Annotated in this window: 65 protein-coding genes and 3 pseudogenes (1 of these 68 only partly in view); 41 read left to right on the top strand and 27 right to left on the bottom strand. The window is 50.7% G+C overall.

What is annotated here, in order from left to right:
* The 3 genes from sapB to pspF form a co-directional block, all read right to left on the bottom strand.
* Positions 1 to 779, bottom strand: partial view of a peptide ABC transporter permease SapB gene (sapB, locus tag NNO04_RS14390; protein WP_271445243.1) — the 5' portion only. It extends 187 nt beyond the left edge of the window; the window shows 779 of its 966 coding nt (coding positions 1–779); its start codon is at positions 777 to 779; the stop codon falls past the left edge of the window.
* A complete protein-coding gene (gene sapA / locus NNO04_RS14385; RefSeq protein ID WP_271445242.1) occupies positions 776 to 2,419 on the bottom strand; it encodes an ABC transporter substrate-binding protein SapA in 1,644 nt (547 codons plus the stop codon). The genes sapB and sapA overlap by 4 nt, the downstream gene beginning before the upstream one ends.
* 112 nt (positions 2,420 to 2,531) lie before the next feature.
* A complete protein-coding gene (gene pspF / locus NNO04_RS14380) occupies positions 2,532 to 3,506 on the bottom strand; it encodes a phage shock protein operon transcriptional activator (protein WP_271445241.1) in 975 nt (324 codons plus the stop codon).
* 169 nt (positions 3,507 to 3,675) lie between these two features.
* Between pspF and pspA the strand changes: the two genes are divergently transcribed.
* The 7 genes from pspA (at position 3,676) to tyrR (ending at position 9,629) form a co-directional block, all read left to right on the top strand.
* A complete protein-coding gene (gene pspA, locus NNO04_RS14375) occupies positions 3,676 to 4,344 on the top strand; it encodes a phage shock protein PspA (protein ID WP_271445240.1) in 669 nt (222 codons plus the stop codon).
* Between the two features lie 54 nt (positions 4,345 to 4,398).
* Complete coding sequence (gene pspB / locus NNO04_RS14370; RefSeq protein ID WP_271445239.1) at positions 4,399 to 4,623, top strand: envelope stress response membrane protein PspB; 225 nt, start codon at positions 4,399 to 4,401, stop codon at positions 4,621 to 4,623.
* Positions 4,623 to 4,982, top strand: coding sequence for an envelope stress response membrane protein PspC (gene pspC, locus NNO04_RS14365; protein WP_271445238.1), 360 nt, complete (start codon positions 4,623 to 4,625; stop codon positions 4,980 to 4,982). The genes pspB and pspC overlap by 1 nt, the downstream gene beginning before the upstream one ends.
* A gap of 17 nt (positions 4,983 to 4,999) precedes the next feature.
* A complete protein-coding gene (gene pspD / locus NNO04_RS14360; protein WP_271445237.1) occupies positions 5,000 to 5,221 on the top strand; it encodes a phage shock protein PspD in 222 nt (73 codons plus the stop codon).
* Positions 5,222 to 5,483: 262 nt separating this feature from the next.
* The gene (locus tag NNO04_RS14355) at positions 5,484 to 6,881 is read left to right on the top strand and encodes a YcjX family protein (protein WP_271445236.1); all 1,398 of its coding nucleotides are present in this window, start codon (positions 5,484 to 5,486) and stop codon (positions 6,879 to 6,881) included.
* Complete coding sequence (locus tag NNO04_RS14350) at positions 6,878 to 7,939, top strand: YcjF family protein (protein ID WP_271445235.1); 1,062 nt, start codon at positions 6,878 to 6,880, stop codon at positions 7,937 to 7,939. The genes NNO04_RS14355 and NNO04_RS14350 overlap by 4 nt, the downstream gene beginning before the upstream one ends.
* A gap of 148 nt (positions 7,940 to 8,087) precedes the next feature.
* On the top strand, positions 8,088 to 9,629 hold the full coding sequence (gene tyrR, locus NNO04_RS14345) for a transcriptional regulator TyrR (protein ID WP_271445234.1): 1,542 nt from the start codon (positions 8,088 to 8,090) through the stop codon (positions 9,627 to 9,629).
* 53 nt (positions 9,630 to 9,682) lie between these two features.
* Here the strand turns inward: tyrR and tpx are convergent, their stop codons facing one another.
* On the bottom strand, positions 9,683 to 10,189 hold the full coding sequence (gene tpx, locus NNO04_RS14340) for a thiol peroxidase (RefSeq protein WP_271445233.1): 507 nt from the start codon (positions 10,187 to 10,189) through the stop codon (positions 9,683 to 9,685).
* 115 nt (positions 10,190 to 10,304) lie between these two features.
* Here tpx and ycjG point away from each other — a divergent pair, with 115 nt between their 5' ends.
* A complete protein-coding gene (gene ycjG / locus NNO04_RS14335; protein ID WP_271445232.1) occupies positions 10,305 to 11,270 on the top strand; it encodes an L-Ala-D/L-Glu epimerase in 966 nt (321 codons plus the stop codon).
* Here the strand turns inward: ycjG and mpaA are convergent.
* Complete coding sequence (gene mpaA, locus NNO04_RS14330) at positions 11,245 to 11,973, bottom strand: murein tripeptide amidase MpaA (RefSeq protein WP_271445231.1); 729 nt, start codon at positions 11,971 to 11,973, stop codon at positions 11,245 to 11,247. The two genes, ycjG and mpaA, sit on opposite strands and share 26 nt — an antisense overlap.
* A gap of 193 nt (positions 11,974 to 12,166) precedes the next feature.
* Here mpaA and NNO04_RS14325 point away from each other — a divergent pair, with 193 nt between their 5' ends.
* Positions 12,167 to 13,780, top strand: a complete 1,614-nt coding sequence (locus tag NNO04_RS14325; RefSeq protein ID WP_271445230.1) for a peptide ABC transporter substrate-binding protein — start codon at positions 12,167 to 12,169, stop codon at positions 13,778 to 13,780.
* Between the two features lie 83 nt (positions 13,781 to 13,863).
* Here the strand turns inward: NNO04_RS14325 and NNO04_RS14320 are convergent, their stop codons facing one another.
* Entirely contained in the window at positions 13,864 to 14,430 is a 567-nt protein-coding gene (locus NNO04_RS14320; protein ID WP_271445229.1) for a DJ-1/PfpI family protein, read from the bottom strand.
* Between the two features lie 160 nt (positions 14,431 to 14,590).
* Between NNO04_RS14320 and NNO04_RS14315 the strand changes: the two genes are divergently transcribed.
* On the top strand, positions 14,591 to 15,628 hold the full coding sequence (locus tag NNO04_RS14315; protein WP_271445228.1) for a ParB/Srx family N-terminal domain-containing protein: 1,038 nt from the start codon (positions 14,591 to 14,593) through the stop codon (positions 15,626 to 15,628).
* Here the strand turns inward: NNO04_RS14315 and NNO04_RS14310 are convergent.
* A complete protein-coding gene (locus tag NNO04_RS14310) occupies positions 15,618 to 16,643 on the bottom strand; it encodes a mechanosensitive ion channel family protein (protein ID WP_271445227.1) in 1,026 nt (341 codons plus the stop codon). The genes NNO04_RS14315 and NNO04_RS14310 overlap by 11 nt on opposite strands.
* A 245-nt stretch (positions 16,644 to 16,888) precedes the next feature.
* On the opposite strand from NNO04_RS14310, the gene NNO04_RS14305 reads away from it, so the two are divergent.
* A complete protein-coding gene (locus NNO04_RS14305) occupies positions 16,889 to 17,149 on the top strand; it encodes a DUF2534 family protein (RefSeq protein WP_271445226.1) in 261 nt (86 codons plus the stop codon).
* Between the two features lie 87 nt (positions 17,150 to 17,236).
* On the opposite strand, the gene uspE is transcribed toward NNO04_RS14305, so the two are convergent.
* The 4 genes from uspE to ogt all read right to left on the bottom strand — a co-directional run bounded on the left by uspE (position 17,237) and on the right by ogt (position 21,698).
* The gene (gene uspE, locus NNO04_RS14300) at positions 17,237 to 18,187 is read right to left on the bottom strand and encodes a universal stress protein UspE (RefSeq protein ID WP_271445225.1); all 951 of its coding nucleotides are present in this window, start codon (positions 18,185 to 18,187) and stop codon (positions 17,237 to 17,239) included.
* Positions 18,188 to 18,689: 502 nt separating this feature from the next.
* Positions 18,690 to 19,637: an HNH endonuclease gene (locus NNO04_RS14295; protein WP_271445224.1), complete on the bottom strand. Its 948-nt coding sequence runs from the start codon at positions 19,635 to 19,637 to the stop codon at positions 18,690 to 18,692.
* A 598-nt stretch (positions 19,638 to 20,235) separates the two neighbouring features.
* On the bottom strand, positions 20,236 to 20,988 hold the full coding sequence (gene fnr, locus NNO04_RS14290; RefSeq protein ID WP_003020397.1) for a fumarate/nitrate reduction transcriptional regulator Fnr: 753 nt from the start codon (positions 20,986 to 20,988) through the stop codon (positions 20,236 to 20,238).
* Between the two features lie 194 nt (positions 20,989 to 21,182).
* Positions 21,183 to 21,698 (bottom strand): methylated-DNA--[protein]-cysteine S-methyltransferase, encoded by a 516-nt coding sequence (gene ogt / locus NNO04_RS14285; protein ID WP_271445223.1) that lies wholly within the window; start codon positions 21,696 to 21,698, stop codon positions 21,183 to 21,185.
* Positions 21,699 to 21,923: 225 nt separating this feature from the next.
* Here ogt and smrA point away from each other — a divergent pair, with 225 nt between their 5' ends.
* A complete protein-coding gene (gene smrA, locus NNO04_RS14280) occupies positions 21,924 to 22,487 on the top strand; it encodes a DNA endonuclease SmrA (RefSeq protein WP_271445222.1) in 564 nt (187 codons plus the stop codon).
* A 102-nt stretch (positions 22,488 to 22,589) separates the two neighbouring features.
* On the opposite strand, the gene NNO04_RS14275 is transcribed toward smrA, so the two are convergent.
* Together NNO04_RS14275 and NNO04_RS14270 are read right to left on the bottom strand one after the other, a co-directional pair.
* The gene (locus NNO04_RS14275; protein ID WP_271445221.1) at positions 22,590 to 23,822 is read right to left on the bottom strand and encodes a GGDEF domain-containing protein; all 1,233 of its coding nucleotides are present in this window, start codon (positions 23,820 to 23,822) and stop codon (positions 22,590 to 22,592) included.
* Positions 23,823 to 23,889: 67 nt separating this feature from the next.
* Positions 23,890 to 26,004: a putative bifunctional diguanylate cyclase/phosphodiesterase gene (locus tag NNO04_RS14270; RefSeq protein WP_271445220.1), complete on the bottom strand. Its 2,115-nt coding sequence runs from the start codon at positions 26,002 to 26,004 to the stop codon at positions 23,890 to 23,892.
* A gap of 291 nt (positions 26,005 to 26,295) precedes the next feature.
* Here NNO04_RS14270 and zntB point away from each other — a divergent pair, with 291 nt between their 5' ends.
* The 3 genes from zntB to dbpA all read left to right on the top strand — a co-directional run bounded on the left by zntB (position 26,296) and on the right by dbpA (position 29,131).
* Positions 26,296 to 27,279: a zinc transporter ZntB gene (gene zntB / locus NNO04_RS14265; RefSeq protein WP_162382175.1), complete on the top strand. Its 984-nt coding sequence runs from the start codon at positions 26,296 to 26,298 to the stop codon at positions 27,277 to 27,279.
* 266 nt (positions 27,280 to 27,545) lie between these two features.
* The gene (gene ynaL, locus NNO04_RS14260; RefSeq protein ID WP_271445219.1) at positions 27,546 to 27,734 is read left to right on the top strand and encodes a proline-rich small protein YnaL; all 189 of its coding nucleotides are present in this window, start codon (positions 27,546 to 27,548) and stop codon (positions 27,732 to 27,734) included.
* 23 nt (positions 27,735 to 27,757) lie between these two features.
* A complete protein-coding gene (dbpA, locus tag NNO04_RS14255) occupies positions 27,758 to 29,131 on the top strand; it encodes an ATP-dependent RNA helicase DbpA (protein WP_271445218.1) in 1,374 nt (457 codons plus the stop codon).
* Positions 29,132 to 29,176: 45 nt separating this feature from the next.
* Here dbpA and ttcA read toward each other — a convergent pair whose 3' ends face one another.
* From ttcA to NNO04_RS14210, 9 genes and pseudogenes are all read right to left on the bottom strand, one after another.
* Positions 29,177 to 30,112, bottom strand: coding sequence for a tRNA 2-thiocytidine(32) synthetase TtcA (ttcA, locus tag NNO04_RS14250; RefSeq protein WP_271445217.1), 936 nt, complete (start codon positions 30,110 to 30,112; stop codon positions 29,177 to 29,179).
* A 49-nt stretch (positions 30,113 to 30,161) separates the two neighbouring features.
* Positions 30,162 to 31,400, bottom strand: coding sequence for a tyrosine-type recombinase/integrase (locus NNO04_RS14245; protein ID WP_271445216.1), 1,239 nt, complete (start codon positions 31,398 to 31,400; stop codon positions 30,162 to 30,164).
* 2 nt (positions 31,401 to 31,402) lie between these two features.
* Positions 31,403 to 31,618 (bottom strand): excisionase family protein, encoded by a 216-nt coding sequence (xisR, locus tag NNO04_RS14240; protein ID WP_271445215.1) that lies wholly within the window; start codon positions 31,616 to 31,618, stop codon positions 31,403 to 31,405.
* Positions 31,619 to 31,682: 64 nt separating this feature from the next.
* Positions 31,683 to 31,925 carry a DUF4060 family protein gene (locus NNO04_RS14235; RefSeq protein WP_271445214.1) on the bottom strand — a complete coding sequence of 81 codons (243 nt, stop codon included), beginning with the start codon at positions 31,923 to 31,925 and terminating at the stop codon, positions 31,683 to 31,685.
* Between the two features lie 39 nt (positions 31,926 to 31,964).
* Positions 31,965 to 33,050, bottom strand: a complete 1,086-nt coding sequence (locus NNO04_RS14230) for a RecT family recombinase (RefSeq protein WP_271445213.1) — start codon at positions 33,048 to 33,050, stop codon at positions 31,965 to 31,967.
* A gap of 9 nt (positions 33,051 to 33,059) precedes the next feature.
* Complete coding sequence (locus tag NNO04_RS14225) at positions 33,060 to 36,443, bottom strand: RecE family exodeoxyribonuclease (protein WP_271445212.1); 3,384 nt, start codon at positions 36,441 to 36,443, stop codon at positions 33,060 to 33,062.
* A gap of 139 nt (positions 36,444 to 36,582) precedes the next feature.
* On the bottom strand, positions 36,583 to 36,747 hold the full coding sequence (locus NNO04_RS14220) for a YdaE family protein (protein WP_271445211.1): 165 nt from the start codon (positions 36,745 to 36,747) through the stop codon (positions 36,583 to 36,585).
* Positions 36,740 to 36,892 (bottom strand): annotated as a pseudogene (locus NNO04_RS14215) (hypothetical protein); the annotation flags it as partial. The pseudogene NNO04_RS14215 and the gene NNO04_RS14220, both read right to left, overlap by 8 nt.
* 195 nt (positions 36,893 to 37,087) lie before the next feature.
* Complete coding sequence (locus NNO04_RS14210; protein WP_271445210.1) at positions 37,088 to 37,840, bottom strand: LexA family transcriptional regulator; 753 nt, start codon at positions 37,838 to 37,840, stop codon at positions 37,088 to 37,090.
* Positions 37,841 to 37,880: 40 nt separating this feature from the next.
* Here NNO04_RS14210 and NNO04_RS14205 point away from each other — a divergent pair, with 40 nt between their 5' ends.
* From NNO04_RS14205 to NNO04_RS14190, 4 genes are all read left to right on the top strand, one after another.
* Complete coding sequence (locus tag NNO04_RS14205) at positions 37,881 to 38,114, top strand: transcriptional regulator (RefSeq protein ID WP_271445209.1); 234 nt, start codon at positions 37,881 to 37,883, stop codon at positions 38,112 to 38,114.
* A gap of 19 nt (positions 38,115 to 38,133) precedes the next feature.
* Positions 38,134 to 38,673: a toxin YdaT domain-containing protein gene (locus NNO04_RS14200; protein WP_271445208.1), complete on the top strand. Its 540-nt coding sequence runs from the start codon at positions 38,134 to 38,136 to the stop codon at positions 38,671 to 38,673.
* An 84-nt stretch (positions 38,674 to 38,757) separates the two neighbouring features.
* Complete coding sequence (locus tag NNO04_RS14195; RefSeq protein WP_271445207.1) at positions 38,758 to 39,669, top strand: replication protein; 912 nt, start codon at positions 38,758 to 38,760, stop codon at positions 39,667 to 39,669.
* A 2-nt stretch (positions 39,670 to 39,671) separates the two neighbouring features.
* Positions 39,672 to 40,421: an ATP-binding protein gene (locus NNO04_RS14190; RefSeq protein WP_271445206.1), complete on the top strand. Its 750-nt coding sequence runs from the start codon at positions 39,672 to 39,674 to the stop codon at positions 40,419 to 40,421.
* A gap of 30 nt (positions 40,422 to 40,451) precedes the next feature.
* On the opposite strand, the gene NNO04_RS14185 is transcribed toward NNO04_RS14190, so the two are convergent.
* Entirely contained in the window at positions 40,452 to 40,652 is a 201-nt protein-coding gene (locus tag NNO04_RS14185; RefSeq protein WP_271445205.1) for a hypothetical protein, read from the bottom strand.
* Between the two features lie 95 nt (positions 40,653 to 40,747).
* Between NNO04_RS14185 and NNO04_RS14180 the strand changes: the two genes are divergently transcribed.
* On the top strand, positions 40,748 to 41,224 hold the full coding sequence (locus tag NNO04_RS14180) for a class I SAM-dependent methyltransferase (protein WP_271445204.1): 477 nt from the start codon (positions 40,748 to 40,750) through the stop codon (positions 41,222 to 41,224).
* 3 nt (positions 41,225 to 41,227) lie between these two features.
* Positions 41,228 to 41,632: a hypothetical protein gene (locus NNO04_RS14175; protein ID WP_271445203.1), complete on the top strand. Its 405-nt coding sequence runs from the start codon at positions 41,228 to 41,230 to the stop codon at positions 41,630 to 41,632.
* A gap of 105 nt (positions 41,633 to 41,737) precedes the next feature.
* Here NNO04_RS14175 and NNO04_RS14170 read toward each other — a convergent pair whose 3' ends face one another.
* Complete coding sequence (locus NNO04_RS14170; RefSeq protein ID WP_271445202.1) at positions 41,738 to 41,998, bottom strand: YdgH/BhsA/McbA-like domain containing protein; 261 nt, start codon at positions 41,996 to 41,998, stop codon at positions 41,738 to 41,740.
* Positions 41,999 to 42,110: 112 nt separating this feature from the next.
* On the opposite strand from NNO04_RS14170, the pseudogene NNO04_RS14165 reads away from it, so the two are divergent.
* From NNO04_RS14165 to NNO04_RS14130, 8 genes and pseudogenes are all read left to right on the top strand, one after another.
* Positions 42,111 to 42,412 (top strand): annotated as a pseudogene (locus NNO04_RS14165) (DNA cytosine methyltransferase); the annotation flags it as partial.
* Between the two features lie 458 nt (positions 42,413 to 42,870).
* A complete protein-coding gene (locus tag NNO04_RS14160; protein WP_181626152.1) occupies positions 42,871 to 43,050 on the top strand; it encodes a hypothetical protein in 180 nt (59 codons plus the stop codon).
* A gap of 10 nt (positions 43,051 to 43,060) precedes the next feature.
* Positions 43,061 to 43,555, top strand: coding sequence for a type II toxin-antitoxin system death-on-curing family toxin (locus tag NNO04_RS14155; protein ID WP_271445201.1), 495 nt, complete (start codon positions 43,061 to 43,063; stop codon positions 43,553 to 43,555).
* Between the two features lie 104 nt (positions 43,556 to 43,659).
* Positions 43,660 to 44,262: a DUF1367 family protein gene (locus NNO04_RS14150; RefSeq protein WP_271445200.1), complete on the top strand. Its 603-nt coding sequence runs from the start codon at positions 43,660 to 43,662 to the stop codon at positions 44,260 to 44,262.
* Positions 44,262 to 44,468 (top strand): hypothetical protein, encoded by a 207-nt coding sequence (locus tag NNO04_RS14145; protein WP_271445248.1) that lies wholly within the window; start codon positions 44,262 to 44,264, stop codon positions 44,466 to 44,468. Before NNO04_RS14150 ends, NNO04_RS14145 begins: the two co-directional genes overlap by 1 nt.
* Positions 44,469 to 44,470: 2 nt before the next feature.
* Positions 44,471 to 44,833, top strand: coding sequence for a crossover junction endodeoxyribonuclease RusA (gene rusA / locus NNO04_RS14140; RefSeq protein WP_271445199.1), 363 nt, complete (start codon positions 44,471 to 44,473; stop codon positions 44,831 to 44,833).
* On the top strand, positions 44,830 to 44,967 hold the full coding sequence (locus NNO04_RS14135; RefSeq protein ID WP_271445198.1) for a YlcG family protein: 138 nt from the start codon (positions 44,830 to 44,832) through the stop codon (positions 44,965 to 44,967). Before rusA ends, NNO04_RS14135 begins: the two co-directional genes overlap by 4 nt.
* The gene (locus tag NNO04_RS14130; protein WP_271445197.1) at positions 44,967 to 45,656 is read left to right on the top strand and encodes a bacteriophage antitermination protein Q; all 690 of its coding nucleotides are present in this window, start codon (positions 44,967 to 44,969) and stop codon (positions 45,654 to 45,656) included. The genes NNO04_RS14135 and NNO04_RS14130 overlap by 1 nt, the downstream gene beginning before the upstream one ends.
* Positions 45,657 to 45,731: 75 nt before the next feature.
* On the opposite strand, the gene NNO04_RS14125 is transcribed toward NNO04_RS14130, so the two are convergent.
* Positions 45,732 to 46,016, bottom strand: a complete 285-nt coding sequence (locus NNO04_RS14125; protein WP_271445196.1) for a hypothetical protein — start codon at positions 46,014 to 46,016, stop codon at positions 45,732 to 45,734.
* A 357-nt stretch (positions 46,017 to 46,373) separates the two neighbouring features.
* Here NNO04_RS14125 and NNO04_RS14120 point away from each other — a divergent pair, with 357 nt between their 5' ends.
* The 5 genes from NNO04_RS14120 to NNO04_RS14100 all read left to right on the top strand — a co-directional run bounded on the left by NNO04_RS14120 (position 46,374) and on the right by NNO04_RS14100 (position 49,201).
* Positions 46,374 to 46,565 carry a TrmB family transcriptional regulator gene (locus NNO04_RS14120; protein WP_271445195.1) on the top strand — a complete coding sequence of 64 codons (192 nt, stop codon included), beginning with the start codon at positions 46,374 to 46,376 and terminating at the stop codon, positions 46,563 to 46,565.
* Positions 46,566 to 46,716: 151 nt separating this feature from the next.
* Positions 46,717 to 47,769, top strand: coding sequence for a DNA-methyltransferase (locus NNO04_RS14115; RefSeq protein WP_271445194.1), 1,053 nt, complete (start codon positions 46,717 to 46,719; stop codon positions 47,767 to 47,769).
* Positions 47,770 to 47,907: 138 nt separating this feature from the next.
* Positions 47,908 to 48,210: a hypothetical protein gene (locus tag NNO04_RS14110; RefSeq protein ID WP_103947525.1), complete on the top strand. Its 303-nt coding sequence runs from the start codon at positions 47,908 to 47,910 to the stop codon at positions 48,208 to 48,210.
* Complete coding sequence (locus NNO04_RS14105) at positions 48,207 to 48,746, top strand: lysozyme (protein ID WP_271445193.1); 540 nt, start codon at positions 48,207 to 48,209, stop codon at positions 48,744 to 48,746. Before NNO04_RS14110 ends, NNO04_RS14105 begins: the two co-directional genes overlap by 4 nt.
* The gene (locus NNO04_RS14100; RefSeq protein WP_271445192.1) at positions 48,743 to 49,201 is read left to right on the top strand and encodes a lysis protein; all 459 of its coding nucleotides are present in this window, start codon (positions 48,743 to 48,745) and stop codon (positions 49,199 to 49,201) included. The genes NNO04_RS14105 and NNO04_RS14100 overlap by 4 nt, the downstream gene beginning before the upstream one ends.
* Here the strand turns inward: NNO04_RS14100 and NNO04_RS14095 are convergent, their stop codons facing one another.
* Complete coding sequence (locus tag NNO04_RS14095; RefSeq protein ID WP_271445191.1) at positions 49,202 to 49,480, bottom strand: hypothetical protein; 279 nt, start codon at positions 49,478 to 49,480, stop codon at positions 49,202 to 49,204.
* A 167-nt stretch (positions 49,481 to 49,647) separates the two neighbouring features.
* Positions 49,648 to 50,253 (bottom strand): hypothetical protein, encoded by a 606-nt coding sequence (locus tag NNO04_RS14090; RefSeq protein ID WP_271445190.1) that lies wholly within the window; start codon positions 50,251 to 50,253, stop codon positions 49,648 to 49,650.
* Between the two features lie 40 nt (positions 50,254 to 50,293).
* On the opposite strand from NNO04_RS14090, the gene NNO04_RS14085 reads away from it, so the two are divergent.
* The 7 genes and pseudogenes from NNO04_RS14085 to NNO04_RS14055 all read left to right on the top strand — a co-directional run.
* Positions 50,294 to 51,283 carry a terminase small subunit gene (locus tag NNO04_RS14085; protein ID WP_271445189.1) on the top strand — a complete coding sequence of 330 codons (990 nt, stop codon included), beginning with the start codon at positions 50,294 to 50,296 and terminating at the stop codon, positions 51,281 to 51,283.
* A pseudogene (locus NNO04_RS14080) lies at positions 51,261 to 51,764 on the top strand (terminase large subunit domain-containing protein); the annotation flags it as partial. The gene NNO04_RS14085 and the pseudogene NNO04_RS14080, both read left to right, overlap by 23 nt.
* On the top strand, positions 51,727 to 51,990 hold the full coding sequence (locus NNO04_RS14075; RefSeq protein WP_271445188.1) for a phage tail protein: 264 nt from the start codon (positions 51,727 to 51,729) through the stop codon (positions 51,988 to 51,990). The pseudogene NNO04_RS14080 and the gene NNO04_RS14075, both read left to right, overlap by 38 nt.
* A complete protein-coding gene (locus tag NNO04_RS14070; protein ID WP_271445187.1) occupies positions 51,987 to 52,742 on the top strand; it encodes a phage minor tail protein L in 756 nt (251 codons plus the stop codon). The genes NNO04_RS14075 and NNO04_RS14070 overlap by 4 nt, the downstream gene beginning before the upstream one ends.
* A 2-nt stretch (positions 52,743 to 52,744) precedes the next feature.
* Positions 52,745 to 53,464, top strand: coding sequence for a C40 family peptidase (locus NNO04_RS14065; RefSeq protein WP_271445186.1), 720 nt, complete (start codon positions 52,745 to 52,747; stop codon positions 53,462 to 53,464).
* A 2-nt stretch (positions 53,465 to 53,466) separates the two neighbouring features.
* Positions 53,467 to 54,066, top strand: a complete 600-nt coding sequence (locus NNO04_RS14060) for a tail assembly protein (protein ID WP_271445185.1) — start codon at positions 53,467 to 53,469, stop codon at positions 54,064 to 54,066.
* A gap of 35 nt (positions 54,067 to 54,101) precedes the next feature.
* The coding region (locus tag NNO04_RS14055; RefSeq protein WP_271445184.1) for a YnfC family lipoprotein at positions 54,102 to 54,435 on the top strand (334 nt) is incomplete at its 3' end.

The raw sequence follows: 54,435 nt of genomic DNA, 5'->3' as shown, positions 1-54,435 counted from the left end.
TCAGTGATCATCGCCAGCGTCAGCATGGTCGAAAATTGCAAACCAAGACGTGGGATCACCGGAGGAAGTGCGTTGTGTAGCACGTGACGGCGCAGAATCGTCAGACGTGATAATCCCCTGGTGGCCGCTGCTTTCACGTAGTTCTGGTCGTACACGTCAATCGTGCTGATCCGCATTAAACGAATCACCTCTGTGGTCGGGGCGACCGCCAGCGTCAAGACCGGTAATACCATGTGGCGCAATGCGCTCATTACCATCTCGTCGCGCCAGGGCGAGTCCGAAATCCACGCATCAATAATGGCGAATCCGGTGACAGGTTTGACTTCATAAAGGAGATCAAAACGACCAGACACCGGCAGCCAGCCGAGTGTCAGCGAAAAGAACAACGTCAACAACAACGCCAGCCAAAATACGGGGATAGAAAAGCCCAGCAAGGCGAGGGTGCTGATAAAGTGATCGGGCCATTTGTTGCGCGTCACGCCTGCCACCATGCCAATCGGAATACCGACCATCAGGGCAAAGCCGAACGCGAGAATACACAGCTCCATCGTGGCGGGAAACACCTCTTTAAGCTGTTCAGAGATTAACTGACCATTAATGCTGGAGACACCGAAATCCCAGTGGATCAGGCCATTGAACCAGAAGATCCAGGCATTCCACAACGATGCGCCCTGAAGCGGCGCGTGCGGCGTAAAGTAACTCAGGCTGAAGCCGATAAACGTCAGGAAAAAGAGCGTAACCAGCAACAGCAAAAAACGACGCAGGGTGAAGATAATCATGGTTTTTTCACCTCTTTGGCTTTTTCCCGCGAGACACCCGCAAAGGAGGCATTGCCAAACGGACTCAGCACCAGCCCTTTGATGTCATAACGATAAGCCTGCAGTCGCAGCGAGGACGCCAGCGGCAGGATCGGCAATTCTGTCGCCAGGATATTTTGCGCTTCATCATACGCGTCAATGCGCGAGGCAAGCTGCTGAGAAGAAAGCGCTTTACGCAGAACGTTGTCAAATTCGGGGTTACACCAGTGGGCGAAGTTGGTTTGCGAATTAATGGCGGCGCAACTCAGCAGCGGACGGAAAAAACTGTCCGGATCGTTACTGTCCGTTGCCCAGCCGGACAACGTCAAATCATGGTTCATGTCCATCAACCGCGCCTCCTGGAAACGCCCCTCTACCGGGACAATCACCACTTTGACACCCACCTGAGCCATGTCCGCCTGGATCAGTTCAGCCGTTTTCAGCGGGCTTGGGTTCCACGCCTGAGAGCTGGTGGGCACCCACAATTTCAACGTTAAATTCTCCAGTCCCAGCGCTTTTAACTGCTCGCGGGATTTGGCGGGATTGTACTCTGTAATTTTAGCCTCGTTGTCATAGGCCCACGAGGCGCGCGGCAAAATAGAGGCGGCGGTTTCCGCCGTACCGTAGTAGATCGACTGCATCAAACGCTGGTTATTGATGGCCAGCGCCAGCGCGTGTCGTACCGCAGGGTTATTCAGCGGGGGCTTGTTGGTATTAAACGCCAGATAGGCGATGTTCATCCCCGGGCGTAGCGTGAGACGCAGGCGAGGATCATCGCGTAAAATCGTTAACTGGCTGGCGGCAGGCCAGGCCAACACGTCACACTCGCCGGTCAGCAATTTAGACAAACGTCCGGTACCGCCAGAGCCTAAATCGACGACGACTTGAGGCATCAATGGCGTTCCACGCCAGAATTCGCCATGTCGTTGCAGACGAATGTATTGACCCGAACGGTATTCAGAAAGCTGGAAAGGTCCGGTCCCGACAGGCTGACGGTCCAGTAATTCCTGGCGATCCTGTTTGGCCAGGTTCGCCGCATATTCTGCCGACATCACCGAGGCGTAATGCGTTGCCAGATGCCATAAAAATGATGCATCGGGCTGCGTCAGACGAAACTCGACGGTGTAATTATCCAGTTTGCGTACGCTTTGGACGTTATCGGCAAATTGCAGGCTGTCGAAGTAGGGGAAATTGCCGCCATTAACGTTATGCCACGGATGATGACGGTCAAAAATGCGTTCGAAAGTAAATACCACGTCATCCGCATTCAGTTTACGGGTAGGGGTAAACCAGGCCGTTTTTTGAAACGGAACGTCGCGGCGTAAGTTAAAACGGTAGGTTGCTCCGTTGTCGAGCACTTCCCAGCTTTCCGCCAGTTCAGGCATCAGGCGATAGGTATAAGGATCCACATCCAACAGCCGGTCGTACAACTGGGCGGCAAGCGTATCGACGATAAGACCGCTGCTCGCTTTTTGCGGATTAAATGTGTTGACCTGCCCGCTGACACAGTAGACAAAGCCGCTCTCGCGAATATCAGCACGCGGGGGCAGTTCAGGCGCGGCGGCAGCCTGACCACTGAGAAGTCCAGCTATCACTACCAGAGACGATAAAACCAGGCGCATAATTTTTAAGGTTTTTAGATTCAATCTATAAAGTGTATCGCACTACGACCCACCAGGTAAAAATGTCTGCGGGTAACTGGTGCAAATGTCATCAATTCTGGTGAAGGAATCACTAAATCTGATGTTTTTTAAGCAATGCGCGCAGTTGATGGTAAGTCAAACCCAATAATTCCGCGGCGCGTTTTTGATTAAATTTTGCCTGCTGCAGACTGCGTTGCAGTAAATCTCTCTCTTGCTGTTGCTGAAATTCACGTAAATCGACAGGCAGTTCAGGGATCGATGCGGGCGTTTCTCTGTTTTCAATGGCAACGGCTTGTCGCTTAAAAGGATTGAGAATGATCTCGTCGAGCGGGTAATCGCTGGTACCGTGCCGGTAGACCGACCGTTCAACCACATTTTTCAGCTCACGAATATTGCCCGGCCAGCGGTAGTGCAGCAGCGTCTCTTTTGCGCGCTCGCTAAATCCAGGGAAAAGCGGCAAACGGATTTCACGACACATCTGAATCGCAAAATGTTCAGCCATTAACATGATATCAGCCTGTCGCTCACGCAGAGGTGGGAGCTGTACTACATCGAAGGCCAGCCGGTCCAGCAGGTCGGCACGAAACGTCCCCTCATCAACCATCCGGGGCAGATCGGCGTTAGTGGCGCAGACCAAACGCACATTGACCTGCAACGGCTGACTGCCGCCGACGCGCTCCAACTCACCGTATTCGATGACCCGCAGCAGTTTTTCCTGTACCAGCATGGGGGCCGTCGCCAGCTCATCCAGAAACAGCGTGCCACCATCGGCGCGCTCAAAACGCCCCGGATGGCGCTTTTGCGCGCCGGTAAATGCGCCAGCTTCATGACCAAATAACTCCGTGTCGAGCAGATTTTCATTGAGCGCGGCGCAGTTCAGCGAAATAAACGGACCCTGCCAGCGAGAAGAGAGAAAGTGCAGGCGGTTGGCGATGAGTTCTTTCCCTGTCCCGCGTTCACCAATAATCAACACCGGTTTATCCAGCGGCGCCAGATGAGAAACCTGCTCCAGCACTTCAAGAAAACTGTTGGCCTCGCCCAGAAGGTTATCTTTGTATTCTGCCATGATTAAATTCACCACTTGTTAGTGTTATTCACCACTCTAACCTGAATTGCTGGCGAGGTAAAATTATACATCTTGTTTATAATCAATCGATTAAAAAGTTGGCACGTGAATTGTATTAGAGCTACAGCAGGGCATAGCCCGATATCAGAAAAATTGTGAGGATTGAATTATGGGTATTTTTTCTCGTTTTGCCGACATCGTGAACGCCAACATCAACGCGCTGTTGGAAAAGGCTGAAGATCCGCAGAAACTGGTGCGACTGATGATTCAGGAAATGGAAGACACCCTGGTTGAAGTCCGTTCCAACTCTGCGCGAGCGCTGGCGGAAAAGAAACAGTTGTCCCGTCGTATTGAGCAAGCTGTTGCCCAACAGACAGAGTGGCAGGAGAAAGCGGAACTGGCGTTGCGCAAAGAGAAAGACGATCTGGCGCGTGCCGCGTTAATTGAAAAGCAGAAACTGACTGATCTTATCGCCACCCTCGAACATGAAGTGACGTTGGTGGACGACACGCTAACGCGCATGAAGAAAGAGATTGGCGAGCTGGAGAATAAACTCAGTGAAACGCGCGCCCGTCAGCAGGCCCTGATGTTACGTCACCAGGCCGCAAGCTCTTCTCGTGATGTGCGCCGTCAACTGGACAGCGGTAAGCTGGACGAAGCGATGGCCCGCTTTGAATCTTTTGAACGCCGTATTGATCAGATGGAAGCGGAGGCGGAAAGCCATAACTTTGGCAAACAGAGAACGCTGGATCAGCAGTTTGCCGACCTGAAAGCCGATGATGAAATCAGCGAGCAGCTGGCGCAACTGAAAGCCAAAATGAAACAAGACAATCAATAATAACTGCAGGCGGCGTCTGAATGCGCCGCCGCTCATTACCTGTAAGGAGTACTCATGAGCGCGCTATTTCTGGCCATACCGTTAACCATCTTTGTGCTGTTTGTGTTGCCGATTTGGTTATGGCTGCATTACAGCAACCGCTCCAGCCGTGGGGAACTGTCGCAAAGTGAGCAGCAACGTTTGGCGCAATTAACCGACGACGCGCAACGCATGCGCGAACGCATTCAGGCGCTGGAAGATATTCTCGATGCTGAACATCCGAACTGGAGGGATCGCTAATGGGAGGGATTGATTTGAATAAAAAGCTCTGGCGCATTCCGCAGCAGGGCATGGTGCGTGGCGTCTGCGCCGGGATCGCCAACTATCTGGATGTGCCGGTGAAACTGGTGCGGATCCTGGTGGTGCTGTCGATTTTCTTCGGACTGGCGTTCTTTACGCTGGTGGCATATATCATTTTGACGTTTGTGCTTGATCCACTGCCGGACAACATGGCCACGGGCGAGCAACACCCTTCAAGCGGTGAATTGCTGGATGCCGTCGACAGGGAACTGGCGGCGGGTGAAAAGCGCCTGCGTGAAATGGAGCGCTATGTTACGTCGGACACGTTCACGCTGCGCAGCCGTTTCCGTCAGTTGTAATAAAGAGAGTTCATCAGATGAATACACGCTGGCAACGCGCCGGGCAAAAGGTGAAGCCGGGCTTTAAATTCGCAGGGAAACTGGTTCTGCTGACCGCGCTACGCTATGGCCCGGCCGGTGTGGCAGGGTGGGCCATCAAATCTGTCGCCCGCCGTCCGCTGAAAATGTTGCTGGTTTTGGCGCTGGAACCCTTATTGAAACGTGCGGCGGCAAAAATTTCCCGCCGCTATGGGCAATGATAGCGTGCCCGCACTACCTGCTAAAAAACCGGCGTAGAATACCTCTTTTCAATTCCCCCCCAGCAAAGACAAGAACATGTTGAGAAAAGGACTTTTTGCGCGGGTATTCGCTATCAGCAGGAACAGATTCAGGGTGCTATCAACAATCCATTGAAAAATGATGAAGGCATACAGCCACTGAATTGATAATGAAGAATCTGTCCCTATCTTTAATTTCTGCTGGTTATAATTTTTTCGGGTCTTCAGGCATAACGGGATGGCGATGAAGCGATTTAAAAATGAATTCAATGCGCTGGTCAATCGTGGGGTCGACAGGCATCTGCGCTTGGCGGTGACCGGACTGAGCCGCAGTGGTAAAACGGCGTTTATCACGGCGATGGTGAATCAACTGCTGAATGTGCATACCGGCGCTCGCCTGCCACTGCTCAGCGCCGTGCGGGAAGAGCGTCTGCTCGGCGTAAAGCGGGTACCGCAACGTGATTTTGGTATTCCGCGTTTTACCTACGATGAGGGGCTGGCCCAGCTTTATGGTCAGCCACCAGGCTGGCCGACACCGACGCGCGGCGTGAGTGAAATTCGCCTCGCGTTACGTTACAAATCTAACGATTCCCTGCTGCGCCATTTCAAAGATACGTCTACTTTGTATCTGGAAATCGTGGACTATCCCGGTGAATGGCTGCTCGATTTACCGATGCTGGCACAGGATTACCTGAGCTGGTCGCGGCAAATGACCGGTCTGCTGCACGGCAAACGGGGCGAGTGGTCAGCCAAATGGCGTCAGTTATGCGACGGGCTGGATCCGCTGGCGCCCGCCGATGAAAACCGTCTGGCTGACATTGCGGCAGCGTGGACTGACTATCTGCATCAATGCAAACAAGAAGGTTTACATTTCATCCAGCCGGGACGCTTTGTATTACCGGGGGATATGGCGGGGGCGCCAGCCCTGCAATTCTTCCCGTGGCCGGATGTGGATGCGTTTGGCGAATCAAAACTGGCGCAGGCCGACAAACACACCAATGCCGGAATGTTGCGCGAGCGCTTTAATTACTACTGCGAAAAAGTGGTGAAAGGGTTCTACAAAAACCACTTCCTGCGCTTTGATCGGCAGATCGTATTGGTGGACTGCTTGCAGCCGCTCAACAGCGGACCGCAGGCGTTTAATGATATGCGTCTGGCCTTGACGCAATTGATGCAAAGCTTCCATTACGGGCAACGCACGTTGTTTCGTCGGCTTTTTTCTCCTGTCATCGACAAATTGCTGTTTGCCGCCACCAAAGCGGATCACGTTACCGTCGATCAACACGCCAATATGGTCTCTTTGCTCCAGCAACTGATCCAGGATGCCTGGCAGAACGCCGCTTTTGAGGGGATCAGTATGGATTGCCTGGGGCTGGCATCTGTCCAGGCAACGACCAGCGGGTTGATTGATGTGAATGGGGAAAAAATCCCTGCGCTGCGTGGAGATCGCCTGAGCGATGGTAAACCACTGACCGTCTATCCCGGTGAGGTGCCTGCGCGTTTGCCTGGACCTGCGTTTTGGGACAGCCAGGGGTTTCAGTTTGAAGCGTTTCGCCCACAGGTGATGGATGTAGACAAACCATTACCGCATATTCGTCTGGATGCCGCGCTGGAGTTTTTGATAGGAGATAAATTGCGATGACCGAACCGTTGAAACCGCGTATCGATTTCGCAGGGCCGCTGGAAGCAGAACAACATCCGACCTTTAAGTCGCAACAGTCCTTCAGCGAAACGGAAGCGCAGACCTTCGCGCCTGTGAAGGCAGAAGAGCCGCTGGAGGACGAAGGGCAGGCAGAAGCGGTGATTGATGCGGCATTACGTCCGAAACGCAGTCTGTGGCGCAAAATGGTGATGGGCGGGCTGGCGCTGTTTGGCGTAAGCGTCGTCGGCCAGGGCGTTCAGTGGACGATGAATGCCTGGCAAACCCAGGACTGGGCCGCGCTTGGCGGCTGTGCGGCAGGTATGTTGATTATCGGCGCGGGCGTTGGGTCGGTGGCGACCGAGTGGCGTCGGTTGTGGCGGTTACGCCAGCGCGCGCATGAGCGCGATGAAGCGCGTGAGTTGTTACATAGCGTCGGCACCGGTAAAGGGCGCGCTTTCTGTGAGAAGCTGGCGCAGCAGGCGGGTATTGATCAGTCACATCCGGCGTTGCAACGCTGGTACGCGTCGATTCATGAGACGCAAAATGATCGGGAAGTCGTCACCCTGTACGCGCATCTGGTGCAACCCGTGCTGGACGCGCAGGCCAGGCGAGAAATCAGCCGCTCGGCGGCGGAATCGACCCTGATGATTGCCGTCAGCCCGTTAGCGCTGGTGGATATGGCTTTCATTGCCTGGCGTAATTTACGCCTGATTAACCGCATCGCCACGTTGTACGGCATTGAATTGGGGTATTACAGCCGCTTGCGGTTGTTTCGTCTGGTACTACTGAACATTGCGTTTGCGGGCGCCAGTGAACTGGTGCGTGAAGTGGGGATGGACTGGATGTCGCAGGATCTGGCGGCCTGTTTATCCACCCGCGCCGCGCAGGGGATAGGCGCCGGACTGTTGACCGCCCGCCTGGGGATTAAAGCGATGGAGCTTTGCCGTCCTTTACCATGGATTGATGATGATAAACCGCGTCTGGGGGATTTTCGGCGTCAATTGGTGGGGCAGCTCAAAGAGACGCTGCAGAAAAACAAACCTTCCCGCGAAAATTAACCCTGATCAGGGGCGCTGACCGTACAGCTTTACGCGTCAGCGCCCATTTTTCCACCATGCTGTCAATATTTGTTGACAGACTCCTTCCTGCTAACCGAATAGTGGCTTATCATCTGTCTAATAGCTCATTGTTTAGGTGAAGGTTCCCATGCGTCTGGAAGTCTTTTGTGAAGATCGTCTAGGTCTGACCCGTGAATTGCTGGATTTACTGGTACTTCGCAGCATTGATTTACGTGGTATTGAGATTGACCCCATCGGGCGGATTTACCTTAATTTTGCTGAACTGGAGTTCACCAACTTCAGCAGCCTGATGGCGGAGATTCGTCGCATCGCGGGCGTCACTGATGTGCGCACCGTGCCGTGGATGCCGTCCGAGCGCGAACATCTGGCGCTCAGCGCGTTACTTGAGGCGCTCCCGGAGCCGGTTATGTCGCTGGACATGAAAAGCAAAGTAGAGATGGCGAACCCCGCGAGCTGTCAGCTTTTCGCGCAAAACCTGGAGCGCATGCGTAATCACACGGCAGCGCAATTGATCAATGGTTTTAACTTTCAGCGCTGGCTGGAGGGAAATCCGAAGGGCTCCCACAACGAACATGTGGTGATTAACGGCCAGAATTTCCTGATGGAAATTACGCCGGTCCATCTGCAGGGCGAGAACGACGAACATATGCTGACTGGGGCGGTGGTGATGCTGCGCTCCACGCTGCGGATGGGGCGTCAGTTGCAGAACCTGAACACCCAGGATCTGAGTGCGTTTAGTCAGGTTATTGCCGTTAGCGCAAAAATGAAACATGTGGTTGAACAGGCACGTAAACTGGCAATGTTGAGCGCGCCGCTGTTGATCACTGGGGATACCGGGACAGGGAAAGATCTCTTTGCGCATGCCTGTCATCTGGCGAGCCCACGCGCGGCAAAACCGTATCTGGCGTTGAACTGCGCGTCCATTCCGGAAGATGCGGTGGAAAGCGAGCTATTTGGTCACGCGCCGGAAGGCAAAAAAGGCTTCTTCGAACAGGCGAACGGTGGCTCGGTGCTGTTGGATGAAATTGGCGAGATGTCGCCGCGTATGCAGACGAAACTGTTGCGCTTTCTCAATGACGGTACGTTCCGCCGGGTGGGCGAAGACCAGGAGGTTCACGTGGATGTCCGGGTGATTTGCGCCACCCAGAAGAACCTGGTGGAATTGGTGCAAAAAGGGCTGTTCCGCGAAGATTTGTATTATCGCCTGAATGTTCTGACGCTCAACCTGCCGCCGCTCCGCGACTGCCCGCAGGACATTATGCCACTCACCGAACTGTTCGTGGCGCGTTTTGCCGATGAGCAGGGTGTGCCAAGACCTAAACTTGCAGCCGATCTTGGTACGGTACTCACCCGTTACGGCTGGCCCGGTAACGTGCGTCAGCTTAAAAATGCCATTTACCGCGCGTTGACTCAACTGGAAGGCTACGAGCTGCGGCCACAGGACATTTTATTGCCGGATTACGATGCCGCGACCGTTGCTGTCGGAGAAGATGCGATGGAAGGGTCGCTGGATGATATTACCAGTCGTTTTGAGCGTTCTGTATTGACGCAGCTTTATCGCAATTATCCCAGTACGCGTAAGCTGGCGAAACGGTTGGGAGTGTCACACACCGCGATTGCCAATAAATTGCGTGAGTATGGTTTGAGCCAGAAGAAGAACGACGAGTAACAGCAGAAAAGAAAATGCCTCCAGAATCGGAGGCATTTTTGTATCCGCAGGGATTAGGCTTTCAGAACATCCAGCGCGGCGGTGTAGTCAGGTTCGTTGGTGATTTCATTCACCAGCTCACTGAAAATGACCTTGTCGTTTTCATCGATAACTACCACGGCACGTGCCGCCAGGCCTTTCAGCGGACCTTCGGTGATTTCCACACCGTAGTTTTTCAGAAAATCACTGTTACGCAGCGTGGAGAGGGTGATAACGTTGCTCAGGCCTTCCGCGCCGCAGAAACGAGACTGGGCAAACGGCAGGTCAGCAGAAATGCACAGCACGACGGTGTTGTCGATTTCTGTCGCGAGTTGGTTAAACTTACGTACCGATGCCGCACATACGCCGGTATCAATACTCGGGAAAATATTCAGCACTTTACGTTTGCCAGCAAACTGAGTCAGTGCGACGTCAGACAGGTCTTTTGCCACGAGGGTAAAAGCCTGCGCTTTGCTACCAGCCTGAGGAATGGAGTTGGCGACTGCAACGGGGTTGCCCTGGAAATGAACGGTTTGTGACATGGTTATCTTCCTGTTTACATATAGTTAACGTCGCGGTTAGTTTATGCCATCAGTAGTTAACACGGCAAACGCTATTTGTGGTGAATCGCACGCCGCCGCAGCATAAGGAGCACGAATGAGATCGGTGAAGGTGTATGAGGAAGCCTGGCCACTGCACACCCCCTTTGTTATTGCGCGAGGGAGTCGGACACAAGCGCATGTGGTGGTCGTGGAGCTGGAAGAAAACGGTGTGAAAGGTATCGGCGAATGTACGCCTTACCCCCGATACGGTGAAAGCGATGCCTCGGTGCTGGCGCAGATTATGAGTATCGCCCCGCAACTGGAAAAAGGGTTGACCCGCGAAGCCTTGCAGCAATTATTACCTGCTGGCGCTGCGCGTAACGCGGTAGATTGCGCATTGTGGGATTTAAGCGCCCGCCAGCAGCAGCAAACGCTGGCTGAATGTGTGGGCATCGCGTTGAATTCACCGGTGATTACAGCGCAAACCGTGGTGATTGGAACGCCAGAGCAGATGGCGGCCAGCGCGGCGGCCCTGTGGGAAAACGGGGCGACACTTCTGAAGGTGAAGCTCGATGATCGACTGATCAGTGAGCGTATGGTGGCGATTCGTGCGGCGGTACCCGAGGCGACACTGATTGTCGATGCCAATGAGTCCTGGCAGGCGAGCGGTCTGGCTGCCCGCTGTCAGCTACTGGCCGATTTGGGGGTGGCGATGCTGGAGCAGCCGTTACCGGCGCAGGATGATGCCGCTCTGGAGAATTTTGTTCACCCGCTGCCTGTTTGCGCGGATGAGAGTTGTCATACCCGTGGCAGCCTGAAATCGCTGCAAGGGCGTTATGAGATGGTCAATATTAAACTGGACAAAGCCGGAGGGCTGACGGAAGCATTAGCCTTAGCCACTGAAGCCAAAGCGCAGGGGTTTGGTTTAATGCTGGGCTGCATGTTATGCACGTCGCGTGCTATCAGCGCTGCGCTACCGCTGACGACGCAGGTGAGTTTCGCCGATCTCGATGGCCCGACCTGGCTTGCGGTGGATGTCGAGCCAGCGCTGCATTTTACGACCGGCAAACTCCATCTTTAGGATGCCAGCGAAGCAGATTTGACATAGCCAGCAGATACTTCTCGCTGGCTTCGTCGGACGAAATGGGCGGAAACTCGGCGGTGATACAGTGCAGGTTCAGATCGGCACACCAACTGCCAAAGGATCCTGGCGTTTCGTAACCAACGCTTGTCACCAGCGGCAATTCGAACATCTGCGCCAGCCATGCGCCCAATTCACTGTGTTTAGGATCTTCAATGCAGGCCAGTGGGTCGTGGAACGACACGACCCACGCAGGGTGAATCCGGTGAATGAGTTGACACAATGCCTGGGTTTCCGGTTCCGAACCCGAGTGTTCTCCGGTAAGCAACACCACATCGCGCTGTTCTGCAGCGCTGTTCCAGCGATAAACCGTTTCACCTGCCTTCCAGTTTGCCGCCGGAAAATTGCGATTTAAATCGACGCCGTTGGCATTGGCGCGCAGCCCGAGCTGGCAACCATCCGGATTGACGGCCAGCACCACATGATGACGACGTAAAGACGGGGTGAGGGTGCGCAGCGCGCAGGAGAGGGTGACCATCGATGAGTTTTCATCACCGTGGGTGCCCGCTAAGATCAGACCGCTTTCGCGATCGGCCGCTGGAGCCGGAAACCAGATCAACGGCGCCCCTAAGAGTGAACGTCCGTAATGTTCGGTGCCTGGCGGAAATGCGCCGCGTTCGGCGCGAGGGCGAGTAACGGTCATAAGCGTCTCTGAATGCTGGAGTTATTACTCGCAGTGTTGTGCAAATTTCGCGGATAATCAAATCGTTTTCGCAGACCTCGTGTTCTCGTTGTAATATCAATTTTCTGTGGGAAGTTATTTGCTTTTCCCATAGTTAAAACAAATAATTACGCCGTCATTTTACTCAGGATTAACTTATCGATTGGGGTACCTTATGAAGCTCTCTGTTTCAGTAACCTGTTGTGCGCTGTTGGTTAGCAGCATCTTTCAGACTCATGCTGCAGATGTTCCCAACGGAACGGTACTGGCAGAAAAACAAGAGCTGGTGCGCCACATTAAAGATGAGCCTGCATCGCTTGATCCGGCGAAAGCCGTTGGATTACCAGAAATTCAGGTGATCCGTGACCTGTTTGAAGGTCTGGTCAATCAAAACGACAAAGGTGAAATTATTCCGGGTGTCGCTACCCAGTGGAAGAGCAATGACAACCGTGTCTGGACGTTTACCCTGCGCGACAACGCTAAATGGGCCGACGGTAGCCCGGTCACGGCGCACGATTTTGTCTATAGCTGGCAGCGTCTGGTCGATCCTAAGACACTTTCACCGTTCGCCTGGTTTGCCGCGCTGGCGGGAATTAATAATGCGCAGGCGATTATAGATGGTAAGGCTACGCCAGATAAATTAGGCGTCATTGCCGTTGATTCGCGAACGTTAAAAATTCACCTGGATAAACCGTTACCCTGGTTTGTGAATCTGACCGCCAACTTTGCATTTTATCCGGTGCAGAAAGCCAACGTAGAGAGCGGAAAGGACTGGACTAAGCCAGGTCATTTGATCGGCAACGGCGCTTACGTTTTGAAAGATCGCGTGGTCAATGAAAAGCTGGTCGTCGTGCCAAATACGCATTACTGGGATAATGCGAAAACCGTCATCCAAAAAGTGACGTTCCTGCCCATCAACCAGGAATCATCCGCGACCAAACGCTATCTGGCGGGAGATATTGATATCACGGAGTCCTTCCCGAAAAATCTGTATCAGAAATTGCTGAAGGATATTCCGGGTCAGGTTTATACCCCACCGCAACTGGGCACTTATTATTATGCCTTCAATACACAAAAAGGCCCGACTGCGGATTCTCGTGTGCGCCTGGCATTAAGTATGACCATCGACCGGCGTATTATGGCTGAAAAAGTGTTGGGCACCGGGGAAAAACCGGCCTGGCATTTTACCCCGGATGTGACGGCAGGATTTACGCCTGAACCTTCACCGTTTGAGCAAATGAGTCAGGAAGAGCTGAATGCGCAGGCAAAAACGTTACTGCGTGCGGCGGGCTATGGTCCGAATCGTCCGTTAAATCTGACGCTGCTGTATAATACGTCTGAAAATCATCAAAAAATTGCGATTGCCGTGGCATCGATGTGGAAGAAAAACCTCGGCGTGGATGTGAAACTGCAAAACCAGGAATGGAAAACCTATATCGATAGCCGTAATACCGGTAATTTTGATGTCATTCGTGCGTCCTGGGTCGGGGATTACAACGAACCGTCTACTTTCCTGTCGCTGCTGACCTCAACGCATACCGGTAATATTTCTCGTTTCAACAACCCGGCTTACGATAAGGTGCTTACTCAGGCAACTCTGGAAAATACCGCGCAGGCACGTAATGCGGATTATAATGCCGCAGAAAAAATCCTGATGGATCAAGCGCCGATTGCGCCAATTTATCAGTACACCAATGGCCGTTTAATTAAACCCTGGCTGAAAGGTTATCCTATTACGAATCCGGAAGACGTGGCCTACAGCCGGACTATGTATATCGAAAAACACTGATAAACAGTCAACAATAAACCCAACGCTGGCGCTATTTTTAGCGCCAGTGTCTCTTTATTCGTTCACATTATTCGTTCACATTTTTACTGCTGCAATAATTCGGCAAATTTCGCCAGCCATTGCGGATGTGCAGGCCAGGCGGGGGCGGTGACCAGATTGCCATCAACATGAGCCTGGTCAATACCGATGTCAGCATACTGCCCGCCGCTGAGCCGAACCTCCGGCGCACAGGCCGGGTAGGCGCTGCAGGTACGTCCTTTTAGTATTCCAGCGGCCGCCAGCAACTGGGCACCGTGGCAAACGGCAGCAATAGGTTTACCCGCAGCGTCGAACGCCTGCACCAGTTTGATGACGCTATCATTTAAGCGCAGATATTCAGGCGCACGCCCGCCGGGGATCAACAGCGCGTCATAATTCTTTTCTTTCGCCGCGGCAAAATCGGCGTTGAGCGTAAAACGGTGACCGGGTTTCTCGCTATAGGTTTGGGCGCCATCGAAATCATGAATCGCCGTCATAATATAGTCGCCTTTGGCTTTGTCAGGGCAGACCGCATCAACCTGATGACCAATCATCTGCAATGCCTGAAACGGCACCATTGTTTCGTAATCTTCAGCGTAATCACCCACCAGCATTAGAATTTTCTTGCCCATCCTCACCACCCCTGTATGAATAAAGATGTCTAAGATATAGCCTGGAGGAAGCGGGAATGCGAACTTGCACCGGTTTCCAGGGCTGGCGCCAGCGGCTCCTTTTCACTTACTATCCCACTATCATCCAGGTGTTATCACCGGGCTTTCAGGGAAGAGGGAAATGACAGGATATTGGTGGAAAGATCTTTTTGACCGCGATAACCACTGGCAGGGTTTAACGCTGACGGTGCGGGAGGATTCGCGGGCAGGGCAGGCAGTCGAAATACTGAGTGGCCATCATGGTCGGATGGCGTTAACGCTTTATGGTGAGACCCTGTTCTGGGGCGCCATGCTGAAAGATCACTCTGGCGTCTGGTTGGTATTGAATACCGATTACGCCGGACGGCGAGATTTATTACCTCCCGTGACATCGGAAGATGTCGAGTTCATCAAACGCAAGCCGCAGGGGGACTGGACTGGCGAGTGGTGTCGCTATTTTGCCCGTCAGTTGATGACTGCACCTGTTCCGCTCCTGTCACCGCGCCGTTGGTTGTTACGGCCAATGTCAGCCGCCAGACGTACTGCGCCTTATACCCGTCAACAGCCCGTCGCGGTGAAAGACTGGCGATTTGAATCGCCGGAGAGTAGCGGGAATTTTGGCTGCTGTTGGAGTCTTTACGGCGACGATTTTCCCGAACTGGCCAATCCCCACCGCGTCACATTAGTTGACTGGTGGTGGGGCGGGAATTTGCTGCTCGGACGTTATCCCCTACAACCCGCAGCCGGGCGCCTGAAATGGTGGCGTAAAAAATGCCGCGAGGGGACATTGCCGCCGATACTGGTCTGGTACATTGCCGGGCTGGGATCGTATGTGATCCTCGATGGTCATTATCGCCTGCAGGCTGCCATTGAAGAGGGGAGCCCTCCCGAATTTCTGGTACTTAGTGAACTCAATGAGCGGGAGCTGCCGTCGTCCCCTGAAGAACGAACTCGTATTGTCAGAGCGCTGGAGAAACAGCAGCAAAACCCGGGTGTTAATATCGAAGGGATAAATCAAACACTGATAAATCTGTACGATACCCGCTATTTATATGCGGCGACCCACAGTCGCGCGATTCTCGGGGAAGGTGAAGCCTGGGTAAAAGAACTGGGGGACTATTTACGCCGACATCATCTTGATGCGTATCTGGCGAAAATAGTCGATCAGGTTAATGACTGATTTTTTCCGGCTCATCAAGATAAAGCGTCTGACTGGGAAACGCGAAATCAGCGCCGTGGCTCTGCACGATATCAATAATGTTCAGATAAACATCTTGCTGGACCGCGAGCCATTCTTTCCATACCGTGGTTTTGCTAAAACAATAGACCAGAATATTCAGTGATGAGTCTCCGAACTCGTTGAGATAAACCAGCAGTGTCTGCTTTTGGTCAATATCAGGATGGTGTTCAAGCATGCTTGTGACCGCCTCGACAATTTCGCGGACTTTCCCGGCATCTTCATAACGTAACCCGATCACCGTTTTAATCCGTCGGTTGGTCATTCTGCCCGGGTTTTCGACGCTAATAGCAGAGAATATAGAGTTCGGGACATACAGTGGGCGGTGATCGAATGTATTAATTTTGGTGGTCCGCCAGCCAATTTCAGTCACCGTACCTTCGATATTTCTGTCGGGAGAACGGATCCAGTCACCGATGCTAAAAGGTCTGTCAAAATAAAGCATAATGCCTGAAAAGAAGTTGCTGAGAATATCTTTACCCGCCATTCCGACGGCGATACCACCAATCCCGCCAAAGGTTAGCAGACCTGATAAACTCATACCGAAGTGTTCGCCGTACAGTAAAACAATCGAACTACTAATTGCGATCTTGATAATGCGCGACACGATTCTGGCGCTGGTCACATCCCGACCTTTATCGATCTGCGCTTTCTCAAATTGGTTGATTACTAAAAACAGTTTTATCGTCAGGATAATCGCAATGAGTGAGGTGCAGATAAAGTCGATTACGCTGGCTGAAATGAACGTCAGCTTGTAGCTTGCAATGACGTTATTGATGATGCGACCCACCGTACCGATGATAATTGCGTAAATAAAGAACTGGGCAGCGTGAAAAATAAAACCTTTCTGCCATTTTAATTTACGGTAGAGCCAAAATCGCGTCAGTACCAGTGCGGCGCTACAGCTGAAAATCACCGCCAGATTGAAAGCGTTTTTTAAAATGAAATCCGTTGTCATAGGTATCACTATTACTCCTGGAGGGCTATTTATGCATTAAGGCCAACCCGAAGGGACAATATTTTATCAGAATGAAAGGACAGCGGATAATTAAATGGGCGAAAAAATAGTGCATTTAGTGCCAGGTTCAGAAACGTAGCGTTAATGTGAACGCAATGTCACAGCTTTTTGGGCAGACAATCGCTCATTGTCATGGTATTGTTGCGCACAAGTAACAGAGCTTTCATCTGCAAAAGGACGACACTATGATCATGACAACGCTGAAGACAGCAAAGGGGAAGAAGTTTCTGTTGTGCCTGCTGGGGGTATTTATTATCGCAGCGTCAGTGGTGACGCGAGCGACCATCGGCGGGGTGATAGAGCAATACGATATCCCGCTGTCTGACTGGACGACGTCAATGTATGTCATTCAATCTTCAATGATTTTCGTCTATAGCCTGGTCTTTACGGTTTTACTGGCGATCCCGTTGGGGATCTATTTCCTGGGCGGTGAAGATAAACACTAATCAGAAAAAGGCCCGACTCACTGGCCGGGCCTTGATTGCAGGCCGGATAAGGTGTTTACACCGCCATCCGGCATTTTCATGTACTGATTAATCGTCTTCTTCGTCGTCCAGTTCAACCGGCGTCTGATACTGATCGGGTTTGATGACCAGCAGATCACAACGCAGATGGTCGATGACCTGTTCCGCTGTATTACCAAGGAACGCTGCGGAGATACCCGTGCGTCCGACCGTACCTAACACCACAATCCCCGCTTGCAGATGTTCTGCTAAATCAGGAATGACCTCTTCTGGCAGGCCTTTTTCAACGTGCGTGACATCTTCATTAATACTGAATTTTTGCCGCAGCGCCTTCATCGCAAGCAGATGCTGGCCGCGGATCGCATCGTTATAAACGCTCGGATCAAATTCAGGTAATTCAATGGCAATATTGATAGGCGTAACAGGATACGCGCCAACCAGATGCACTTCGGTATGGTTGACCTGTTCTGCGAGTTGTAGCGTCTCTTTGACCAGTTTATCGTTCAGCGCATTATGGTACGGTTCTTCACTTGCCAGATTTACCGCAACCAGGGCTTTACCCCCTTCAGGCCAGGGCTGATCTTTCACCATCCACACCGGACTTGGACATTTCCGTAACAGATGCCAGTCAGTAGGGGTAAAGATGACGGCTTCCAGCCGGTCGTGCTGGTGCGCCATTTTCAGGACCAGGTCGTGCTTGCCGCTGATAACTTCCTGGATGATCGCCTCAAAGGGACGGTTGTGCCAGACCACTTTAATATCAACAGGAATGCCTGCATCAATATAGTATTTTGCTTGTTCACGTATCCATGCTGTTCGCTGGCTGATAACACCCTGACGCATTGCCGTGCGCTCATCAGGCGACAGCAGGGTAGTCATCTCATAGGAAAAGTCATAGATCGGCAGAAAGGCTTTGATTGCGCCACCAATCCGTTGATGCAAATAAACAGCTCGCCGTAATGCGGGTTGATCGTCCTGGTTAGGATCGATGACTACCAGCATGTTTTGATACATAGCCATACAGGGTCTCCTTACAACTGTCACCGCAGTCTGTATTTAAAAGAGTAACCCATATATGGTAATTGAAACAGGGAAGAACCTTCTGCCAGATCAATAAATTGGGGAAATCTATGGTTTTTGACTCTATACCGTTTAAATTGAACAACTTTCTTCAGGAGTGGTGTCGCTCTGGAGGCAATGCCGTCGGCATGAGGTTATTCAGCATATTGACCTGATCCTGGTGCATATCCCCAAACCATTAAACTGTACTGGTATCATCATGTCTCATCGGGCTGGCGATTAAAGAAATGTTAATTCGCTAATCAGATCACACAGTTCTTTGAATGTGGTGATCCACTTTGTGGTGCCGAAATTGCTGAGTGCTTTCGATTCTGGGAACTGATGAGCGTAACTGAACTGATCTATCCAGCAGGAATCACTGCTACGGCAGCGGGCTATTCAACGGGTAAGCAATGGAGCGAAGACAGAACTGGGGGAAATGGCCCCAGTTCTGGGAGTGACATTAATTTTTTGTATTATCAAAACCAAACCGGGATTTAAACTCTTCAATATCGGGTACTGGCGTTATACGGTGAATCATTCGATGGCAATTTGAGCAAACGATCGCAAGATCGTCCAATGAGGTTTCTATTTTGTCGCTTGCTTCGGATAACGGTTTGATATGATGTACTTCACAAAAATCACTGCCAAGATCTCCGTAGACATCCTTGAAGCTAAAATTGCAAATTTCGCACTTGAGATATCCGGTGGTGTTAAGAACATGTCTTTTCTTTTGATTTATTATTACCTGATTGCGTTCTTTCTTGATATGCGTAACTAATACCCCCCGGCCTTCAGTGGCAGAACCCATTAAATCCAGATCCGTGACCCCTGCAGCATTTGTAACATCGTATGACTGTATGGAATGTGCTATTGATTTATCGTTTATTAATTTTTTTACTGTTTTAATAAATTGCTGGTTTCCTGGTTCTGATGCGTACCATAGTGGGGACTGACCGGGCCAACCTTTGCCTTTTCCCGGTGCAAGAGTTCGTTCACCAGGTTGCAGGAGGAATGCGTTTTTGGTTTCGGTCTTGATGTTGTAATACAGAATATCATCCTTGAGATGAAGTTCTGAAGGCGTTGGTGTTTTCTTGTACTGACGATAAATCGTTGCATATTTATACCATCCGATGACGACAATTCCACCATCCGGGGCCGTTGCCAGCCATACAACGGTTATATTTTCTATAGATTGTTCACCGCGACCTGCCCCGAGCCTCCCAATATTAATCTTCTTTCCTTTAGTAACCTGGACATATCCATACAAATAGCCATTAATGTCCACAAAGTTGCAGGCTTCGTGCCCAATATAGCTGTCGTTGTATTTTCCGCCTTTCAGAGGGTAATCTTCATCAGTAGAGCCGTGATAACTGGTCATCCATCCAACATGACAAAAGAGTAATTTCATCACTTGATTCCTTTACAATGAATTGTAGATATAACAACGACATTCTCAGGAAAAACTGTAATTTTTCCACGCAGTATCAGAGTGAGTATTGTTCTACATCATAGGTGATATCCACTATTTGCAAGGTGAATATTTCAACACTTGCCATAGTGCCTTCTTAGCCTATCTTTGTATGGTAGGCCACCTATCGCGTACCGTTTTACCCTCAGTTCATCAAAAAAACCATCTTCCTGGTTTGCGATAAAGTCAGGGGGATATATCAACAAAAAGCGGGAATGAAGGGAATTAAAACGGTTCTGGACTTTAGATGAAGTGAACTCAGAATAAGGAAGCCATACGATACTTCAACTGATATTAGCTGAAACAGAAGGGATGACCAGAGAAGCGCTTTGAAAATCACACATATCTGGCTTTTGATACCCAGATTTAGGGGGGATGTTTTGTTGCCGCTATTCACTGCTATCGTCTGACCTTAGTCATCTTTATGCAACTGAAACATAACTAAATCAGTGAAATTGCAAAGAACCTTCTGCCAGATCAATAAACCGGGAAAATCTACCGATTTGACAGAAGGATAACTGACACGTTGGCGAAAAGATTAGGCAACGTTACGCGTATGACCGGCCAGGACTGCCAGCGCATCGCTATTTTCGATCGTAATATATTTACCTTTAACTGCCAGCATTCCGCTCTTCTGGAAACGCCCCAGCAGACGGCTAATGGTTTCGACCGTTAAGCCAAGGTAATTACCGATATCGCCACGCGTCATGGTCAGGCGGAATTCGCGGGGTGAGAAACCACGTTGTGCAAACCGGCGAGACAGATTGTAGATAAAGGCCGCCAGACGTTCTTCCGCATTTTTCTTCGACAATAACAGGATCATGTCCTGATCGCCTTTGATCTCGCCACTCATCAGACGCATCATCTGTTGACGCAGATTCGGCATTTTGCCCGACAGATCATCCAGCGTCTCGAACGGGATTTCGCATACCATTGAGGTTTCCAGCGCCTGGGCGAAACTGGGGTGATGACCGCTACCGATGGCGTCAAAACCAACCAGATCCCCTGCAAGGTGAAAACCGGTGATCTGCTCATCGCCTTGTTCGGTGATGGTGTAGCTCTTAATCGTGCCGGAACGGATAGCATAGAGTGACTTCAGCTCATCACCTGCTTTGAACAGGGTCTGGCCTTTTTGAATAGGCTTTTTACGCTCGATGATATTATCAAGCTGGTCAAGCTCATGCTCGTTAAGTGTGAACGGGATGCAAAGCTGACTGATGCTGCAATCCTGGCAATGGATAGCACAACCGCCAGACTGAATGCGCCGTATAATTCGCTTTTCCGGGATCATAGGTCTGCTCAAGCCGTAATTGATATTTGTCAATTTTAACATCTTTTTGGTGAGCACGTAAGTCTGAGCTACCGTCAATAGGGGATAATTCAGACATAAGCGAAGTGAATATTTCTATCTCTTTGAAAATACTTAATTTATATGCGGTTATTTTACAGCAAAGTGTGAGTCAGATGGCACGAAATGCCTGGATTTTAAAGTAGCAGGTAGCCTTCATGGCGCAGTAGCCACTCTTTTCGTTGCACGCCGCCAGCGTACCCGGTCATCGTGCCGTTACGCCCAATGACGCGGTGACAGGGCACAACAATACTGACGGGATTCGCGCCATTGGCGGCTCCGACCGCGCGTGCGGCGCCAGGACGACCTAACTGCTCCGCTAACTGACCGTAATGCATGACATGTCCGCACGGAATGGAACGTAGCGCCCGCCACACCTCACGTTGAAAATCGGTGCCGCCAGTGGCGGTTTCCAGCGTATCGATGATGCTGAGATTGCCCTCAAAATAGTCAGAGATCTTGTCGCTTAAGCCGCCGGGGTTTTTGGTGACAACACGCTCATACCCTTCGCTGCGATAGTGGATATCCAGCAATTGCTCCATACGGTCGCTGTGTTGCTCCCACTCGATCGCCCGTAGGCGAAATTGTTCATCGCAAATCACCCATAGCGGACCCAGCGGAGTCGCGATGTTGTCTTGAAGTAATTTCAGCATCCGTTTCCCTTTATTCAGCACGGAAATATTTCCGACACAGTCGGCAAAATGACACGATATCATGCGACGATGATCGGCATCTATACCCTAAAAAGAGAAGGAGGCACTGCTCCGTAGCCCACACCGCAGAGCATCATGACCTGTTTTTGGAAACAACTGTAAAGCGTTGTCGGCATAATATCGTGCGGTTATGATAGTGCGGAGGCTAAAGCTGGAGGATGAATCATGAACCCTGACGACACATCGCTATTTCTTGACGCCATGGAGGATGTCCAGCCGCTAAAGCGTTGTACGGATATACACTGGCAGCCCACGCGTAATCAACGCGCCCCGCAGCATCTGGATACACTCCAGCTTGATAATTTTCTCACCACCGGTTTTTTGGATGTTATCCCGCTCAGTCAACCGCTGGAATTTCGTCGGGAAGGTTTGCAGCAAGGGGTTACCGACAAACTGCGTTTAGGTAAGTACAGCCAGCAGGCAAGCCTGAATTTGTTGCGCCAACCTGTTGAAGAGTGTCGCAAGATGCTGTTCAGTTTCATTTCGCAGTCATTGCAGGACGGTTTACGTAATGTGCTGATAATCCACGGTAAAGGACGTGAAGACCGTTCACATGCCAATGTCGTTCGCAGTTATGTCGCGCGATGGCTGACAGAGTTCGACGATGTTCAGGCTTATTGTACGGCGTTAGCGCATCATGGCGGCAGCGGTGCATGCTATGTTGCGTTGCGCAAAACCGCGCAGGCGAAACAAGAAAACTGGGAACGTCACGCCAAGCGCAGCCGCTAGCGACATCACGGCAAAAATTCGCCTGCACCGCCAGGAGCGGACGGTAAAATGGGAACAGAGAACACAGCGTCTTCCATGACGCATCAGCAGTATCATGCGACGTCAGGCGGCGAGCACCCTGTTACGTCCGTCATTTTTGGCTTTGTATAACGCATCGTCCACGCGTTTAAACAATTCGTCGATACTTTCATTCTGTTCATGTCGCGCCACACCAATACTGACCGTAAAACGCGGTAAGCCAGCAATACTGATTTTGGCGACACTGGCGCGCAGGGTTTCGGCGATGGCCATTGCCGTATCCAGGGGGGTGCGCGGCAACAGCAGCACAAACTCCTCGCCACCCCAGCGAAAAACCAGATCACCTTTACGGGCGTGGGCTTCAAGCGTGCGAGAAAGGGCGCACAACACCTCATCGCCTTTCAGATGGCCATAAAGATCGTTGATACTCTTAAAGCGATCGGTGTCGATCAGCAGCAAACTGTAATCCTGCGTCAGTGCTAAATGGGGCGTCTGGCTGTGCTCGGTAATTTGATAAAACTGCCTTCGGTTTAATAAACCGGTGAGCTCGTCATGCATTGCGGCGCGCTCCAGCTCCTGCTCAAGCCGCTTTTGTTCGGTGATGTCGTGGATGATACATAACATAAGCCGGTCGCCGTATATTTCGATAGGGCCTGCATACGTTTGTACGTGACGGGTGGAGCCGTCAGCCAGTTTGTGCACAAAATTGAGCGGCTTATGCCCGCCGGGCAGGCGTGCGACTTCATGCATAACAGGCAACACATGACGGCCTAATTCATTAATTTCCCAGGTATGTTTTTGGCACATCACCTCGTGGCTGTAGCCGTAGAAGTTCATCGCCGCCAGGTTAGCATCCACAATTAGCCCCTCACGGGAAGGATCGATCAGCAGCATGGGCGCGGTGTTTGTCTGGAAAAAACGGGCATAGAAGCCTTGTTTCTTGCGTTGATAGTTTGCAGAGCGGCTAGCCTTCAGCCCCTGTACCGCCTGTACTTCAAAACCCTCAAAGAGAATCACATCGTCTCCGGTTGCGAGTGTTTTGATAGAAAGTCGGCAGGACAGCGCATTTTCCTGACCATTACAATAGATCGTCAGGATTTCTACAATATCCCGCTGATTTCGTAGGTCAGTGATATACATGGACAATTCATTTTGCGCATGTGCCGAAAATAACCCCTTCCGCAGTTGGCCGAATGTATTTTCCTGCATTAACTCCCGCGCTGCGGTATTGGCAAATACCAGCTCTTCTTTATGCGGTGAGACGATCCAAACAGGAACGGTTAATAAATTCAGGGCATTGAGTTCGTGTGCAATCATTGATAATCCTGTTATCTTCACATGCTGTGCAGCCAATTATTGGCAGATCATTTTTATCATCAATCTCTTACAGCGAAATAGTTTGCTGCGGAGCTAATGGGGGCACAGCTTTCAACTGCTTTACGATACTGTCTTTTTGGATTAATTCTGGGATTCTATTCGCTGGAATCGGTTTTGCAAACAAAAAACCTTGCAGAACACCGCAGCCCATGCGGGTTAACAGCATTTCTTGCTCCGGAGTTTCGATGCCTTCAGCAACAACACGCATATTCATAGAATGCGCAATGTCGATAATAGTAGACACTATTTTCATATTTTTGCTGTTTTCAGCGAGATCTTTAATAAATACTCTGTCAATTTTTAACTCACGCGCCGGAAGTGATTTTAACATCAACATATTTGAATAACCGGTCCCGAAATCATCAATAGAAACGATGATCCCTGCTTCAGAGAATGTATTCAATATTTCTACGCTGCGCGATAAATTTTTAAAGGCAACACTTTCAGTGATTTCCAGCGTTAATTGTGTCGGGGAGAGGTGATAACGTTTCAGTGACTCAGAAACAATGTCGACGATATCATGTTGTTCAAATTGCGTGGGGGAGAGATTGATGGCAAGTGACCATTCAGGGTGTCCTTGTTGTTTCCATTGATAAAGCTGGAAACAGGCTTGCTGAATAACCCAGTTACCTACCGGGATGATAAGCCCGGTCTCTTCCAGCGCTGGCAGAAATACACCTGGTAGCAGCAGACCTTGTTTAGGGTGTCGCCAGCGAAGTAAGGCCTCAAAACCGGTCAGGGCATGATCTCCGGCCGTGTATTTAGGCTGAAACCACAACTCGAATTGATGTTGCTCAAGCGCCAGTGGGAGCTCCTGCAAAATTCCTGGCGCAGAAGTCACAAGAGCTTCCATTTCCGGTGAATAAATGGCCCAGCCATTTCTACCTTTCTGCTTAACATGATACATCGCCACGTCGGCTTTCACTTTGAGGTCGTGCAGCGTGGAACCATGTTCAGGATAAAAGCTGCTTCCGGCGCTGAGCGAGACACGAATCATATGCCCGGAGAGTGGGAAGGGGGCATTGATTTCTTCGGCAATCCTCGCCAGTAAGGAAGATAGCAATTCTTTCGTGCTACCTGGTACGAGCAGAATAAATTCGTCACCGCCCAATCGGGCAAGCGTCATCGTGTCGTCAAGGCATTTGCTGATCCGCTGTGCGCTGGCAATCAGCAGTTGATCGCCAATGTGATGGCCCCAGGTATCATTTACCATCTTGAACCGATCTAAATCGATAAACACCAGGGCAAAATGTTGTTGGTGCAGGGCCGAATGGTGCAGACAAGCCTGCAGGCACATATCGATTTGGGTGCGGTTGGCAAGGCCTGTGAGGGAATCAAACTGGGTTTGATATTCAAGACGGGAGTTTAACTGGTGTAAATTGTCGGCCAGTCGCGAGGTTCGCAACTGAGAATCGACCATCGAAATAATCAGCATAATGCCCAGAATCATCAGTGTAATGGCGGAAACCCAGACCGATAACTCGACCGTATTGATGCCCATATGCGGTGTATGCGCATAATGCGTGAATGTGGCAGCTCCCATCCCCGTGTAATGCATCGCGCAAATCGCCAGCGCCATTACGAGCGCGGCGATAAGGCGATTAATCAATACCCTGCGGGAATGTTGTCGTAGATGAAATGCCAGCCACAAGCCAGTTCCGGATGCGATCACGGCAATGACGACGGAGAGCAGAATGAGGCTCGCATCCCAGACAATAGCGGAATGTTCCAGAATGGCGGCCATCCCGACATAATGCATACTCACCACGCCAGAACTCAAAATTCCCGTCGCAACAACGAGTCTTTTTCTTGAAAGCGTATCGCCGGAAATGGCGATAGTGATCGCCAGCGTGGCGGCCACGAGGGCGATCAGAAAAGACAACGCAGTGAGGGGAAAATGATAATTCATTGGCATGCTCATTTTCATCGCCAGCATCCCGATGAAATGCATTGACCAGATGCCCATGCCGAGTGTCGCTCCACCAGAAAAACGCCAGAAAGCCGAACCACGACGACTGGAGATCGCCACTTTACCGGCACTGTCGAGAGCAACGAAAGACGCGATAAAAGCGACTAAAAAAGAAATGCCAATCAGAACGGGGTCCCAGGCAACCTGCAACATCGGGCTCTCCATTGAGAGAATATCGTGCAGATAAATCTAGCAGTAATTTGTGTTAACGGCCTGGCAAAACACGCCACTAATAACATTTTTTTCACATAGAACAACCACATTGCACTCACTAAACTGGTAGAAAACACGGATCCAGAGGGGATGCTCAAACGAAGGGGACACTGCGGACAAGTTGAGTGATATTTCTGAATCATTTCAGCACAATGGGATAAAGAGATATTGCTTAACATGCACTGAAGGCTAGACTATCGGTGAGAATGAATGAATGAGTGTGGAGGCATTGTGGAAGCCATTAAGGGATCGGAAGTTAACGTGCCGGATGCTGTCTTTGCCTGGCTGCTGGACGGCAATGGTGGCGTGAAACCGTTAGAAGATAACGACATTATTGACAACGCGCACCCCTGCTGGCTGCATCTTAATTACACCCATCCTGACAGCGCGCAGTGGCTGGCGACCACGCCGTTACTGCCCAATAATGTGCGCAACGCGCTGGCGGGCGAAAGCCTACGCCCACGAGTGAGCCGGATGGGGGAAGGGACGTTAATCACATTGCGCTGTATCAACGGCAGTACCGACGAACGCCCCGACCAACTGGTTGCGATGCGTCTGTATATGGATGAGCGTCTGATTGTGTCTACCCGACAGCGTAAAGTTCTGGCGCTGGATGACGTAGTGAGCGACTTGCAGGAAGGCACTGGCCCAGAAGATTGCGGGAGCTGGCTGGTGGATGTGTGTGACGCGTTAACCGACCACGCCAGCGAGTTTATTGAACAGCTTCACGATAAAATTATCGATCTGGAAGACAATCTTCTCGATCAGCAAATTCCGCCGCGGGGTTTTCTGGCGTTGCTACGTAAACAACTGATTGTGATGCGACGATACATGGCGCCCCAGCGAGATGTTTACGCGCGGCTATCCAGCGAGCGGCTGCCGTGGATGAATGACGATCAACGCCGTCGGATGCAAGACATTGCCGATCGCCTGGGAAGAGGGCTGGATGAGATTGACGCGTGTATTGCGCGCACAGGCATCATGGCCGATGAAATTGCGCAGGTGATGCAGGAGTCACTGTCGCGCAGAACCTACACCATGTCATTAATGGCAATGGTTTTCCTGCCAAGTACATTTTTGACCGGTTTATTCGGCGTAAACCTCGGCGGAATTCCTGGCGGGGCGTGGCGATTTGGATTTTCCCTGTTTTGCATTCTGTTAGTGGTGCTGATTGGTGGTGTTACTTTATGGTTGCATCGTAGTAAATGGTTGTAACATCAACTATTTTTCTTCATGTATGTGTATGGAAACGCGGTATAGTTTGAGCGAAGTCAATAAACCGTCTACCTATTCGGGGCAATATCTCTCTCGCAGGTGAATGCAACGTCAAGCGATGGGCGTTGCGCTCCATATTGTCTTACTTCCTTTTTTGAATTACTGCATAGCACAATTGATTCGTACGACGCCGACTTAGATTAGTCGGCTTTTTTTTGCCTGCGGGACTACCCTAAAAGTGTCAGCCTGAATGACCGGAGGGTAACATGAGCCGTTTTTTAACCCTGCTGCACCTGCATACGCGTCAGCCAGAACCCTTGCCAACCGACCCAATACCGATGCCCGATCCCATTCCTCGTCCGCAGCCCATGCCAGACCCGCCGCCAGATGAAGAACCGATTAAAATGTCGCATCGTAAGCGGAGATCTGCGAGGATACGCGCCTGCTACCGATAAGCCATATACGATGAGATTGAATTGTGACTGCTTTTTCAGCCCTGAATGTTTTGCCTGATGCCCAACTCGAGAATCTTAACGAGTTGGGTTACCTTGAGATGACGCCGGTACAGGCTGCCGCGCTGCCAGCCATTCTGTCCGGGCGTGATGTCCGCGTGCAGGCAAAAACCGGCAGTGGCAAGACGGCCGCGTTTGGTCTTGGACTTCTGCAGCATATTGATGCGGGTCTGTTCCAGACGCAGTCCCTGGTGCTTTGCCCTACCCGCGAACTGGCCGATCAGGTCGCAGGAGAGTTGCGACGTCTGGCGCGTTTCCTGCCCAACACCAAAATTTTAACCCTCTGCGGCGGGCAGCCTTTCGGCGCTCAGCGAGATTCTCTCCAGCATGCGCCGCATATTATTGTGGCCACGCCGGGGCGCTTGCTCGACCACCTGCAAAAAGGCACCGTTTCGCTGGATGCCCTGAATACACTGGTGATGGACGAAGCTGATCGTATGCTCGACATGGGATTCAGCGACGCCATTGACGAGGTGATCCGTTTTGCCCCCGCTTCGCGTCAGACGTTGTTGTTTTCTGCTACCTGGCCCGATGCCATCGCCGCCATTAGCGGTCGGGTGCAGCGGGAGCCGCTCACCATTGAAATCGACACCGTCGATGCGCTTCCTGCGATTGAACAGCAATTTTATGAAACCTCTTCGCAGGGCAAAATTCCGCTGCTGCAAAAATTGCTTAGCCAGCATCAGCCGGCATCCTGTGTGGTGTTCTGTAATACCAAAAAAGATTGCCAGTCAGTTTGCGATGCGCTGAATGCCGCAGGGCAAAGCGCTCTGGCGCTGCATGGCGATCTTGAGCAGCGCGATCGTGATCAGACATTGGTTCGTTTTGCCAACGGCAGCGCGCGCGTGCTGGTAGCAACCGATGTTGCCGCCCGTGGTCTTGATATCAAATCGCTGGAGCTGGTGGTCAACTTTGAGCTGGCGTGGGACCCGGAAGTTCACGTACACCGTATCGGCCGTACCGCCCGCGCGGGGCAAAGTGGATTGGCGATCAGTTTCTGCGCCCCTGAAGAAGCACAGCGTGCGAATATTTTGTCTGAAATGTTACAGCTTAAACTCAACTGGCTGGTGACGCCGGGCAGCAGCCCGATTGTACCACTGGAGGCTGAGATGGTGACGTTGTGCATTGATGGCGGTAAAAAAGCCAAAATGCGTCCTGGCGATGTGCTGGGGGCGTTGACCGGAGATATCGGTCTGGATGGCGCTGATATTGGTAAGATTGCTGTGCATCCGGCGCATGTCTACGTGGCGGTTCGCCAGGCGGTAGCGCACAAAGCGTGGAAGCAATTGCAAAACGGTAAGATCAAAGGTAAGACTTGCCGGGTTCGTTTGTTGAAATAAGCATTAAGAGGGCGTCTCAGGTATCACACCCGAGACGCCAAAAAATCACTTCACTTCGACGACATCCAGTCGTAACTCATCCAGTTGATTTTCATCTTCTTCTGGCTGCCATCCCGCCGGTTGCAGTGGGATTTCTTCGCGATCAAACGCCAGATCGCCGCCGTTCACAACGTCGGAACCGTGTTTGATTCCTTTGAAGTCAAACAGGTTGATATCGCTCAGGTGAGAAGGGACCACATTTTGCATTGCGCTGAACATGGTTTCAATTCGTCCAGGGTAACGTTTGTCCCAGTCGCGCAACATGTCGGCAATCACCTGACGTTGCAGGTTGGGTTGTGAGCCGCAGAGGTTACACGGAATGATCGGATAGGCTTTCGCCTGCGCAAAGCGCTCAATATCTTTCTCGCGGCAATAGGCCAGCGGACGAATGACTATGTGCTTACCATCATCGCTCATCAGCTTTGGTGGCATACCTTTCATCTTGCCGCCGTAGAACATATTCAAAAACAGCGTTTGCAAAATATCATCACGATGATGCCCAAGCGCAATCTTTGTCGCGCCAAGTTCAGTCGCCGTACGGTAAAGAATGCCGCGGCGCAGGCGCGAGCAGAGAGAACAGGTCGTTTTCCCTTCCGGAATTTTCTCTTTTACGATCCCGTAAGTGTTTTCTTCAACAATTTTATACTCTACGCCTAACTGCTCCAGGTACTCCGGCAGAATATGTTCCGGGAAACCGGGTTGCTTCTGATCAAGGTTAACGGCAACCAGGGAAAAACTGATCGGCGCGCTTTGCTGCAAATTACGCAGAATTTCCAGCATGGTGTAGCTGTCTTTGCCGCCGGAAAGGCACACCATAATACGGTCGCCATCTTCAATCATGTTGAAGTCAGCAATCGCTTCGCCCACGTTACGACGCAACCGTTTTTGTAATTTGTTCAGGTTGTATTGTTCTTTCTTTGTAACTTCTTGATTATCTTGCATTATTACCATTCTCAAAAACCAAAAGGGGCATATAAGGGGCAAACTTCCATTACAGGGCTAGTTTGTTATTCAACATTGCAACCTGATCGCCGTTCATTTCTTCAATCCATGTACTGTAGACTTCGTACACCATTTGCGCGTTTTCATGCCCCATCTGATTAGCTATAAATGATGGGTTTGCTCCAGCCGATAACAGCCAGCAGGCAAAAGTATGCCGCGTATGGTACGGATTACGGCGACGAATACCAGCACGTTTTACAGCTGCGTTCCATCTGGCACCGATGCTACTCATAGAGTAGTAAGGTTTTTGCTCTCCTTTCCGCATCCGGGGCATAAACACGAAGTGTACGCGTTGATTTTCCGTCTTACCGTACTCCCTATGCTGGAACACTATTTTTGTCTTTGGTTGCAGGGCAGTCATTTCGCTCTGAGCTTTGAGCGCATCCAGTGCAGGCTCCAGTAGTTTTATCGTTCTGATCCCGGCATCTGTCTTTGGTGGTCCAAAAGTCCCGATGATAGTCAGGTTGCGACATACTCTGACGGTTCCAGTTTCCAGATCTACATCTTCCCATGCCAGAGCAGCCAGCTCGCCGTGACGCAGACCGGTATAAACAGCGAAACGCCACATATTTTGACTTTGCCCGGTTTCACTTGCCATCAGCTGGTCAAATTCTTGTTTAGATAGAGGATCCGGTTTTGCCCTGGATTTCTGCAGTTTTTTAACCCCCTCAAAAGGTTTATGCCGGATGAAACCAGACTGATAAGCGAAGCGCAAAACGGTGCACAGTAGAGAAATATAGTTATCAACGGTTCTGACCGTTCTGCCGATTTTATTTCCTCGCCTGGCGTTCCGATATAATGTCTCTCCGCTAAGGAGCTCATTGCGGTAGTTGAGAATATCACTGTGCCTGATCGTAATGATTGGGGTTTCTTCGCCAACAATATGCCGCAATGTGTCCAGCTGCGAACGGGTTTTACGCATGGTGTTTGCAGCCAACTCCGTTTCTTTTATGTTTAGCCAGAGAGTGCTCAACTCACCCATCGTTCGGATGTTTACTGTTGTCTCCACCGTGGAGATTTTTTTTGATGCCGGGAAACGGAACCGGTAATCAAATTCATCCATGGCGATCTCACTCAGGATAAGCGAACGAAGATTTCCTGCTTTCTTTATGTTAGATGCCGTGACTACCCAGCCTTTGAGAATTTCGCGGCATCGTTTACCCCGGTACATAAACCAGATGCAGAGGCTGCTGCCTCTGATCTCGACTCCCGTTGGTAAAGCAGCCATAACTATGAATCCTGAATAAATTTGTTGATCTTTGGGTAGTTATACCAGGTCGTTCCACGTCTACTGTCGACATTTCCTTTCGGGGATACGCGCTTGAAATGAACGCCTTCAATCCAGCAGTTTTGCCGGTAATTCTCAATTTGTCGCTTATCAAGCCCGGTTTTATACTCGAGTTTTCTCTCTACGACCCATTCTTCATTGAATACTACGTCTGCCATGCTTACCTCGCATGCAACAGGTCGAGTATAAACAGACCTGTTGCTTAGCATTGATATTTTGATATCAACTCACCTGACCCGGCAGCGCGCGCAACCTGCGCATACCAGTCATTGCCGTGGCTACGTAACTCGCCTTACGGTTAACCACTTCAACCCAGACCTTCACGCCTTCAACTCTCACCGTGTACGTCTCCTTCATCTTGCTGCGCCCATAATCACCGTAGCGTTGCTGGTGGGCGGCAAGCGCGATGTCGCATGCCTGACGGGCTAAAGGGGATTGCTTGCTGCCTCGATTAATCAGTTGCATATCGTCTCCTTGCCGGGAGGGGCAACCCTCCCGGTTTCGTTAGGCCACATATTCCAGTTTCATATCCGCCAGGGTGATGCTGAACTGATCGTGCAACTCGTCGCCAAGGTGGCGCTTCGCCGATGCCAGAACACGCTCGACTTCCCCGAACCGGTCAACCGCATCAGGCTCATCCGAAGATGGTAGTGAATTGATCGCCGCTTCGACCTTGTTGCGAGCATCTACCAGGTAATAACGCTTCACCGCTTTGTTTTTCAGTTCGGTGAACAGGGCGGAACCTAGCGTTGCTTTGACGGTTTCGATGTCGGCACGAAGAGCTTTGGCGCTATCGACATCCTGAGCGGCCTCGATGCGATCGCGGAATTCATCTGCAAGTGCATCGATGTTCTGTGCCGATTCCTGAGCACTATGCGTTGTTGTTACGTTGTCACTTGAGATCTCCGCAAGGCTTACGTGCTGGGCTGGAGCCGGGTTTACCTCCCGTTCCACACGGCGATCGTCCAGTTCATCTGGGGTATAAACACCAAGAATTACATCCGGGCAGAACAGTCTCGCCCAGCGTTTCACTGCGAGATAAGCGAGTTGTTGGCGCGGATCGTCAGCCCAAAGGGTTGAATTGCGGGTCCGGGCCTGAGCCAGCAATAAATCCAGTTCCCTTGGCTGGTCTTCACCTTTAAGAGTCGCGCGGATTACGATGCCAATACCCGTTTCGTCTGCAAGATTCCAGCCGGGTACACGGTATTCACCTTTATCACCCTTACGAATCTGGAATTTACCTACCACTTTTTCCCAAGGCCCGTACCACTCATATTCAAACCGGTTAGCAAGCACACCACTGCGTGAAATCACGGCATTAACAAGCTGCGCTTCATACCCGAGTACACCGTTAATCAGGTGGGTTTTCTGCGCAACGGCAAAGGGATTCATCTGCCACTGGGCAGCTTGCATCGCTACTGCCATGCAGTCAGCCTGATTGCCCTGCAGGTGTTTAGGAACTGTGGCGGCCCCTTGAGCCATAATCTGCGCGAATGAACTGATAGCATTCAGGTATTGGGAATCGAACAGGGCCACGTTGGAGTTAACAACGGTGTTCTGATCAGCAACGGTTACGTTAGTGTTTTGCATCAATCCCCCTTATGCCTGAGTACGCAGCGCTTCAAGGCGGCGCAGGTCGAAGTCGTTCAGTTCATCGGTGTAATCGGTGGTGATTGGCGCTGGCCATTCGCCAGTGTCGAAGCCGGTAGCGATAGCGCGCATGGATTTGCGGTACTCGAGCATGCCCAGTTCCAGCAGTTCTGCGGATGCCTCGATGATGGCGATCCAGTGGTAATTCTCGTCTTTGTTGACGAAAATCCAGAAGAACTGATCCAACGCTGCGGTCTCGCAATACATGGCCGCGCTTAGGTGGTAATCGCGTTCAATGATTTCCCGGTGCAGCTTGGCTCGTAGACCTTCCTGCTTGATGTTCCACATGCTGATGGTCTTCAGGTCGGCACCGATGCGAACGCCGTCCAGGTCAATTTCAAGGTCGGGACGCACACGCACTTCCAGCCCTGTCTCTTCGTCAAAGCCGAAATAGCTGACCTCAACGGCACGGCTCTGATGCTGGAGTAACATTCCGGCAGTTGGGTGCGCCAGTAACGCAGACTGAATGGCAAGTGCAGTCGCCAGCTGTTGGCGAGTTACCAGGATTTTGTTGTCCGGGTTTTCGCGCCAGGCATCCAGTAGTTCGTCGGCGAATACGGCATCGGGCTTAACCGCTTTAACCGCCTGGATCATGTCAGCTTTGGTTCCTGATACTTTCAGCGGAACCGGCTTCTGAGCTTCCTGTGCCACCAGGTCTGGGTTAATCAGCGACAATTGGTTGAGCAACGCATCACGGCTACCGCTGGTTTTCACTGGCGTTGGCAGAGTGGCGTTGTACTCTTTGATGCTGGCTTTCATCGCCGTTGCGGTCTGTTTTTGGTCCGCTTCGATGCGTTGGTACTCTTCTGGCAGCGACATGTAGCTCTGACCAGTTTCCTCGACTGAAGCGCCCAGGGAAATCTGTGCTGGCAGGGTGGCGTTGTATTCTTCCAGCAATGCTTTGATGTCGTCGGCGCTCAGCTGTACTTGCAGGCCTGCGTTGTACTCATCGATAAACGCGCGGATTGTTGCCGCTGTGGTGAAAGCACCTTCCGGGATCACCGGTTCAACGCTGAACTCGTCATCAAGCTGTTCTGGTTGCAACGCCAGCGCATGTACCAGGTTACCCATGTCCAGTACCGGAGAACGATCTTTGGTGATCGTTTTGGTGACGTGTCGTGCGTTGAAATACATCAAACTGACGCGGGCATCTTTTACCTGCGTGCTGCTGATCCCGTTCGCTGCGTGATAAACCTCGTTCGGCAGACCTTCATAGCGGCCTGGCTCGAAGTAGGCGGGGTACACAACAGCTGGTTCGTCAGATTGCGCTTCTGGCTCGGTTTGATTCACTTTTTGGGTATTTTGACGCGCAGATTCATCATTCTGATGTGCGTTTTCTGGTTTTTGTTTCACATCGGTTTTCTGGCCGGTATGTGGATCTTCACCAGATTCCAGACTGCTTTCGCCTGACTGCATTTCAGTACCAGCCTGTTCTTCATCACTGACAGTTTCTTCCATCTGCACATCGCTGGTGGTTTCCTCATCAAGTGATGAACGGTCATCTATTTGTGTTTGTTGATTACCCATCAGACCATCAATAGAGAACACGCCGGAGCCGAGGCTCGTGACCTGAGGTTGTGAATTTACTTCCTCAGCGCGACGGCGTGCTCCTTCTTCACGCACGCGCTGCAGGTTCTCTTCGTGAGTGCAGAAGGATTTACGCGAAGGTTCCATGCTTTCAGGGGCAGAGGTAATTTCCGGTGCTGCAGGTGCTGCTTCAGACAATGGCAACAACTCAACCGCAGCGTTGAACTCAGCTGTCATGGTCTGGTTAATAAATTCCAGGTGGGCAACAGGTGTCAGGTGAATATTCTCAGGCGCGATACGTACCAGGTTAAAAATGGCCGTGCGGTTAACGCCCAGAACGCCAGGCTGATTGCGCAGGATGCTGCTCCATGATTTCCACGGTTCTTCTTTTTTGGTCACGATTTCTTTAGCGCGACGAAGAATACTGCCGGGGATTTCGAAGTGGTTGAAGTCCATCGGGAGCAGGGCGCAGGCAATCTCTAAATCGAGAGTATCCAGCGTGTGGTGAGCACTTTCGCCACGGTCAGTGACATATCCACCATCGGCGTTGATACCGGAATCAGTGCGCTGCACATTACTGATGCGGTTACCGGCGGACCATTCGCGCGCCAGAATGCCACGGTCGATGTATTCAGTTTTGAACCACACAGTCAGGAACTGGATAACTGTTGCCAGCTCCGATTTTTTGCCGTCGACAGGGAATACTTTCTTAACGGAATTCACGACTTTATTAATGTCATGCTCATTTGCTTTTTTGAATGCTTCTACATTCTCAGCTGCCAGCAGCAGGTTCTGGACGTACGAATCATCGGTGTCCATCTCAAGACGAACAATTTCGTTTTTCTGGTCGGCATCAACGTGATAAAGATATTCGCCATCACCAATGAACTGAGCTAATACGCGCTGACGGAATGGCAGGGTGGCGACGACGATCAGGTTTGGTTGCTCTGTCTGCTGAGATTGCTCTTCGGTACCGACTTCACCATCAACGACGCCATCTTCGGCCTGGCCGTTCTCGTCAAACTGGGTACCGTCATCAACGGTAAGATCTTGACCCGTTGTAACGTCAGCACCGCTGGTGGTTTCAGATTTAAGCAGCTGCAACTTACCGCTGCGCCAGTCTTCTACCAGTTGATTGCGGTCACCGGCATCCGCGTTCACCCACTCAGACATGAATGCAGTGATTACCCGGAGCTCGTGCTCCACATCCTGTACAAAGATGTCTTTAATCGCCTGAACCATTTTCCACTCGGCATTCAGGCTGAGTTCGCCAACTTCAGGAACATCATTTTTAGCCTGCAGCAGTTTCTGGAGATAGATATTGCCTTCGTCCAGCGACATTTCGCTGGCAGCCAGTTGCTGCTCTTTAGTGACGTGAGTCTGGTATTTATCGCTCATCAGATGGAAGGCAAAACGGACGGCTGGAGTGCGGTTTTCAACCGGGACAATTTCGAACGCAGTCGCGTCTTCAACGATTGCTGCCGGAGTAGTGGTGGTGGGGGATTCGACGGCGCCAGTAGATTCACCAGCAGCTTTCGGCAACCAGGTGCGCCCGTCGTCCTGCAGTGTGTAACGATCACACCAAGTGAAATCAATTTCACCTTCTTCCGGAAGATCGTCAACAACCGGGAAATCAGTGCGAATCGGTTTGGCATAGTCCTTGCCACGGCCCGTTTCGATGCCAGCATCTTCTAGCGCAACATCCAGCATCAGGTTGGCGCGAGCCTCGGTTTTGGCAGTGAACCAGACCACTGCATCTTCTTTGCCGGATTTCTGCGTAGCTTTAACTACATAGAAAAATTCCATGTGAGATCCTCTTTTTTGGATGTAAGATCCCCGGGCCAGAGATAGCGCCCATTGGGTGAACTTTGGTTTTTGTGTAGTTTTCCGGTGGAACTTTGGTCGGTGTCACCGGACGTACGGGCCGCCTTGCGCGGCTTTTACGTTAGCTTTCGTGGGCCATCTGGTCGTACGAAGCACAACGTTCAGAGCAGTATTCTTTTTCTTTGCGCGCCAGCTGTGAGCCGTTGCGATAGAGAAGGGTACTTTTGACTATTTCCTCCGGTTTAACCGGTTTGCCGCAGTACCCGCATTTCGTTGAGTCACACATCTGGATTCCCCTTTTGCGCCAGCAGGTAGCAAATACGGCGAAGAATCACCTCCATGAAGTTCAGTTTTACGGCCTGCTGCCGTCCTGGTTTGCGTGCGTAATCAATCATTCTCACCCTCTTTTGCCTTATCGCCGGCCAGCGGAACATTTGAACTTGATGCGCTTAGTGTTTCGTGATGAGGTGAATTTAGCGTGTTGCTAAATTATTAGCAATAGCAAAGTGCTAAATAATCGACACGAGGAATTTAGCACTTTGATTAATAAGCGCTTAAATTTCGTATTGGACAGGATGCGAGGTAAAAAAAGCCCGCGTTGTGCGGGCTCACTATTTAGTGCGGTGTTAAGGAATGTTCAAAATTTTCGCATCAACCACAACACCTATGATTCTGCAGTTCCCATTAACCTCTAACATGGGATATTGAGGATTTAGAGGCTTCAAAAATCTACGGCCTGCATCAATGACGAGCTTTTTAAACGTAGCTTCGTTTTCGCCATTAAGCTTAGCAACTACCAATTTGCCATTGATAGGTTCGACTTCGGGATCAACAAGAATTGCTGCTCCCTCTGGGATGCTTAGTCCCGCCGGCGAGGTCATGGAGTCGCCTTTAACGTCAAGCCAAAATGAGTCTTCAGAACAAGCAATGGTGGTATCGTACCAGCGATCAATAGCTCTGCGGTGATAAGGTTCTACAGCTTCCATCCATTGTCCCGCGCTTACCCAACTTATTACAGGATAGCTTCCTTTTGTCTCATTAATTCCACGGTATTTGACGTTACCGTCGCTTTCAGGGACGTGTAGCACATCCATCCAACCAAACGGTAGATTTAGAGCAGTTTCAATTTTTCGAGCCAATTTATCGCCAATGTTGCGATTTGGATTTACCCCAAGTAACTGACTAAGAGCGGCAGGGCTGGTTTCAATGAGCTCAGCAAATTGCGCTTTGGTCATTCCGCTATCTGTATGCCGTTGTTCGTACAGCGCCTCAAGATTGGCTTTTCTAATCTCTTTATTTTCCATCCCTTCATTTTCACTGCTTATAGCAAAATGATAAATGTGCAAATTGCTAAATCTTTCTTGCGTGTTATTTAGCATAACGCTAAACTCCGATCCAACATACCCACAGGAGACACCGATGAGTAATGAGCTTCTTCGCTGGCGCAAAGGCGCCACCTCTGACGAATGGTCCCAGCTAGCAAAGCTGGCTAAAACAACCGTTGGCTACCTTGACCAGATTGCTTACGGGAATCGCCGAGCTTCCCCGGAAAAAGCATCTGCGATCGAAACTGCTACCCATAGTTTTCATCGTCAGGCACCGGTTTTGAAAGAGAGCTTGGTATTTGCGGCACCGCGCAACTCAACTGCCTAACATCGAAAGGGAAAGCATCATGCAATCACTTACGTTTTACCAGGATACAGGATCGCCGCAGCAGGCGGTGATAAATCGCGCTCAAACGCGTCAGGGGCCACGTCATGAAGATATTCGAGATGCAGTTCGTTCGTGGGCAGGTGCCGATGGTCAGGATGTAGTTACGGCTCTGATCATCGAAGAGTACCAGGCGCAGGGTGGTGGTGACATCACTTTTCCTGATGATCTCTGCCGAAAGCGCCAGAAGCTTTTCCGCTTCCTGGATAACCATTTCAACAGCGAGCGGTATCGCGAGAACGTTCGCCAGCTGACTCCGGCAATTCTTGCAGTCCTGCCGATTGAGTACCGCAACCGCCTGCTGCCAGAAGACAACATCATGGCTCGCCTGGCACGTATGGAGAAAGAAACCAGCGAAGCGAAAATAGCCGTCGCGATGGATGCGCCACGTCATCAGAAGCTGAAAGAACTGAGTGAGGGGATCGTGGAGATGTACCGCGTTGACCCTGGCTTAACCGGTCCGTTGATGGAGATGGTGCAGCTGATGTTGGGGGTTGTATGACGGGTTCAAAAATGGCGAAAGCCGCGGTGCGGGAACACCAACGGCCTTCAGGTGCAAAAACTGTGCGTAATTGCGGAGAACAGTATGTCAAATACCGCTGAAATATTCAAATTCCCCACGCAACAGGGGAAACAGGAGAGCAGCATGGCTGAACTGGAGAAAGGCTATTTGCGCCTAGCCAACCAGATTCAGGATGCCCTGTGTATCGTCGAGCTATCCGGGCGTGAGTTCCGAGTGCTGAATGCTATCGTTCGCCTGACCTATGGCTGGTCTAAGGCTTCGGATCGCATCGCCAATAGCCTCATTGCAGACAAAACGACGTTGAAGGTTAAACACGTATCTGAAGCCGTGCTGAGCCTCGCCTACCGGAACATCATCATCCTGCGCCGAATTGGGCAAACCAGATACATTGGGATTAATACCAGCCTGGATAAATGGGCGTATACCAAGCCAAATTGCACGAAGTGTCCAGCAGCTTTCCCGCCTGCTGAAGTTGTTACATGGGTTATTACCATCCCTGAATTCAGAGATAGCAGTTTTACCCCTTCAACCATCCCTGAAAACGGGGATAACCATCCCCAAAAACAGGGAGAGGTATCCCTGAAAACAGGGAACACCAAAGACATTCTTCCAAATACAAATATAAATACAGATCTAACCCCCTCTAATCCCCCAGGGGGGAAGGTGAAGTTTGATCCGCTGACAATTCCTGTTCCTGAATGGCTTGACTCTGTGTCCTGGAGTGAGTGGGTTGCCTATCGCCAGCAGTCTGGAAAAGCCATAAAAACCGAGCTGACGGTCAACAAAGCATTCAAGTTGCTGAAGGCATGCCTGGACGACGGTCACGATCCGGTTGACGTGATCAACACCAGTATCGCCAACGGGTACCAGGGACTGTTCAAACCGAAGTTCGCTCTCAATGACCGCAAAGCGGGCAGGGATGTGAACCGCATTTCTGAGCCAGATAAAACCATCCCAACCGGATTCAGGGGGTAGCGATGAAAAACATTGTTAGTTCTGGTAGTGCGCTCGAGCGCCTGAAGAAACTCATTCCGCCTGGCGTTCAACCGAAGTTCACCAGCGCAGCAGAGTTACTGGCGTGGCAGCGCGAAGAAGGTCTCAAGCGTTGTGAAGAACTGGACAGGCTGAACCAGAAAGCCCGGACAGATAAAATTTTTGGTCGCTCTGGTATCCAGAGTCTGCATCGCAGCTGCACGTTCGCGAATTACCAGGTATCCGGGGAAGGGCAGCGCAAAGCCTTCACGATGGCAAAGAGTTACGCACAGAATTTCGGCGCCGGGTTCGCGAGCTTCGTGTTTAGTGGTACTCCTGGTACCGGGAAAAACCATCTGGCTGCGGCAATTGGAAATCATCTGCTGTCTGGCGGGCATAGCGTGCTGGTGGTGACTATCCCTGACCTGATGCTACGAGTTCGCGAGTGCTACGACGGCGGCCAGTCAGAGGCTGCACTTCTGGATGACCTGTGTAAAGTCGATCTGCTTGTGCTGGATGAAGTCGGTATTCAGCGCGGAAGCAGTGGCGAGAAAGTCATTCTCAATCAGGTTATTGACCGTCGTCTGTCGTCAATGCGTCCGGTAGGCGTTCTGACGAATCTGAACCATGACGAACTTCTCGGTGCTCTGGGCGCGCGCGTTATCGATCGCCTCCAGATGGATGGCGGAATGTGGGTGAACTTTGACTGGGGAAGCTACCGCAAGAATGTTAGCCATCTCCAGATCGTTAAATAACCTCGAGGGAAAAACACTATGGCAAGCAAATCACTGTGGGCAATTGTCGATTTCCTTCGGGTTAACCAGACCGTAACGCCGCGTCAGGTTCAGAACCTGTTGGGATGCGACTGCAAGAAAGCACACAACTTGCTGCTTCACCTGACACGCAGAGCGGTAGTAATCCGCACTGGCGAGCCGCATCGACCGGTCTACACGCTTCAGCCCGGCGGGGAACTGAATATTAAGCATCTCAAATCGAACATGAGAAAAAACATAGTTACTTCAGTGTGCCGCACAAGTCCGGCGATGAAGCGAGTTCTGGCGTTTTACGGGAGGGCATCAGCATGACCGACACAACGACGATTCTCGATATGTGCTGCGGCTCTCGCATGTTCTGGTTCAACAAGCAGGACACCCGCGCCGTGTTCGCTGATATTCGCTCTGAAGAACACGACCTGTGCGACGGTCGCCGCCTGGTTATCAGTCCCGACCTGATTGCCGACTTTCGTTCGCTGCCGTTCGCTGATTCGTCTTTTCCGGTTGTGGTGTTTGACCCTCCGCACCTGGAGCGTGTGGGCCAGTCTGCCTGGATGGGTAAAAAATACGGGCGACTAAACAAAAAAACGTGGCGATCTGATTTGCGAACAGGATTCAAAAAGGCTTTCCGTGTACTGCGGCCACACGGCGTTCTCATATTCAAATGGAACGAGACGCAAATCCCCGTTAGCCAGATTCTGGCTCTTACAGATGTGAAACCTGCAATAGGCCAACGCACTGGGAAAAACGACAAAACCCACTGGATTATCTTTGTGAAGGACTAACCCATGACCACATTAACCAAAGACCACAACAAACACCCAGCACACGCTCCGCTGACATCCCGTCGCTTGCACCAGATACGCGAAACACTCAGCAAAGCCGCAGCACAACGTGGCGGCGGAGACATTGGCTATGCGATGTCTGACGCGGTGAAGCTGATCGATGAGGCTATTGCAGCGTTTGGCGCTGAGCCTGTGGCATACGCTGACCCGCAAGCATTCATAAACTTTCAGGCTGGAGAGGCCTGGAGGGAGTGGATGTGGCGAAATCCTGGTGAGGACCTAATTCCGCTTTACGCCGTCACGCCGTCGCCTGTGGTGGTGCCGAATGAGTTCGAACGCAGGCGTGAAGCCATCAAGCAAGAAATGGCGCCAGGTGCGCGCACCACCACGCACCGGTTTAAGGTGTAACTCAATCAGCCCCACTAATACAGGGCTTAGTTTTTCTGGGTATAGCGGCTCTATTGAGGGAGCCGTTAATTTTTCAGATGATACATTCTTCGTGTTGATCAAAATTTATTTATAGAGGGTTGCTTCGCCGTAGACCTGCCCAGCATCATTACTCTCAGTAGTAATCGTATATGCTGATGCACCGCTGTTCATTGCTTCCGATTTAAGGGTGCTTTCAACTTCTTCAACACTGTTTCCCTTTGCAGTGAGGGTGCCGCTCATGTGACTGGCAGAGTTCCCATTGGTAAGAGAATCAACAGCAAAGGTCGTTATCGGAAGGGCTATCAGGATCACAGCTATTGAAAAGTGAAGTAAATTTTTCATCATTACATCCTCCTAGCTTATGAGTGATTAAACATAATCACCTCATAAATTTTAGGTGAATTGACACAGAAAAATGTCAAGATTAGATGGGATAATTCTCCTTTACTACCCACACGCCGAGTCAGTACGTGATTTTCTTCGTGAATATTGCGGCGAAGATGCTTTCGAATTTGTGGAAGTAGATAGCGTTATGAACCGTATTGTAGATATCGGCATGCGCATGGTGCAGCGCATGAACTCTACCGCGCTCAGGGTTTCCCGGAGTGGTACATTATCGACCAGGACTATCGGGGCAAGAGGTACGCGAAGGACAAGCAGGTTGCGCGCTGCGGCAATGCAATCCCGCCGCCGTTTGCTGAGGCGCTGGTGAGAGCTAACTTGCCGGAGTTGTGTGACAGAAGAGAGCAGGCAGCATAACTCTAGATGATAACTAAGCCCGCGTAAGTGGGCTTTCATCAATGATTTTTTTGCCTTTGCAACTGCTTCAAAAGAAACCCTCTTGTCGTGGGGGCGCGAATATTACAGCAATAAAAGGAAAATGGCATAACCAATACACTATGATTTTGTGCAAAAAGTGCTATTTCTGCAAGATTAGCATATCCGTTGTTACCATTTATTATGCGGGTATCGTCTATCTACATCACTCAACTAAAGGTTGATAATCGGCGAACGTGCATGCATCGTGAATAGCCGTCATTCAAAACGTCGCCGAACGTGACGACTTCTTTAACGCTCGACGATTGCTGAAATATTACCGATGGTATTAAATAGACTTCAATAGCCTTGAATAGTCTTCAGTGGCTATGATTTCTTTGGATGTACTTTACATCCTTTAAGTTGATGAAGCACTGCCAGACGTGCATGAGGGGAAAATCATGGGTCACGCATTAAAAAAGGCAGATCGCTTGTACATTCCGCCTCGTGACAAATCCACGGTGGCGAAACCTCGTGCAGCGATCAGCGAAACATGTTCACATACTGATCAGGTAAAAAATGCCTTTGAGTTTGGTTTTGCTCGATACGAAAAGGCGATGGAAGATCTTTCTAAAGTCTGAGTGATTACGGATGACAGAGCACGTTGAAGGGATTAACTATCTTTCGCTTGAGGATATTGTTTACATCAATAAAGCTCTGATCGAAACTCAGACTCCAAATGAACCTATAGCAGTTCTTAATCAGAACAATCTTAGTTCATCTCAATCTAGGCCAAGCACAATCAGATATTACGAGCAGACAGACGACATGTTTCGCCTGTCTGCTGTCCTGATAGAGAGCCTCATTCAGAACCATCCCTTTGCGAATGCCAACAAACGTACAGCTATAATGGCTGGGTACGTTTTTCTGCTGCTTAATGGGTATGAACTCACGGCACCTGGAGATGAGGTAGTTATTATTGCTGAGGGGATGGCGCGCAAGGATTATTCGGTAGATGACTTGGAAAATTGGCTCTGCCATTGGTCACGCGAGTACGATTCACGATCGTTATGCGCTACAAGATCGAGTCCGGTTCAGGCACTCATAGCGACATCGCAGTACATACGAATTATTTCAAATGAATAGCCCGCTTCGGCGGGTTTTTTCTTGCATTGATTTTCGATTATCAACTGTACATAATGTCAGTGTCAGCCTGAACAACTGACAACTTGATGCGCCACGGGGGAACCATGGCGCACGAATTACAACTCATCAAGCAGTCCTCAGGAATACTGATCCCCGCTACACCGGAGAGCAGTGATACTCTGCAATCAAAAATCAAACTCGGCGCCGTGCTGGTGGCCGAAATTCGTCAGGTGAGGAATCCTGCATTCCACCGGCGCTTCTTCGCGCTTCTCAATCTAGGTTTCGAGTACTGGGAACCAACCGGCGGAGCGATCTCAAGTAACGAGCGCAAGCTGATCACCGGCTACGCCAAATACCTCGCATCTTACGCTGGAAACGAGAGCGTGCTCATTGATGTCGCTGAGCAATATCTTGAGCAAGTAGCCAACCGCCGAGTCACGAATGGCATCAGTCTTTGCAAATCGTTTGATGCTTATCGATCTTGGGTGATCATCGAGGCAGGGCACTATGTCGCCATTCAACTGCCTGACGGTACACTCAAAAAACATCCTCGTAGCATTTCTTTCGCCAATATGGACGAAGTCGAGTTCCAGCAGCTGTACAAAGCCGCGCTCGATGTTCTTTGGCGTTGGATTTTGTCTCGTTCATTCCGCAGCCGCGACGAAGCTGAAAACGTTGCCGCACAACTGCTTGGCTTTGCGGGGTGATAAGGATGAAGTATACCTGGTTCTATCATACCAATTGCAGCACTGAACAGGCCGACGAACTGATAAAGCGTTATAAAGCGCGGGGAGTGCGTGCTGAGCGCAGCCTTAACCAGGATTTCTTGACCTGGACCGTCAGTGCGTTCCTGCCAACTTCAAATGCACCAGCGCGCCCGGATAGTCGCTGGCGTAATCGGATGTGGGGGTAAGAGTGAATACATATCAAATCACATTACCCTGGCCGCCGAGTAATAACCGCTATTACCGGCACAACCGAGGGCGCACGCATATCAGCGCGGACGGCGTCGCCTACCGGAACTCTGTGGCCATGATCATTCGCAAAAGTCAGCTGAATATCCACACGGCCGCACCGCTCAAACTCCGAATTGAATGCCACATGCCAGATCGCCGGCGCCGCGATCTGGATAACCTGCAGAAAGCTGCATTTGACGCTTTAACCAAGGCTGGTTTTTGGCTTGATGACTGCCAGGTTGTCGATTACCGCGTTGTGAAAATGCCTGTCGTAAAAGGCGGCCTTCTCGAACTAACCATTACAGAACTGGAGGCCTCATGAGTCCAGAGTTGATCGAAACATTCCGCATACGTTGGCATCGTCTCCGCGCTTACAGACGCCCGGGATCTGTGTTGGTCGACTACCGCATTCTGAAAAACATCATCCGCATTTACCAGACAGCAGGAGCAGTATAGTGAACACTCAATACCTGGAATTTGTACGCCAGCAACTGATTGTTGCCACTGCCGATCTGAGCGGAGCGACGAAAGGGCAACTGGTAGCTTTCGCTGAGAATGCAATGTTCACCTCCACGCCGCGAAGCCGGTCCCGCGTTAAGGTGGTCAACCCGGTGAACGGGCGACTTATGAATCCGACGAATCCACCAATTCCCGGGCATCAGTCTAGGGGGAAGGGTTCACATATCCCCCTAGTCAATCCGGTTGAGTTCTCCACTTCGTCATGGCGCCGGGCGGTACTGTCGCTTGATGAGCATCAGAAAGCTTGGTTGCTATGGAGCTACAGCGAGAACATCCGCTTTGAATATCAGGTAACCATCACTCACTGGGCATGGGGTGAGTTCAAGGCACAGATTGGCGCACGAAAGATGGCTGGTAAGACAATAGAGCGCCTGAAGAAGCTAATCTGGCTGGCGGCGCAAGATACCAAAGCTGAGCTGGCTGGGCGTGACGTGTATCAGTATCAAGATTTGGCGGTACTGGTTGGCGTTACAGCAAAGAACTGGTCTGAGACATTCACCGAGCGCTGGCTAGAGATGAAGCACATATATGAGTGTCTGGATAGTGGGTCTTTGTTGCAGGTTACGCGATCACGTTCACAACAGAAGGCGACCAGTTTAGATAGAAGTCTTGCAAAACTGGATTGAAAAGCCTATATTTCATGTAAATCAGATATGATGCCGTATTTGTATGAACCCGCCTATGAGCGGGTTCTTGCTTTTTTATCGCTGGCAGTAGTTGTTTCCAACTTTGATTGTATGATCTTCGATCTCAGGGCCAAAAACCACTGCGCTGGCTTTATAGCTTGGGAAGTACAGAATGTACTGAGGACCTGCGAACCCTTTGATCCTCGAGTAGGCCTCGACTTTTGCAAACTCGCCAAACCAGCTGTAACTAGTGTCATTAGCCATAATGCAGTCGCCTTGTTCATATTTCCCGTCCTCATCAGAGGCAAAGCAACCAGCAGAGGACAAAATCAAGGCTGCTGTAATAATAACCTTTTTCATGTGGATTCCATTTCATTAACAATGACACTGAATTTTAAGTTGTTTTGACATTGATGACCACATAACCATCTGTTCGTACAACGCAGAAAGAGCAACGGACTTCTAATCCGTTTGTGACTGACTGACCTTCTCGATGACGATTAGCAATCCGTTTCATCCATCATTAAGTATTTCTAATGCTGGAGATGACACGGATAAGCTTCACTTCGTTTATCCGAGTGTGGGGGCGACAAATGAGAGAAGGCTATTGTGCCTCGCAGCCTGTGCGAGGTTTTTTATATCCTCGCAAAGAGTTCTTGCTGCCCTGGGCAACCAGAGTTATCTGTATGTCACGAAACTTGTTAAAGGTGAAAAGGCATGCAAAATCAGCAGTATATGACCGAAGAAGCAAAGGCGGTTTATAACGAACTAAGCACCACGCCAGCGACCGCTGGTGAAATTGCAGAAAAAACACATCTGAGCCCATCCCGCTGCCAGTTCATACTGACGCAGATGGTGATGGCGGGGGTATCCCACTACCAGTTCGGATGTTACAAGCGCCTCCAGTGATGGGGGCTTTTTTTATTGTGGAAATGGGCGGCTGGTGGGTGTTGTAGCACCCGACCAGCCATTTGCTCATGTAGAAGGTCACAAGCGAACCAAGGCCCACCGCTTTAGCGCTAAAGCACAGTGAGCCTATCAGAGACACGCTTACTGATCTATGAAAAATACTGTAAAAATAAACAGTGTTGAATTAATCAACGCTGACAGCCTCAAGTACATTGCTTCCCTTCCTGATGATTGCATAGACCTGATTGTTACCGATCCACCTTATTTCAAGGTAAAGCCAAACGGCTGGGACAACCAGTGGAAGGGGGACGAGGATTATCTTCTTTGGCTGGATATGTGTCTGGCGCAGTTCTGGCGCGTTCTCAAGCCCACTGGTAGCCTTTACCTGTTTTCAGGGCATCGCCTGGCGTCCGACATTGAGATCATGATGCGTGAGCGCTTCAACATACTGAACCACATCATATGGGCGAAGCCATCAGGCAGGTGGAATGGATGCAATAAAGAAAGCCTGCGCGCCTATTTTCCGGCTACTGAAAGAATACTCTTCGCGGAACACTATCAAGGGCCGTACAAACCAAAAGACTGCGGTTATGAAGAGAAAACCAAAGAACTCAAACAACATGTTCTGAATCCGCTGATTTCCTACTTCCGTGATGCCCGTGAAGCGCTAGGCGTTACGTCGAAAGAGATCGCTGAGGCTACGGGTAAAAAGAATATGGCTTCTCATTGGTTTGGCACCAGCCAGTGGCAGATGCCTAACGAAGCGGATTACGACAAACTGCAACAGCTGTTTAAACGGATCGCTAAAGAGAAGTTTCAACGCAACGAGCTTAATGCTGACCATCACCTGCTGGTGGAAGAATGGCAGTGTTTGAATCGTAAGTATTCAGAGTTGCTGGAGGAGTACAAATCCCTCCGCCGACATTTCTCAGTTTCTGTTTCTGTACCTTACACCGATGTCTGGACACACAAGCCTGTTCAGTTCTACCCCGGAAAGCACCCCTGCGAAAAACCTGCGGACATGCTGCGGCAAATCATCAATGCCAGCAGCCGGCCGGGACAGGTCGTTGCCGATTTCTTTATGGGATCAGGTTCGACGATAAAAGAAGCTATGGATTTAGGGCGGTGCGCCATTGGGGTTGAACTTGAACCTGACCGGTTTAACCAGACAGTGAATGAGGTAAGAGAGCGGGCGGAAAACTAAAAGGCCATCACTCCCTAACGGTGTGGTGGCCAACCAACATCAGGCCACGGGAAAACTCCACGACGTTCTTTATAACTCAGCCCGTGCGCCTGATTCTCCCCACCACACAACACCCGCCGTTTAGCGAGGTGAGAGATCATGAAAATGAATGATTCAGGGAACATCTTCACGCAATTCTTTGCGTGGGTCGCAGCTCTGGCGTCTGCTATTGGATTCACGACACAGGATCTGGTCTTCATGTTCTTTGGTGCTGCAGGTCTGCTTATCTCACTCGCGTCCTATATCAATGGACGAGTGGATGCGCACAGGAAGCGCCGGGAAGATGAGAAGCGCACAGAGATGGTTAATGACTACCTGAAAGGCGTTAATGACAAACCACTTCATGAGCGGCCAGCGGCTGCAAGAGTCGTTGTTGAAGCGTTACAAAAGGAAGGTGAATGATGGGAAACAGAACAAAGCTGAGCGCTGCCGTTCTGGGGCTTATTCTCGCCGGCGCTCCTGCATCTGTCATTCTCGACCAGTTTTTGAATGAGAAAGAGGGTAACAGCCTGAAGGCGTATCGCGACGGCGGCGGGCTCTGGACCATTTGTCGTGGTGCCACGATGGTTGATGGTAAGCCGGTAGTGCAGGGCATGAAGCTGACGCAGGCGAAATGCGATCAGGTAAACGCCATTGAACGCGATAAGGCGCTGGCCTGGGTAGACCGCAACATCAACGTGCCGCTGACCGAACCGCAGAAGGCAGGTATAGCTTCATTCTGCCCGTACAATATTGGCCCGGGTAAGTGCTTTTCATCGACGTTCTATAAGCGCATCAATGCAGGCGACCGTAAAGGCGCATGTGAGGCGATACGCTGGTGGATTAAAGACGGTGGCCGCGACTGCCGGCTGACCAAAGGCAAGAAGAACGGATGTTATGGCCAGGTGGAACGACGCGATCAGGAAAGCGCGTTGACGTGCTGGGGGATAGACCAATGAGCCGACTTACAGTAATCATCTGCGCAGCCGTTATCTGTCTGCTGGTTTCCATGTCCTGGGCTATTAACCACTACCGTGGAAACGCAATTACCTTCAAAGACCAGCGCGATAAGGCCACTGAAAAACTGAGTTTGGCAAAAGCCGCCATCAGAGATATGCAGGTCCGGCAGCGCGATGTTGCTGCATTAGATGCCAAATACATAGGAGAACTGGCTGATGCGAAAAAGCAGCTTTATGATCTGCAGCGTTGTGTTAGCACTGGCAAGTGCGGGCTGCACGTCAACGCAAAATGCCCCGAGAACGGAACGACCGAGTCCGGCGGCATGGGCTATGCTTCCAGTCCCAGACTTACTGACGCCGCTGAACGGGATTATTTCACCCTCAGAGAGCGAATCGTCACAGTAACGAAGCAGGTTGGCTATTTGCAGGAATACATCAATACACAGTGCCAGTGACTATTTAAAATATTTGTCCAATGGGCAGTGGTATCTATACTTCCTGAAAAAAAAGATCCAGTAGAAAAAACCAAGGATAGCGCCTAGTCCGGCGAATTTAAGGAAAAGAATTTTACGGAAATCAATCAAGTCTACAAATGAATATGAACCCTTCCATATATCAATAATGCCACCGTTTATCACCAAATCTGAGAACAGGGCAAGCACCGGCAGGGCAATAGCATATGCCGCCATAAGATATAAAAGTACCGCAACCCTGACTTTGGTATTGTAGTGCATCACATTTCTCTTTGTAATTTATTATAAAAGATAACATACGGATAGCTATTCAACGAGTAGTGTCGATAATGCCGTCATCTGAGTAAATCATATGAACCCAGTGGTCATAATTCTGGCGACACTTCTCTTCGAATGCACCGCTGCGTCTTATCATCACGTGGTACAGGTCAGAGAGTCGCTGAATCTTCAGTACTTTTGGTTCTCATTTTTGACAGGGTATATATGTTAAATGTGTATGTCGACATGATGTCACCCTGAACTTCAATACTTATGCTTTCTTTGCGGTAATTTCTTGGGAAAGTACTCAATTCCTCCAGACATTTTACATACGGACTGATATCTCTGGCATTTCTTTCAAGGTATTTAACCTTACCAATTAGAGGCCTGGCGCGCTCGTCCCTTTGCTGGATAATATGAAGGAAATGAGTGGTAGGAGAGACAATCGTCCTGGATATGTCAGACAAAATGTCATTTTGTACCTTTTCAAGTAGTAAATCTCTTGGATAGTGATGTTTTAATTCTATTGTTGCGATGCTGTGATTGTCTTCAAAGCTCGATAATGGTGATTCATACAGTGATAAATCTACAGCACCGATCCTAAGCTTTGGATACTCACTTATAGCAATCACGGGGCTTATCTGATTAATAATTACCACCAATTCGTCACGAATCTGAGTTTCATGCTTACGGTTATAGAAGTAAGTATTTAGTTCGTTAAGCTTTTGAAGCATGCGCTCATGATTTATTGCTTCCATCAGTAAATCTCGAATCATTCTAGTCCTTCATCAATTCAATGTTTTATAAGGATTATACATGGCAAAACCGGACTGGGGCGAGCTTCAGAAGCGGTTTCTGTCCGATCATGCCACTATCGGCATCTCCCCCAAAGAGTGGTGTGAAGCACAGGGACTGAACTACGCCACCGCCCGCCGATACATCAAAAAGCCCGCTGCGCAATTCGTGCAAAAAAATGCGCAGAAGAAAATGCGCAGTGCGCAAACCGAAAAATGCGCAGAGGAGTTGGTGGATAGCAAACTGAGCCCGAAGATAAAACGCTTTGTTGCTGAATATCTCAAGGACCAAAACGCCACGGCAGCCGCTGCACGTGCTGGTTATAGTGACCCAAACTACGGTCGTCAGCTAATAGCGAATCCTAACGTTGCGCAGGCAATTGCGCAGCAGCAGAAAGCCTCCATTGCGCGCACGCTTGCTGATGCCGATGAGGTGTTGACCCAGATGTGGCAACTCGCCACCTTCGACGCTAACCATCTATCACAATACCGCCGCGGCGCCTGTCGATACTGCTGGGGCTTCGGTCATCACTACCAGTGGCGTGACGCAGTTGAGTTTGATGAAGAGACGGCGAAGGTTGAAGGACGAGAGGGAGCAAGACAACCCGAAGACACTGGCGGTTATGGTTACGATCACAACAAAGAGCCAAACCCTGAATGCCCGCGTTGCAACGGCGACGGCATTGGCCAGCCTTACTTCCCTGATACGCGCAAACTTCCGGCGATATCCCGACTCGCCTACTCCGGTGTGAAGGTTGGAAAGAATGGCGTCGAGATAACCGCCATCAGCCGTGAGCGCATGTTTGAAGCGGTGATGAAGCGGCTTGGCCTGGCTGATAGTGAGTTCGCGCAGCGGCTGCAGCAGATCGAAATCGACCGCCGGTTGTTGGAGATCGAAAAACTCCGCAAAGAGCTGGCCGGTGATGGTGACGACGATGAACCAACCCCAGTGCAAATCAATATCAACGTAGTGGATGCGAGGGCAGATGATGGGGATCAGCCCGACACTTAATATTCCGCAGGCGCGCTTCCTCGCAATGCATCACAAGTTCAAAGCCTACGTGGCCGGGTTCGGTTCTGGTAAGACGTGGGTTGGCTGCGGCGGTATCTGCAAGGGAATGTGGGAGTACCCGAAGATTAACCAGGGCTACTTTGCGCCGACGTACCCGCAGATCCGCGACATCTTCTATCCCACCGTTGAGGAAGTGGCCCATGACTGGGGCCTGACCGTCAAAATCAACGAGGGAAACAAGGAGGTCCATTTCTACGAAGGGCGGCGCTATCGCGGAACAACGATCTGCCGATCGATGGAGAAACCCGGTTCGATTGTCGGCTTCAAAATCGGTAATGCGATGGTCGACGAACTGGACGTAATGCCGGCGGCAAAAGCGCAGCAGGCGTGGCGAAAAATCATCGCTCGTATGCGTTACAACGTTCCGGGTCTGCGAAACGGTATTGACGTCACAACGACACCTGAAGGCTTCAAGTTCGTCTAACCCCGAGAAGCAGTCGTGGCCAATCACACTCACCGGTAAAAAAGCAGACATGCTTGCTGCTCTGAAGTTCTGCCGTTCCCACATCTCAAAGTCCTTCATCTGGACATCACCTATTGGCGAGGTGGGACTTTACCGGATTGAGGCTGACTCAGTGAAATCGCAACCCCTTTCCAGCAAGGTTATGACCATTTCCGCTACCTTCAAACAGGCATACGCCCCATGATCACAGAAGATTATCAGCGCCTCGAACCCGGTAATAAAATCCGCCTCATTGAGGTTGATGGCTCCACATTTGGTGTCGATGACGTCCTGCGCTTCCATGCCTACAACTTACCTCATACAACTGATGAGATTGCTGCAGCTGGCGGCGATGAATCGAAACTTGCAGCGAAAAGTATCTGGTGGCAGGGAGAGGAATATGCTGCCTGGCCTTATCAGTTCGAGGGGATTGAAGCATCAACCGATGGTAGCAGCGCGCAGCCGACCCTGACCGTGGCAAACATCGACAGCTCGATCACTGCGCTTTGCCTCGCTTACGACGATATGCTTCAGGCGAAGATCACTATTCACGATACTTTTGCTCATTATCTTGATGCCAGAAACTTTCCTGAGGGAAATGCTACTGCTGACCCACTGCAGGTAAGAAAACGGGTGTTCTACATCGATGGGAAGAATAACGAACTGGCGGGGGAAAGCGTCGAGTTCATTCTCACCAGCCCTATGGATCTTCAGGGGTTGATGATTCCAACCCGGCAACTCCACTCATTATGCACCTGGTGTATTCGCAACAATTATCGCTCTGGTGATGGCTGTGATTATACCGGTACCAGTTACTTCGATCTGAACAACAACCCGGTAGACGATCCGTCGCTCGATGCCTGCAATGGCACTTTGACCGCATGCAGGTTGCGGTTTGGTGAGAATGAAGAATTACCTTTCGGTGGTTTCCCAGGCACTTCCCTTATCAGGAGTTAATCATGCGCCAAAAAACGATTAACGCCATCATGGCGCATGCCGCGAAGGAGTATCCGCGCGAATGCTGTGGCGTGGTGGCTCAAAAAAGCCGGGTGGAGCGCTATTTTCCCTGCCGCAATCTTTCAATTGACCCAACAGAGCAGTTTCATCTTTCGCCCGAAGATTACGCGGCGGCTGAAGACTGGGGAACGGTTACCGGCATTGTACACAGCCATCCGGATGCAACCACGCAGCCGAGTGAACTCGATAAAGCTCAGTGTGACGTTACGCACCTGCCCTGGCATATCATGAGCTGGCCGGAGGGTGATCTGCGCACCATTCAGCCACGCGATGAGTTGCCGCTGGTGGGGCGTCCTTTCGTGCTGGGTGTGTACGATTGCTGGGGACTGGTGATGAGCTATTTCCGGCAGGAGCACGGTATAGAGTTGAACGATTATCGCGTCGACTATCCCTGGTGGGAGGACACCTATCCAGGCAACTTCTATCAGGACTGCTGGTATGAATGCGGGTTTCGAGAGTTTGCAGGAGCAACACAGCCCGGCGATATGGTGATTATGCAGGTCCAGGCCAACAAGTGGAACCACGCCGGTATTCTCTTAGAAGGCAACATGCTCCTGCATCATTTGTACGGCCATTTGAGCCAGCGCGTGCCGTATGGTGGGTACTGGATGGAACGGACAATGAAGATTGTCAGGTACAAAGATTTTATCGGTGCGGGGTGATCATGACTGAACCATTACGGACTGTGCGCCTGTATGGTGTGCTCGGCGCTACGTTTGGCCGAGAGTTCAGACTCTTTGTGGCATCACCCAAAGAGGCCATCCGCGCGCTTTGCGTGATCGTGCCAGGCTTCGAACGCTTCCTGAATACAAGCAAGCAGCGCGGCCTTACATATGCCGTTTTCAGCGGAAAGCGCAACCTGATTTCTGATGAGCTTGATATGGATAAAGGCTGTGAAGATATACGTATTGCACCTGTCGTAATCGGCAGTAAGAAAGCAGGTGTATTCCAGACCATACTCGGCGCGGTGCTGGTAGTCGTCGGCGTTGCAATTGGCTATTTTTCTGGCGGTACACTTTCAGCTGTTGGTTATGGTGCGGCTAAATTTGGTGCTGCAATGATGATCGGCGGCGTTGTGCAAATGATGTCGCCGCAGACGGCAGGCCTTGCCAGTAAACAATCAGCAGACAATCAGGCCAGCTACGCCTTTGGTGGTGTCACTAACACCACAGCCCAGGGCAATCCGGTCCCACTTCTTTATGGTAAACGGCGCATCGGTGGCGCTATCGTCTCCGCCGGTATCTATGTTGAAGATCAGCAGTAAGCATGCTGTAATGGGCTTACTTAATATGGGGTAACTTGAGCTTAGATTTAAAAATGAAAAAAATATCTACTCTTTTCCTTTGTACTTCCTTATTTTCAAGCATGGCTTTGGCTGAGAGCCATTACATGCCTCTCCTCTATAATTTATCTACTATGTTTGATTTCAATCCAGTTAAGGGGGCTGTTAAATCCTTAGATACTGATGTTGAAGAGAATGGGAAAGTCACTTATAAAATCGCCATCAGACTGGATAAGAATGGTTGTGTTGAAAGCTTAGATCTTGATAACATTTCTTCTGGACATGAAACCGTTCTAAAAAATAGCAATGGAAGTCTTATTGGCCAGATAGATGGTAAGCCTTTCTCAATAC

It is taken from the genome of Citrobacter sp. Awk 4 (assembly GCF_028069725.1).
Taxonomy (GTDB): Bacteria; Pseudomonadota; Gammaproteobacteria; order Enterobacterales; family Enterobacteriaceae; genus Citrobacter_D.
The sequence above is the reverse complement of the archived record's forward strand: the minus strand, read 5'-3'. Positions and strand labels throughout refer to the sequence as shown.

What these genes read in the sequence shown, in the direction of transcription:
- ynaL (WP_271445219.1), top strand. Translation starts at nt 27,546, where the DNA reads ATGAGCCGTTTTTTAACCCTGCTGCACCTGCATACGCGTCAGCCAGAA.
- NNO04_RS14175 (WP_271445203.1), top strand. Translation starts at nt 41,228, where the DNA reads ATGACCACATTAACCAAAGACCACAACAAACACCCAGCACACGCTCCG.
- NNO04_RS14160 (WP_181626152.1), top strand. Translation starts at nt 42,871, where the DNA reads ATGGGTCACGCATTAAAAAAGGCAGATCGCTTGTACATTCCGCCTCGT.
- xisR (WP_271445215.1), bottom strand. Translation starts at nt 31,618, where the DNA reads ATGGCAGACGTAGTATTCAATGAAGAATGGGTCGTAGAGAGAAAACTC.
- NNO04_RS14200 (WP_271445208.1), top strand. Translation starts at nt 38,134, where the DNA reads ATGCAATCACTTACGTTTTACCAGGATACAGGATCGCCGCAGCAGGCG.
- tyrR (WP_271445234.1), top strand. Translation starts at nt 8,088, where the DNA reads ATGCGTCTGGAAGTCTTTTGTGAAGATCGTCTAGGTCTGACCCGTGAA.
- pspD (WP_271445237.1), top strand. Translation starts at nt 5,000, where the DNA reads ATGAATACACGCTGGCAACGCGCCGGGCAAAAGGTGAAGCCGGGCTTT.
- pspA (WP_271445240.1), top strand. Translation starts at nt 3,676, where the DNA reads ATGGGTATTTTTTCTCGTTTTGCCGACATCGTGAACGCCAACATCAAC.
- NNO04_RS14185 (WP_271445205.1), bottom strand. Translation starts at nt 40,652, where the DNA reads ATGCTTAATATTCAGTTCCCCGCCGGGCTGAAGCGTGTAGACCGGTCG.
- NNO04_RS14205 (WP_271445209.1), top strand. Translation starts at nt 37,881, where the DNA reads ATGAGTAATGAGCTTCTTCGCTGGCGCAAAGGCGCCACCTCTGACGAA.
- NNO04_RS14095 (WP_271445191.1), bottom strand. Translation starts at nt 49,480, where the DNA reads ATGCACTACAATACCAAAGTCAGGGTTGCGGTACTTTTATATCTTATG.
- NNO04_RS14090 (WP_271445190.1), bottom strand. Translation starts at nt 50,253, where the DNA reads ATGATTCGAGATTTACTGATGGAAGCAATAAATCATGAGCGCATGCTT.
- NNO04_RS14115 (WP_271445194.1), top strand. Translation starts at nt 46,717, where the DNA reads ATGAAAAATACTGTAAAAATAAACAGTGTTGAATTAATCAACGCTGAC.
- NNO04_RS14135 (WP_271445198.1), top strand. Translation starts at nt 44,830, where the DNA reads ATGAGTCCAGAGTTGATCGAAACATTCCGCATACGTTGGCATCGTCTC.
- tpx (WP_271445233.1), bottom strand. Translation starts at nt 10,189, where the DNA reads ATGTCACAAACCGTTCATTTCCAGGGCAACCCCGTTGCAGTCGCCAAC.
- NNO04_RS14150 (WP_271445200.1), top strand. Translation starts at nt 43,660, where the DNA reads ATGGCGCACGAATTACAACTCATCAAGCAGTCCTCAGGAATACTGATC.
- NNO04_RS14350 (WP_271445235.1), top strand. Translation starts at nt 6,878, where the DNA reads ATGACCGAACCGTTGAAACCGCGTATCGATTTCGCAGGGCCGCTGGAA.
- NNO04_RS14110 (WP_103947525.1), top strand. Translation starts at nt 47,908, where the DNA reads ATGAAAATGAATGATTCAGGGAACATCTTCACGCAATTCTTTGCGTGG.
- NNO04_RS14325 (WP_271445230.1), top strand. Translation starts at nt 12,167, where the DNA reads ATGAAGCTCTCTGTTTCAGTAACCTGTTGTGCGCTGTTGGTTAGCAGC.
- NNO04_RS14310 (WP_271445227.1), bottom strand. Translation starts at nt 16,643, where the DNA reads ATGACAACGGATTTCATTTTAAAAAACGCTTTCAATCTGGCGGTGATT.
- fnr (WP_003020397.1), bottom strand. Translation starts at nt 20,988, where the DNA reads ATGATCCCGGAAAAGCGAATTATACGGCGCATTCAGTCTGGCGGTTGT.
- NNO04_RS14295 (WP_271445224.1), bottom strand. Translation starts at nt 19,637, where the DNA reads ATGAAATTACTCTTTTGTCATGTTGGATGGATGACCAGTTATCACGGC.
- NNO04_RS14270 (WP_271445220.1), bottom strand. Translation starts at nt 26,004, where the DNA reads ATGTTGCAGGTTGCCTGGGACCCCGTTCTGATTGGCATTTCTTTTTTA.
- ttcA (WP_271445217.1), bottom strand. Translation starts at nt 30,112, where the DNA reads ATGCAAGATAATCAAGAAGTTACAAAGAAAGAACAATACAACCTGAAC.
- smrA (WP_271445222.1), top strand. Translation starts at nt 21,924, where the DNA reads ATGAACCCTGACGACACATCGCTATTTCTTGACGCCATGGAGGATGTC.
- NNO04_RS14275 (WP_271445221.1), bottom strand. Translation starts at nt 23,822, where the DNA reads ATGATTGCACACGAACTCAATGCCCTGAATTTATTAACCGTTCCTGTT.
- ycjG (WP_271445232.1), top strand. Translation starts at nt 10,305, where the DNA reads ATGAGATCGGTGAAGGTGTATGAGGAAGCCTGGCCACTGCACACCCCC.
- ogt (WP_271445223.1), bottom strand. Translation starts at nt 21,698, where the DNA reads ATGCTGAAATTACTTCAAGACAACATCGCGACTCCGCTGGGTCCGCTA.
- NNO04_RS14235 (WP_271445214.1), bottom strand. Translation starts at nt 31,925, where the DNA reads ATGCAACTGATTAATCGAGGCAGCAAGCAATCCCCTTTAGCCCGTCAG.
- NNO04_RS14105 (WP_271445193.1), top strand. Translation starts at nt 48,207, where the DNA reads ATGATGGGAAACAGAACAAAGCTGAGCGCTGCCGTTCTGGGGCTTATT.
- NNO04_RS14100 (WP_271445192.1), top strand. Translation starts at nt 48,743, where the DNA reads ATGAGCCGACTTACAGTAATCATCTGCGCAGCCGTTATCTGTCTGCTG.
- NNO04_RS14220 (WP_271445211.1), bottom strand. Translation starts at nt 36,747, where the DNA reads ATGTGTGACTCAACGAAATGCGGGTACTGCGGCAAACCGGTTAAACCG.
- NNO04_RS14155 (WP_271445201.1), top strand. Translation starts at nt 43,061, where the DNA reads ATGACAGAGCACGTTGAAGGGATTAACTATCTTTCGCTTGAGGATATT.
- NNO04_RS14315 (WP_271445228.1), top strand. Translation starts at nt 14,591, where the DNA reads ATGACAGGATATTGGTGGAAAGATCTTTTTGACCGCGATAACCACTGG.
- NNO04_RS14180 (WP_271445204.1), top strand. Translation starts at nt 40,748, where the DNA reads ATGACCGACACAACGACGATTCTCGATATGTGCTGCGGCTCTCGCATG.
- NNO04_RS14085 (WP_271445189.1), top strand. Translation starts at nt 50,294, where the DNA reads ATGGCAAAACCGGACTGGGGCGAGCTTCAGAAGCGGTTTCTGTCCGAT.
- NNO04_RS14355 (WP_271445236.1), top strand. Translation starts at nt 5,484, where the DNA reads ATGAAGCGATTTAAAAATGAATTCAATGCGCTGGTCAATCGTGGGGTC.
- pspF (WP_271445241.1), bottom strand. Translation starts at nt 3,506, where the DNA reads ATGGCAGAATACAAAGATAACCTTCTGGGCGAGGCCAACAGTTTTCTT.
- NNO04_RS14320 (WP_271445229.1), bottom strand. Translation starts at nt 14,430, where the DNA reads ATGGGCAAGAAAATTCTAATGCTGGTGGGTGATTACGCTGAAGATTAC.
- NNO04_RS14230 (WP_271445213.1), bottom strand. Translation starts at nt 33,050, where the DNA reads ATGCAAAACACTAACGTAACCGTTGCTGATCAGAACACCGTTGTTAAC.
- NNO04_RS14060 (WP_271445185.1), top strand. Translation starts at nt 53,467, where the DNA reads ATGACTGAACCATTACGGACTGTGCGCCTGTATGGTGTGCTCGGCGCT.
- NNO04_RS14210 (WP_271445210.1), bottom strand. Translation starts at nt 37,840, where the DNA reads ATGCTAAATAACACGCAAGAAAGATTTAGCAATTTGCACATTTATCAT.
- NNO04_RS14070 (WP_271445187.1), top strand. Translation starts at nt 51,987, where the DNA reads ATGATCACAGAAGATTATCAGCGCCTCGAACCCGGTAATAAAATCCGC.
- mpaA (WP_271445231.1), bottom strand. Translation starts at nt 11,973, where the DNA reads ATGACCGTTACTCGCCCTCGCGCCGAACGCGGCGCATTTCCGCCAGGC.
- pspB (WP_271445239.1), top strand. Translation starts at nt 4,399, where the DNA reads ATGAGCGCGCTATTTCTGGCCATACCGTTAACCATCTTTGTGCTGTTT.
- NNO04_RS14190 (WP_271445206.1), top strand. Translation starts at nt 39,672, where the DNA reads ATGAAAAACATTGTTAGTTCTGGTAGTGCGCTCGAGCGCCTGAAGAAA.
- NNO04_RS14170 (WP_271445202.1), bottom strand. Translation starts at nt 41,998, where the DNA reads ATGATGAAAAATTTACTTCACTTTTCAATAGCTGTGATCCTGATAGCC.
- NNO04_RS14125 (WP_271445196.1), bottom strand. Translation starts at nt 46,016, where the DNA reads ATGAAAAAGGTTATTATTACAGCAGCCTTGATTTTGTCCTCTGCTGGT.
- pspC (WP_271445238.1), top strand. Translation starts at nt 4,623, where the DNA reads ATGGGAGGGATTGATTTGAATAAAAAGCTCTGGCGCATTCCGCAGCAG.
- NNO04_RS14245 (WP_271445216.1), bottom strand. Translation starts at nt 31,400, where the DNA reads ATGGCTGCTTTACCAACGGGAGTCGAGATCAGAGGCAGCAGCCTCTGC.
- NNO04_RS14065 (WP_271445186.1), top strand. Translation starts at nt 52,745, where the DNA reads ATGCGCCAAAAAACGATTAACGCCATCATGGCGCATGCCGCGAAGGAG.
- NNO04_RS14195 (WP_271445207.1), top strand. Translation starts at nt 38,758, where the DNA reads ATGTCAAATACCGCTGAAATATTCAAATTCCCCACGCAACAGGGGAAA.
- uspE (WP_271445225.1), bottom strand. Translation starts at nt 18,187, where the DNA reads ATGGCTATGTATCAAAACATGCTGGTAGTCATCGATCCTAACCAGGAC.
- sapA (WP_271445242.1), bottom strand. Translation starts at nt 2,419, where the DNA reads ATGCGCCTGGTTTTATCGTCTCTGGTAGTGATAGCTGGACTTCTCAGT.
- NNO04_RS14305 (WP_271445226.1), top strand. Translation starts at nt 16,889, where the DNA reads ATGATCATGACAACGCTGAAGACAGCAAAGGGGAAGAAGTTTCTGTTG.
- NNO04_RS14120 (WP_271445195.1), top strand. Translation starts at nt 46,374, where the DNA reads ATGCAAAATCAGCAGTATATGACCGAAGAAGCAAAGGCGGTTTATAAC.
- NNO04_RS14225 (WP_271445212.1), bottom strand. Translation starts at nt 36,443, where the DNA reads ATGGAATTTTTCTATGTAGTTAAAGCTACGCAGAAATCCGGCAAAGAA.